A 57671-nucleotide genomic window follows, 5' to 3' on the forward strand; every position below is an offset into this window, starting at 1 on the left:
GCAATGGAGGTCACTGGCCACGCGCTACGACAAGCTCGCGTTGACCTACCGCTCCGCGGTCGTGCTGCATGCAGTGCTCATCTGGAGCGCTGCAATCGTGGAATCAGCATAAGGAGACACGCCCTAGTACTACAGTCGCGGTTATTTTCGGGGCCATCGGCGGTTTAAACGGATTTTGGCCCCGAATCCTGTTAATCCTGACGGGTGAGCGATGATATTTGGGTGGCAGAAATACAGGAATGGGCCGAGGGCCTCGAGGAAATCCGGGAGTTGATCGGCGGCGAGTTCGCCCGCACCGAGCCGCGGAACAACGCGGTCAACTACATCCGCGGGCTGCTCTCGGACGAAGAACGGAAGAACTCCTGGACCCTGTCCGAGCGCGCCGGGCACGGCACCCCGGACGGGATGCAGCGGCTGCTCTCGACCACCGACTGGGACCCCGAGGCGGTGCGCGACGCCCTGTTCGGGTACGTGAAAAAGCACCTGGGCGACCCAGAGGGGATCCTGGCCATCGACGAGACCGGCTTCCTGAAAAAGGGCACCGCCTCGGCCGGGGTCGCCCGCCAGTACTCGGGCACCGCCGGGAGGGTGGAAAACTGCCAGATCGGCGTGTTCCTCACCTACGCCTCACCGGCCGGCCGCACGTTCCTGGACCGGGAGCTCTACCTGCCCAAGGCCTGGATGGATGACCCGGAGCGCTGCAGGCGCGCCGGCATCCCCGCATCCCGGGAGATGGCCACCAAGCCGGTGCTGGCCGCCGAGATGATCGAGCGCGCCCTGGACGCCGGGATCGAGGCCGCATGGACCACCGGGGACGCGGTCTACGGGCAGCATTCCGGGCTGCGCCGCCGGCTGGAGGCCCGCGGCATGCACTACGTCATGGCGGTGCCCATGAACCAGCGCGCCATCGTCCCGGCCCCCGGCACCCTCGGCGTCGAGGGGCGCGCGGATCAGCTCTTCGCCGCCCTGGACGGGCGCGCCTGGCGCACCCGCACCGCCGGCACCGGCACCGCCGGCACCGGCACCAAGGGCGAACGCCTCTACGCCTGGTCGCGGATCCGCATCAACGGGCCCGCCGAGACCGGCGAGCACTGGCTGCTGGCCCGCCGCTCCCTGAAGGACCCCGCCGACCTGGCCTACTTCATCTGCCACGCGCCGGAAAACACCACGCTGATCGAGTTGGCCCGGGTCGCCGGGGCCCGCTGGGCCATCGAGGAAACCTTCCAGACCTCGAAGGGCGAAACCGGACTCGACCACTACCAGGTCCGCCAATACACCGGCTGGTACCGGCACATCACCCTGTCCATGTTCGCCCACGCCTTCCTGAGCGTCATCCGCTCAAAAAAGGGGGCCCACACCCGGGTTCCGGACAGCTGGTAAGGCTCTCCCTGCCCGAAATCAGGCACCTCATCACCCGCATCGCCTGGCACCGGCAACCGGACCCCCGCCACGTCATCCGCTGCTCGCTCTGGCGCCGAAAGCACCAGCACCGGGCACAGCTATGCCACTACAGGGCCCGCAGCCACACCCTGCAAACGCGACTGTAGTACTAGAGCGAAATCTCCACATAGCCCATGGCCCCGCGGCGTGTCACGGCGACCTGTCCAAGCCCGGCCTCCCGCACCTCGTCAAAGAGCTCGGCAGCCGTGCGCGCCACCGCGATGTCGCCGTGCGCCTTCAACAGGCCCAGGTAGGCGTTGGACCGTCTCGGGCCCTTGACCAGCGAGGCCAGGAACAATTTGCCGTGATCCTCCAGCTGCCGACCCAACGCACCGACGGTGGCCGCGACGTCCGGGACCAGGTGCAACAGCCCCAGCCCCAGGATCGTCTCGTAGCGCCGGTCCTGAGGCGGTTCAAGCATGTCCCGGCATTCCAGGGTGATCCGCTCCGGCAGGGCCCCGCCGGCCGCCTCGGCAATGGCGTGCCCGGCCAGCTTGAGCATCGGCGCACTCATGTCCACCAGCGTCGTTCTCCGGGCGCTGGCCACGTGAAGGGCCGCAGTGGCCTGCGCCGTGCCGACGGCCACCTCCAGCATCGGGCCGGTTCCCGAGCCGATTGCCCGGGCCGCAAAGGCGGTGTATTGCCGGGGATCTGCACCCCAGAACACCTGGTTGTACAGCCTTGAGCCGACCATCGTGTCATAGGCACGCGCAAAGCGCGCATAGTATTCGGGTTCCCCAAAAAACGTTCCGTTCATGCACACATGGTGCGCCCGCCGGAGCGGTCTTTTCTAGTGCACGGCCTCGCGGAAATGCTCGCACAGCTTGTGCACGTCGACGTGCACGACTTCGCCGTTGCGCATGATGGGGCGGCTGGGTCCGCCGCTGATGGTGTCGAGGGCCAGGCGGATCAGTGTTCCGTGGGCCACCGCGATGATGTTCCGGCCCTCGTGGCGCTGGATCAGTTCGTGCAGCACTGCCAGGCCGCGGGTTGCCACCGCGTCCTCGGGTTCGGCCGATTGCAGCAGCTGGTCGATCCTCTCGCGCGGCAGGTGGCGGACCAACTCGCCCTCGGCCTGCCCGTAGTTGCGTTCCTGCAGGCCATCGAGCTTTTCGGTCAGCGCGAGACCCAGGTTCTGCCCGATCAGCTCCGCGGTCTCGACGGCACGTTCGAGCGACGAGGAGACCAGCACGTCCCAGGACCCGGAGCCGAGTTCCTGGCCCACGACGTGGGCCTGTTCGCGGCCCAGGTCGTTGAGCGGAATATCCGTTTGCCCCTGGAGGCGGCCCTCGGCGTTCCAGGCGGTCTCACCGTGCCGAACCAAAACCAATGTTGCACTCATGCCCCAAGCCTACCGGGCGCGGTTTACCGGTAGATCCGGATGCAGGATCTTCGATTTGCCTCCCTGCGCCCGCAACCTAAGCTCACATTCTTTGGCCGCGGGCGGTTTTCTTGCCACAATGGATGGCAGACCACCATCCCGAGCGGCCGAGAGATCTGGTTCAGTGACGCCGCAGCAACCTTCCACACTCCGGTGGACCAGGTGCTACCGCCAGAAACGATGGAGAGCGCGCAAGCAATCTTTGGGAGTGCCGGGCCCCCGCCACGGCATCGACCCTGCATTGACCCCGGGAAAACCACGCAACACAGTCCCACCCCCTCAGGGCATGGCATCCACTGGCAGTGGAATGCCGCGCCCGCACATGCAAGGAGTCAGCCACCGATCATGGCCGAACATCAATTTGGATTCCGCACGCGCGCACTGCACGCCGGCGGCACCCCGGACGCCGAGCACGGCTCGCGTGCCGTGCCGATCTACCAGACCACCTCGTTTGTCTTCAAGGACTCCGACGACGCCGCGAACCTGTTTGCGCTGCAAAAGTACGGCAACATCTACTCGCGCATCGGCAACCCAACGGTTGCGGCATTCGAGGAGCGCATCGCGTCCCTCGAGGGCGGCATCGGCGCGGTGGCCACCGGCTCGGGCATGGCAGCCGAGTTCATCACCTTCGCCGCGCTGGCCGGCGCCGGGGACCACATCGTGGCCTCCTCGAAACTCTATGGCGGCACCATCACGCAGCTTGACGTGACCCTGCGCCGCTTCGGCGTCGAGACCACCTTCATCGACTCCACTGATCCGGCGGAATTCGCCGCGGCAATCCGGGAGAACACCAAGGCGATCTACACCGAGGTCGTCGCCAACCCCTCGGGCGACATCGCCGACCTCAAGGGCCTGGCCGAGGTCGCCCACGCGGCGGGCCTGCCACTGGTGGTCGACTCGACGTTGACCCCGCCATACCTGCTGCGCCCGATCGAGCACGGCGCGGACATCGTGATCCACTCGGCCACCAAGTTCCTCGGTGGGCACGGCACCACCCTGGGCGGCGTCGTGGTGGAGGCCGGAACCTTCAACTGGGGCAACGGCAAGTTCCCGACCATGACCGAACCGGTGGCCTCCTACGGCAACGTCTCCTGGTGGGACAACTTCGGCGAGTACGGTTTCCTGACCAAGCTGCGTTCCGAGCAGTTGCGCGACATCGGGCCGGCACTTCCGGCGCAGTCCGCGTTCCAGTTGCTGCAGGGCGTCGAGACCCTGCCCCAGCGCATGGACTCGCACCTTTCCAATGCCAAGGCCGTGGCTCAATGGCTGGATAACGACCCGCGCATCTCCTACGTGAACTTTGCCGGCTTGCCCTCCCACCCGCACTTCGAGCGCGCCAAGGAGCTGCTGCCCCTGGGCGTCGGCTCGGTGTTCAGCTTCGGCGTCAAGGGCGGCCGCGCCGCCGGCACCGCCTTCATCGAGGCGCTGCAGCTGGCCAGCCACCTGGCCAACATCGGGGATGTGCGCACCCTGGTGCTGCACCCGGCCTCCACCACGCACCAGCAGCTGAGCACCGAGCAGCTGGCTGCCGCGGGTGTTCCCGAGGACCTGATCCGCTTCTCGGTGGGCCTCGAGGACCTCGAGGACATCCTCTGGGACCTTGACCAGGCACTGACCGCCTCGCAGCAGGTGTCCAATGCTTCGGCCGAGGAAACCTACGACGGGGCGGCCTGCTCCATCGACGCCGCCCGCGCGGCCGCCGTGACGGGAGCCAAGTAATGGGCAACGCACTCGAGACCCGCAACTGGGTCGGCCCGAACGCGGCCGAGCGCCTGGAGATCCTGCGCAACACCAAGTCGATCGCGATCGTTGGCGCCTCCAACAAACCCTCGCGCGCCAGCTACTTCGTGGCCACCTACCTGCTGTCCTCCTCCAAGTACAAGGTCTACTTCGTAAACCCGGTGCTCGATGAGATCCTTGGCCAGCCGGTCTACAAGTCCCTGGCGGACCTGCCCGAGACCCCGGATTTGGTCGAGGTCTTCCGCAAGCACGACGATTTGCCCGGCGTGCTGGACGAGTCGATCGCTGTGGGCGCCAAGACCCTGTGGCTGCAGCTGGGCTCCTGGCACGAGGAGGTCGCGGCGAAGGCCGAGGCCAACGGCTTGGACGTGGTCATGGACCGCTGCGTGAAGATCGAGCACGCCCGCTTCCACGGCGGGCTGCGCCTGGCCGGGTTCAACACCGGCGTCATCTCCTCCAAGCGCCAGCTGCTCGCCTAGCAAGGCAACCGGCACGAAGGGTCCGGGTCCGAAACCATCTGGTTCTGGACCCGGGCCCTTCGTTCATGGAAGGAACACCGGCCGTTGGCGCAGACCCGGCAGGTCCTCGCGGGCCATGACCATCGAGAAATTCCACAGCTTGCGCTCGGTGCCGTCTCCTGCCGCGGCAATGCTCCGTCCCTTGGTCCGGCGCAGCAGTTCCAGGACGCCCTGCTCAAGCTCTTCGACTTCCCCGGCATTGAGCATCAGGCTCGAGATGTCCAGCAGGGCCCGGGCCTCGGGCTCGGAGCCGTTGGCGTATTTGGTGCCCCAGTCGACCACGGCCCGCAGTTGCCTGATTTGGTCTTCGGCCTCCTGCCCCAGGTAGGCCTGCAGCGCCAGGGCGTCGTCGCTCCGGCTTGGCCGGCCCGGCGAGCCCACGCTCAGCCCGCCGGGCACCGCGCGCCAGACCCTGTCCCGCTTGTCCCGGGCCAGTTCGGGGGCGTCCTCGATGATGCGGGCCTCGGCCAGCACCCGCAGGTGGAAGCTCAGCGAATTGGCCGGCACGCCCAGGCGCACGGCCAGGTCTGTGGCGCGGGCGGCCTCCACGGCGGAAAGCTCGGCCAGGATTCGGCGGCGCAGCGGGTTGGCCATGGCCTTGAGCATGGGCGTGGTCATCGTGGTGCGATCGGGCTGCCTGGAGAACATCGCGCAGCAACGCCCCCTCCCCCTGTGGCGCGACCGGCAGTACCTGTTGTGGCTGGGTTCCGACACCGGCTCGGCCTTGCTGGGCATGGCAGCGGTTCCGCTGGCACCGTTGATTGCAGGATTCGGCTATCCGGCGTGGGGCTGGTCGGGCCTGCTGGCATGCTGCGCGGGGATCTGCGTGTTCGCCACCGTCCTGGCCGTGGCGAACCGGCCCCTGCGCACCCTGCCCGTCCAGGCGGACCGGGCAGGGCACGCGGCGGTCCACACGAATACCGGCACCAAGGCCCCGGCTTCGAGGCGCCAGGCGTTCCGGCCTACCAGTCGGCGTCTTCGTCGTCGTCGGCCTCGGAAATCCCCAGGTCCGGCTGCTGGTTCGAATCGAATTCGGCCCAGGCCTCGGCAAAGCCGAGGATGTCCTCGAGCGCCTCTTCCTCTTCGTCCTCGAGCAGCTCCAGGGCCTCCGGAGTGTCAAGAATGGTGCCGATGGCCGATGCGGGGTGCTCCTCGAAGTAGTCGACAGGTGAGTACTCGGCGTTGAAGGTCAAGTCCTTGCTCTGCCCATACAGGTCGATGAACGCCCGCACTGCCTGGGGAACCCGGGCCAGGTCCAGGCCCGACAAGGAGTCGTTGTAGGCCTGCGCCGTCGCCTCGGCCCATTCCTCGATGATCGCTTCATTCATTTGCGAGTTGCTGTTGCCCACTGCCTTTTCCTGCCTGTTCGGAGATACTTCGAGCACCAATAGTAATGGGCGGAACCCGGGTGCGTACATGCCGAAAATGTGACGTTCGCCCGGGCCCGGCACGCGCCGCGGCCGGGGCGCAGCACCGGGCGCCCACGACGGCAAAAAGGGAGCCGGCGCGGGACGCCCGTCGGGCTTCCCGCGCCGGCTACCGGCAAGGTGGTGCTACAGTCGCCGGTTGGCCAGCACCGGCAGGAACTCGCGCACCTCGTCGATGCGGCGGCGGGTGACATCGGTGGTCACCAGGCCCTCGGAGTCCTCGCCCAGGTACTCGATCGGGACACCCATCGGGTCCAGGATCGCGGAATGGCCAATGGTGTGGCTGGAACTGGTTCCTGCCGCGGCGACCCACACCGTGTTCTCGATGGCACGGGCCCGCAACAGGGTTTCCCAGTGCTCGATCTTGTGCTCGCCCTTGAACCAGGCGGCGGGCACGAGCAAGAGCTCGGCCCCCTCGGTGGCCAACCGGCGGGCAACCTCCGGGAAACGCAGGTCGTAACAGGTCAGCACGCCGACCTTCAGGCCGCCGATGTCAAAGATGGGAACCTGTCCCACATCCCCGGCCTTGATGGACCTGGATTCCTGGTAGGAGAAGGCATCGTAGAGGTGGATCTTGCGGTAAGTGCCCAGGATCGAGCCGTCGGCCCCCAGCACCACCAGGGTGTTGTACGGGCGGTCGTCGCCGCTTTGCTCGTACCCGCCGGCCACGATGGCGATGCCATGTTCTGCCGCCAGGAAGGACAGCTGCTGGACGAACGTGGTCCAGTTCCCTTCGATGGCCGCGTTCAGCGGGCCGGTCACCTGGGATATGGCGAGCATGGCCTCCTCGGGGAACAGCACCAATTCGGAGTCCTCGGCCTTCGCCTTGGCGACCAGGTTTCCCATGGTCTTCAAGTTCTCGTTGACGGACCCGGTGGGGGCGAACTGTCCAACGCTGACCTTCATGGCGATTCCCTTCGTCGCTGAGTGCTTCCATCCAGCGTAACGACAATCGCCCATACGGTGGATCCGTCACCGCCGATTTCGCCATAGCCTGAGGAATGTGACGAGAAAACAAGGCAATAAGTGGTTTACGCTGGCGGTGCTGGCCGGGGCCCTGGCCATGATTGTGCTCGATGGCACGATCGTCGGGGTCTCCCTGCCGGCCATGATCCAGGACCTGGACATGGATCTGACCCAGGCCCAGTGGGTCAATTCCCTCTATGCCGTGGTGCTGGCGGCGCTGCTGATGACCGCCGGCCGGCTCGGCGACAGGATCGGACGCCGCAGGTTGCTGGCCCTGGGCGTCGGGCTCTTCGTGCTCGGCAGTCTTTCGGCAGCTCTTGCCACAGGACCTGGCACGCTGATCGCCTCGCGCGCGCTGCAGGGCATCGGTGGTGCCGCCGTGTTGCCGTCCACGCTTTCGAGCATGAACTCGCTCTTCCGCGGCAAGGAACGGGCTGCGGCCTTCGGCCTGTGGGGCGCCGTCATGTCGGGTGCCGCAGCCATCGGCCCATTGGCCGGCGGCGCCTTCACCACCTATCTGGACTGGCGGTGGATCTTCTGGGTCAACCTGCCCCTGGGCATTCTGGTGATCCTGGGCATCTGGCGTTTTGTCCCGGAAACGACCAACGCTGCCGGGGGTCGCGGTGCCGACCTCCTGGGCGTGCTGCTCAGCGCGGTCGGGTTCGGATTGCTGGTCTTTGCGCTCATCGAGGGTCCAAGCTGGGGCTGGTGGATCCCGCGCTCGGAGGTGGACTTCGGGCCGCTGCAGTGGCCGGCCGATGCGGCCGTTTCGCTGATCCCGCTGCTGGGGCTCGCGGCCCTCGCATCCCTGGCCGCGTTCATTGGCTGGGAGCTGCGCCGCGCCAGGACGGGCAAAAGCACGCTGCTGGACCTCTCGCTCTTCACCTACCCAACGTTTTCCTGGGGCAACGCCACCGCCACGATGGTCGCCATGGGAGAGTTCGGGCTGTTGTTGGTGCTGCCGCTATACCTGATCAACGTGCTGGGCACCGACCCCATGGGCGCAGGGCTCATCCTCGCCGGCATGGCCGCCGGTGCATTCCTCTCCGGGGCATTGGCCCGCCGTCTGGCCGAGGCCCTGGGTGCAGACCGCGTGGTGGTGCTGGGGCTGGGCATGGAAATCACCGGTGTGGCGGCCCTGCTGTTCGTGCTGGGGGCCGGGGCCCCGCTGCTGCCGCTGGTGGGCTCCCTGGTGTTCTACGGGCTGGGCCTGGGGTTGGCCTCCGCCCAGCTGACCAGCACCGTGTTGCGCGACATTCCCACCGGGGCCTCGGGCCAGGGCTCGGCAACCCAGAGCACCGTGCGGCAGCTGGGCGCCGGATTCGGCGCGGCCATTGCCGGCAGCGTGCTGGCCGTGGCCACCACGCATGCCGCCACCACCAATCTGGCGGCCCTTGCCCTGCCCGGCCTCGACGCCGGTGACTGGGCGCGGAAGCTCAGCGATTCGGCCGGTGGGCTGATCCCGCTCATCCAGCACGGCAACGCCGGTGCGGCCTTCGGGCCACACGCCGCGCAGGTCGCCGGGGCCATGTCGGAGGCATTCACCTCGGGCGTCCAGGCGGCCATGGTTGCCGCCGCCATCTGCCTGGCCATTGGCTGGGTCGGTTCGTTGCAGCTCAGCCGCGCAGCCCGGCGCGCGCAGCTGGTTCGCGCAACGGACCACTGAGCAAACGCCAAGGGCGTGGTTCCCGCACCGGCTGGAGGTCATCCTGCCGGTGCGGGAACCACGCCCCCTTGTGTGTGGAACCTAGTCGTTGATCAGGTCGTGGCGGACGATGGTCTGCTCACGATCCGGTCCGACGCCGATGGCGGAGAAGCGGGTCCCGCTCATGGCCTCGAGGGCCAGCACGTAGTTGCGTGCATTCTCCGGAAGGTCCTCCATGGTGCGGGCCGTGGTGATGTCCTCGGTCCAGCCGTCGAAGTACTCGAAGATCGGCTTGGCGTGGTGGAAATCGGTCTGCGTCATCGGCATTTCGTCGTGGCGCACCCCGTCCACGTCGTAGGCCACGCACACCGGGATCTTCTCGATGTTGGACAGCACGTCGAGCTTGGTGACGAAGTAGTCGGTGAAGCCGTTCACGCGCGAGGCGTGGCGGGCCAGGACCGCGTCGTACCAGCCGCAGCGGCGCGGGCGGCCGGTGTTCACGCCGAATTCGCCGCCGGTCTTCTGCAGGTATTCGCCCATCTCGTCAAAGAGCTCCGTGGGGAACGGGCCGGCACCCACGCGGGTGGTGTAGGCCTTGATGATGCCGATCGATCGGCTGATGCGGGTCGGGCCGATGCCCGAGCCCACCGACGCGCCGCCGGCGGTCGGGTTCGACGAGGTGACGAACGGGTAGGTGCCGTGGTCCACGTCCAGGAACGTGGCCTGGCCGCCCTCCATGAGCACGACCTTCCCGGCATCCAGGGCGTTGTTCAGCTCGAGGGTCGCATCGATCACCAATGGGCGCAGGCGCTCGGCGTAGGAGAGGAAGTACTCGACGATTTCCTCGACCTCGACGTTGCGGCGGTTGTAGACCTTGACCAGCAGCTCGTTCTTCTGGCGCAGTGCACCCTCGACCTTCTGGCGCAGGATGGATTCGTCGAAGACGTCCTGCACCCGGATGCCGAGGCGGCCGATCTTGTCCATGTATGCCGGGCCGATGCCGCGCCCGGTGGTGCCGATGGCGCGCTTGCCCAGGAAGCGTTCGGTGACCTTGTCCATGGTCTGGTGGTACGGGGCGACCAGGTGTGCGTTGGCCGAGACCCGCAGCTTCGAGGTGTCCGCACCGCGGGCTTCGAGCCCGTCGATCTCTTCAAAGAGCGCTTCGAGGTTCACGACGCAGCCGTTGCCGATGATCGGGATGGCATTTGGCGAAAGAATACCGGCGGGAAGGAGCTTGAGCTCATACTTTTCACCGCCAACGACGACTGTATGGCCGGCGTTGTTGCCGCCGTTTGGCTTCACAACATAGTCGACCTGGCCACCCAAAAGGTCTGTGGCCTTGCCTTTGCCTTCGTCGCCCCACTGGGCTCCGACGATCACGATTGCTGGCATGGGATCCTCCCCCTTGCTCGATTCAGCGCGGCCGGCACATGGTGCCGGGTCCCGGCGGTGCCGGGCGCAGAAATGCCCCTCGCTCTTCGATTGGCCCAAGCAGGATCAGGAAGAACAGTAAGGGGCTCTTACGTCACGAGTTTACCCGATGAAGGATCAATGGGTGGATTTATGCTTCCTTGGGCTCGTCCTCTGCCTCGATCGCCGCAGTTAATGCGGCCCGCACCAATGTTTCCCAGTGGGCAATCGAACTTTCGGGAACCGACACCCAGTCGCGGAAGGGCCGCCCCTGCCCCGAGGGGTCGAAAAGGGCCGCCCCGGGATAGGCCATGGCCGTGCGCATGGCTTCGCTGTCGCGCCCGACCTTGAATCCCATGGTGTCCGCGAGCAGGCAGGCAATCGCCTTGGATTCGTACTTCAAGGCGTCTTTGCCAAACATCTTTCCAGCAACCACTCCCTCGCCGAGCAGTGCACGGGTGAGCCGCTGAAACTCGTTCATTGCTTCTGGTGTCGGAAATTGCATACTCATGCCCCCATCAAACCCCGCCATTGCCCCTCGCGTCGAGGGGATGGCGTGTAAAGATTCCCGGTGGAAGCAAAAAGCGGCTATTCCTTCCTGGCTGCCTGGCGCTGGTTGCGCTTTTCCCTCAGCCACCAGAACGGGAGCAGGAACGTCCCCGGCGCGCTGGCAAGCCGGACCAGCAGCGTACCCAGCACCCAGGTGCTCACCCCGGTGATGTGCAAGCCGCCGGGGAAGAGCTGGGCGGTGAAGAGCGCCAGTGCTGTGGCAAGCAATCCCACCCCACCCAGGAACACGGAGGCGTAGCGCTTGGCCATGGTTGCGACAAACGGGGTGATGACCGACTGCGCCACGGTGAACACCAGCACGGCAACAACGAACCCGGACACCTGGATGTTGAATCCATCCAGGATCCAGCTTGTCACGAGGAGTCCCGGCATCAAGGAAACCAAAAGGATAACGAGCCTAGTCAGGACGCGAATCATGGTTCCGAGCGCACGGCCGGCGACAGGCGCGGCACAGCTCTGCCGGGCACAGTTCCCCACTGCGCCGCCTAGACTTGGACCATGGCCCTGACGCGTGAACAACTTATCGATGCCGCGGTCGGCATTCTCTCCGAATTCGGCCTGGCCGACCTGTCCATGCGTCGACTGGCCCGGGAACTCGATGTCCAGGTAGGGGCGCTGTACTGGCATGTGAAGTCCAAGCAGGAACTGCTCGTGGACGTCGCGGCCAAGCTCCTGGATGCGGTGCCCCGGCCAACGACCCCGACCCCGGCATTGGCACCCTTGTCGATCGCCGCGCTGCTGCGCCGGCTGCGCAGCGCGTTGATCGCCGTGCCGGACTCTGCCGAGGTCATGCAGCTGGCCCAGTCCATGCGGCCGGAATCGTTGGACCCGATGGGTTGGTTGTTGGAATTCCTGCAGATCGCAGGTGTCCCGCAGGGCGATGCGACCTACGCCCGCCACGTGCTGGTCAACCATTTGCTGGGGTCGATTGCCTCCCATCAGGAAGCGGTGGCGCTTTCGGCCGGGGCGGAGCCGGATACGGTGTCAACCGAGTGGGAAGAGTCGGCCTTTGACTACGGGGTGCGGGTGATCCTGCAGGGCCTGGCCCTGGAACACCCGGCAGTCGTTTAACTGCCCAATCGTCCGTTCGAGGCCTCAAGGTAGCAGGCGCCGCACAGCGACTCGTACCAAACCTCGTCCCCGTCGATGGCCACCTGGTCGCCGTCGAAGATGATCTGGGCGCCGATGCGCCGGGTGTTGAACACCGCTTTCCTGCCGCAGCGGCAAATGGTCTTGAGCTCCTCAAGGCTGTGCGCGATTTCCAGCAGGCGCCGCGATCCGGGAAACGCGTGGGTGCGGAAGTCCGAGCGGATCCCGTAGGCAAGCACCGGGACGTTGTCCAGGATGGCTATGCGAAACAGGTCATCGACCTGCTCCGGAGTCAGGAACTGGGCCTCGTCAACCAGCAGGCACGCCACCGGCGGGGCATCCACGTGCTGGACCAACGCGTCGGGGTCGTCGCCCGCCGCCTGCCGGGCGAAGAGTTCCCGGATGTCCGCAGCCGGGGGGATCAGGAAATCCACGTCTCGGCTCATGCCCAGACGGGACACGATGCGGGAGTCGCCCTTGGTGTCGGCCCCCGGCTTCGCCAACAGGACCCGCTGCCCGCGCTCCTCGTAATTGAACGCGGTCTGGAGCAATCCCGTGGATTTGCCGGAATTCATTGCCCCATAACGGAAATACAGCTTCGCCACATCGGTCCTTTCGAGTTGGGCATCGTGGAAGATTCTATGCGCTGAACCGTTCACCCACGGACCGTCCGGAGTGGGCAGCGCACGCAAATGTCCCGGCGACCGGGGACTCTGCGGTCCCCGGGCACCGGGACATCACGGCCGCGGCGCCGGCCAAAAGGCGGGCACCGGCGATGCTTCTAGGTCACGGCGTGGCGCGTGCGGTAGGCCGACACGTCCCAGGAACGGGTCTCCAGGACGTCGCGCAGGATCTCCACGGCATCCCAGATATCGGTGTAGGAAAGGTACAGCGGTGTGAGGCCAAAGCGCAGCACCTCGGGTTCACGGTAATCGCCGATGACACCGCGGTCGGTCAGCGCCTGGATGATCGCGTAGCCCTCGGGGTGGCGGAAGCTGACGTGGCTGCCGCGCTCGGCATGGATCTCGGAGGTGACCAGCTCGAGCCCGAACCCGCCGCAGCGCTCGCGCACCAGGGCGATGAACAGGTCGGCCAGCGCGAGGGACTTGGCGCGCACCAGCTCGATGTCTGCCTCCAGTGCCACGTCCAGCCCGCACTCGACCATGGCCATGGAAGTGATGGGCTGGGTGCCGCACAAGAAACGGCGCACGTCGTTGGCAGCGGTGTAGCTGTCGGCCATCTCGAACGGTGCCGCATGGGACCACCACCCGGTCAGCGGTTGCCAGAATCGGCCCTGGTGGCGCCCATTGACCCAGATGAATGCCGGAGAGCCCGGTCCGCCGTTGAGGTACTTGTAGGTGCAGCCCACGGCATAGTCGGCGTCGGCGCCGTTGAGGTCCACCGGCACGGCCCCTGCCGCATGGGCAAGGTCCCAGATGACCAGGGCACCGGCCGCATGTGCTGCGGCGGTGACCGCATCCATGTCCCACATGGCGCCGGTGCGGTAGTTGACGTGGGAAAGGGCAAGCACCGCCACCGAGTCGTCCAGGGCCTGCTCCAGGGTCAGGTTCTCGTCGATCAGGCGCACTTCGTAGTGCCCGCTGGTTTCGGCGTTGACCGAGTTCAGGAAGTCGCTGATCCCTTCGGCAATGTAGATGTCGGTGGGGAAGTTGTCGCGTTCGGTCAGGATCACGCGCCGTTCCGGGGCATCCTGCTGCTGGATGCGCACCGCCGAGGCCAGCGCCTTGAACAGGTTCAGGCTGGTGGTGTCGGTGACGACGGTTTCGCCGTCGTTTCCGCCGATGATCCGGGCCAGCTTGTCTCCCAGCCTGCTGGGCATTTCAAACCAGCCGGCGGTGTTCCAGGAACGGATCAGGCCGTGGGCCCATTCGTTGTTGATGACCTCGGCCGCACGTTCGGCGGCACCAAGCGGCAGCGGACCCAGTGAGTTTCCATCGAGGTAGATCAACCCCTCGGGGAGGAAGAAGCGATCCTTGAACGAGGCCAACGGGTCCGTTGCATCCGCTGCCTGGAGACTTGCACGGTCCGTTTGGATGGGAGTGCTCATGGTGGGGTTCGATGGCCTTTCTGGAGTGCGTGCCGGGAGCCCCTGCCCTCGCTCGGTGAACGACGACGGGGAATGCCCATCATAGAATTATTCGTGGTGCACTAGATAGAGCCCTGAACAAGTGCCCAAGAACTCGGGAGTTTTTCGTGCTAAATTCTGGTTCCATCAGAAACCATGCCGGCTGGCAGAATGCTGTTCGCCTCGATGATGTCGACCTGCGGATCCTTCGCGAGCTCAGCGCAGACGCGCGCATGCCCAACAACCTTCTGGCCTCGCGCGCAGGGGTCGCCCCGTCCACGTGCCTGGGCCGCGTCCGTGCGCTGCAGGATGCAGGGGTGATCCGCGGGTTCCATGCCGATATCGATCCGGCCAAGCTGGGCCTGCGCATTGCCGCCATGGTTTCGGTGGTGGTGCGCTCCGAGGCACGCAACGCCATGCTGGAATCGGCACGCACCCTGCGCGGGCTTCCCGAGGTCCAGGACGTGTTTGTGCTTGGCGGGACACCGGACATCCTGGTTCACGTCGTCACCGGTTCCATCGAGTCGCTGCGGGATTTCGTGGCCGAGAACCTCGGGGCAAACCCCGCCTTCTCCTCGACGCAAACCAACATCGTCTTCGAGCATCTTTCCGCGGCCAACCTCGACTGACAGGTGCCGGGCGAGACCCGGCCCTTCGCTACGGGGCTGCCTCCGCGTAGGAACGCAACGACTTCAAGGTACCGGCCTCGGAACCTGCGATGGCGGAAAGCAGGTCCCCGACCTCGTCCCGCAATTCCTCGGCTGCGTCCACGCTGATGGTCAACCGCACGCGCGTTTGCTCGGATTCCTCGGTGAGCTCATAGCGGTAAAGCACGCTGATGTCTCCGCCGCCGGAGGACAGGGCAATGACCTGATCTTCGTGCAGCTCCGTGATGAGCAGCTGGCGTTCGTGGGTCCCGGAGCGGTAGTCGAGCACGGCACCGGGGCTGGTGAGTTGTTCCGGTTCCATGGAGTCGACGCCGGGCATCCATTTCGGGGCCGCAACCCAGTCGGTGAGCAGTTCCCACACCCGTGTCACCGAGAGGTGAATCAGCTCTTGAGTATCCAAAGCCTGAAACTGTGTCATAGCCGAATCGTGTCACGCACCGGTCCAAAAGGAAACGCTTAATGGGCCCGCGGCTTCCTGCGCATGCGCAATGCGGCGGCGCCAAGGAGGAGCAATGCGGCACCTGCCCCGGCGTAGACCAGTACACCGCCGGACCCGGTCTCGGCCAGATCCCCGGTCCGTGAACTCACGACCGGCTTGAGGACCGCCTTGACGAGCGGCTTCTTGTCCAGGACCGGCTTGGTGACAGTTCCGGCGGGTTTGATTTCGGGCTTGGGGGTTTCGTCGGGCTCCGTCGGTTCCGGCGTTGCTGACGGTTGGGGCGACTCCGATTCCTTCGGATCGAGGATCCCGGCATCCACCTTGCCGTTCTCGATCAGTACGAACACGATCTCCTCAAAAGCTTCCTGGGCGGCGGCTTCATTGCCATCGAACATCCACAGCAAGTGCCCGTACAGCGCATCAAGGTCCGATTCCCGGCCGTGCTCCACGAGTCCTGCAACGATGGAATCGAGTTCCTGGAACGCTGGCTCGTTCTCGAGCTCTTGGGCGATCTGCGCGACGAAGTCCTCCCACTCGGCATCGGACCAGTTTTCCGCGCCTTCGGGTATTTCGATTCCTTCAAGCCACCATGGCAGGTCAACTAGCCCACCCTCAGGCTCGGTGGCACCGACTCCGTTGCTTTCGAGAACTCCGGATTCCTCTGCCTGCGCGGATGCCGGCCCGGGGATCGTCGATTCCGTGACCGACTCCGTTACGAGAACCGAGGTGTCTTCCGGATCGGTGGCGGTGATCGAACCGGTGCCTTGGGTTTCAGCGACGGCCACGCCGTCGGGGGTCTCGGCCGTGTCGCGTTCGGGCGGAACTAGTGTTTGAGGCGGTTCCGATGCCGAATTGCTGCCCGGGGAAGCCTGCTGGGCATCGACCGACGCTTCGCCTTGAACGGGTGCGACGCCAACAATTTCCGAGTTCTCTGTAGCAGCAACACCTAGGTCCGGTTTGGCCGTCGGACTCGGTTCTTCATCGGCGGGTTCAGCAACGGGCACGGCGGGTTCTTGAATGCCTTCGGTCACCGCGGCTTGCGTTGTTTCAGCCTTGCCCTCGAGGATCTGTGCTTCCACGGGGGCGGAGCCGAGCAGCAACCCGGAGGCCACCGCGGTGGTGAGCAGGGCGGTGCGGAGACTCTTTGCCATTTGTGTGTTCCTGTCCCAGGCCCAATGCGGTGAAAGCAGGAATCAACACCAAGAAACAAGCGGTCAGATCCCTATTGAAGTGTGGTGCGACAACGACGTTGAGGATCAATCTATGGCACCGCACGGGTTTCCACCAGTCACAATTCGGCAACGGCTTCAAAGGGGCTCGGCCAGGGGATTCCGGCTCGAGAAAGTCGGTTCGTCACCGAAGAAAACCCTGAAGAACCCGGCGAATCCCACTGGCCACGTACTGCTTTCTCGAATTGCGAAAGTTCCGCCCCAAGAGCAGCGAACTCTTTGCCATCGGGCGCAGCCACAGGCCGACGGCTGTCCGATGCCTCCCTCAAGCCAAGGTCCAGCTTCCTGGCCAGCCCGGGCTCCGATCCCAGCGGCCTTCACGCCGGGTCAGCTCAGTTCATCTTGGGGGTATAGAGACTGCCACCGATGGACCGAGGCAAACTGGTCGTCCGCGATGCCGTTGATGATGATGCTCGCGAAGTCCCGATCGAGCAAGTCGCCGATCAGCTTGTGGGCTTCGTTCGGTCCAGGGGCCCAACCCGAGGGGCACCTTTTCAGCACCGTCCATTCCGGAACCGACGCACGAATTGGCGTGAATTCGATTTCCACCATCTGCTCTGAGCTCTCGCCCACCCAGCGCGCCCTCACCCGCGGGACAGGAAGAAGCTCGGACCACGAGCTCACACCATCCGCTTCAGGCACCAGAGCCCATAAGGAAGCGATTTCATTCTCCGCAACCCCAAACCGCCGCACCATTCGATCCAGCGCGACCGCATACCTGCGCGGAACCGACAAATTCTGGTCGATCGACGCCGAGACAAGTCGCCCCATGGCAGGACCGGCAAGACCCTGGCCAAGAAGCGAATACACGTCCGATACCCTCGACTCGCCCAGAAGGCGGCTGAACCACTCGGCCACCCATTGGCACTGCATGAGGTCGGAACGCGCCGCGTCATCCGATTCCGGCCAAAGGGGTTCGGCGTCGTCTCCATCCAAACCGCGCCAAGGCCCATGCTCCTCGCCCTTGGCACGCATGGCCCACAAGGGCCAACGCCTGCCCGCCGCGCGATCGGCTGCCGCGACAATCCTGGACGCATCCTGGGCATCAATCAGGTTCGATGACCCCAACTTGCTTCCGGGTTCCCGCTTCACGCTCATGACATCTGCGGGAAACCGCGTCCGCAGACGGAACGCGGGAATGGACGCACCCCGTGGAACGGCCTCCACCTCATACACGGCCGCAGATGAACGATGCATATCCGGGATGAAAATCTTCCGGACACGAAACCTTGGATTATTCATTACTGAATCTTTCCACCTAGAAGATTGGCCAAGTTGACGGGCCGCTGAGTATCCTGGACATACTTTGGGTAGCCGCTTACGGACTCGAGCTCCATGTTGTAATACACGCTCGGGGCCGGACCCGACTCCCCAATATCTACGATCGTTTTTCCTTGTCTAATCTGCCCATTGATCCAAACCTTGTTGAACGCTAAATCAACCTTCTCCGTGAACGCTTCACTGGTGCGATCTTTAAAGAAATTATGTATGCGCTGTGGCGTGGCGTTGTAGTAACCATAATCATGGGAATCCGCATACGGTATTACGCGTCCTCCCATCCAGCGACCCATGACAATGGTGTCGGCCTTGGGGCGCGTCGTCAGGGGCGCCAGGAGTCGTCCCGTTATCTTATGACCGACGCCTGCTCCTGCGCCTCCCATGGCTCCACCGCTAACTAGACCCATTGCGGAGGCGCCAAGGAACCCCGTCGCCGTATGCGGCCCCGGTCCGGTGGCATAGGTGTAAGCGTTTCCGGTGCCACCGGAAGCCGCGCCCGAGGCTATGCCTTCCCCTACGGCAGCCTTGATCCCGGTTACTCCGGTAGCCCCAAGACGCCCCGCCATGGCCAGACCGCCCAATCCTCCGGCCAACCCCATGACAGCGGTTTGGCCCCAGTTGACGTCACCCGTCGTGGCTTTTTGGATGATCACGTCGGCCCCGGCACCGATGAGCATCATTCCCGCTGGTCCACCCACACCGGTTGCCATGAGGACCCCACCTGCCACCACCATGGCGCCACCAGCGACATACTCCCAGTTATCTGCCCACCAGTCGCCGGCGGCGGCCAGGGCGCCATTGTTGCCGTCGCGGTACGCCTGCAGCTCCGCCTCGGTCACGGCCTGCAAACCGAGCGGATCGATCGCATGCAACGGGTCGTTGCCGGCAAAAGAATACGGGTTTCCGGCCCAGCCCGAGCCCACCACCGGATCCAGCGGATCAACCGACAGGAACCCATGCGTCAGTGGGTCATAGGCGCGGGCACCGAACCAGTCCAGCCCCGCCACCTGCAATCCGCCGGAAGCGCCCACGGCCAACCCCGGCGGAATACCCGGGAGGGCATCCGCTGCCGTGCCCCACGGGCTGCCCGTCTGCGTCGGGTGCGCACTGCGCCATCCGGCCGAGAGCATCGTGTCGCCGACGGCTGTCACGCCACCGGGCAGGGCCACCACGGCCTGGTCGCCCACTGTCATCAAGCGGGGAGCAACCTCCGCCGAGTCCCACCACACCTCGGTGCCATCAACTTCTGCCAGCTCGCCGAGGGCGTCAACCCACAACTCGCTGCGGGACGTATCCCCGGCTGAATCCGCCGTGGCCACGGCATCCAGCCAGCCCGCGGGGGACCATTCGAAGGACCGCACAGAACCATCGGGGCCCACGGCCTCGGTCCGGCGGCCCAAACCGTCGTACGCATAGGTGGTGGCTCCGGCATTGTCGGTGCGGGAACGCAACTGGCCCGCAGCGTCATAGGCGAGCTCCGCGCCGAGCCCTTCAACGGATTCCACGACCAGCCGGCCGGAAAGGTCGTAGCGCCACTCGGACACCACTCCATCCCCGCGCACCGAACGTTCCAACTGGCACGCCGCATCGTAGAAGAACCGGGTTTCGGTGCCGTCGGCCAGGATCGCGGCAATGCGTCCGTCGGCGTCGCGGCGAATGAAGGTCTCGGTCACCCCGTCGACGGTGGTCGTCGTGTGGCGCACCACCGCGCCCTCGGCGTAGTCCCAGTTTTGGACCGCGTCGCTGGCGACCGCGCCGACCATCCGCCCGGCGGCATCCCGCTCATAGGCAATCCGGCCAAAGACCGGATGCTCTACGACAACCACGCGCCCGGCGGCGTCGTGGCCGAACTCGGTGCGTGTTCCTTGCGGGTCCACCATGGCCGTGCGGTTGCCATCCGCGTCGTATTCCCACGACGGACCGTCCCCGTTGCGCAGCCGCTGGATGAGCTGTCCTCGTCGGTTGAAGCGCAGCAACTGTTCCACCGCGGCCCCGCCTTCCCGGGTGTGGTCGGTGATCCGCACGGTCCTGGAGCGTGCATCGCGGCTGACCTGCATCAGCTGCTGCCCGTCCACGCCCAGGGAGATCTGGCGGCCGGCGGCGTCGTAGCGCCATTCGGTGCGCCGCCCCTCCGGGTCGCACTGCCACAGCTGGCGCCCGGCCGGGTCGAACCCCGCTGTCGTGCTCCGGCCCAGCGGATCGATCTCGGCAACGACCTGGTCGGCTTCGTTGTAGCTTCGTCGCGTGGTGGCGCCCAGCGGATCTGTGACTGCGGTCAGGCGGCCGCGCGCATCGTACTCGTAGCGGGTCTTGCCGCCCAGTCCGTTGACGGCCTCGACCAATTGGCCCGCCGCATCGTAGCGGAATTTGCGCCGCCCGAACGAGGAATCGACGGCCCTGACCATCCTCCCGGCCAGGTCGTACTCGAAGCGCGAGGTGCCGCGGCCCGGGGTGTAGCGGGAGGCAACCCTGCCGACAGCGTCGTATTCCAGGCGCTCGGTTTCCCCTCCGGGGAAGACGCGGGCGACGACGCGGGAGTCGGCGTCGTATTCCAGGGTGGTGCGCACACCGGTCGGGTCGACGCTCGCGGCCGGGCGGCCCGCGGCGTCGTACTCGAAGCTCGTGACGGCCCCGCCCGGGGAACGGTGCTCGATGACGCGGCCGGCGGCGTCGCGGCGCAGCAGGGTCAACCCGCCCTCGGCGTCGACCAGTTCAACCGGGCGGCCGCACGCGTCATAAGTGACCAACTCGGTGCTGCCGTCGGCGCGCTCGGTGGCCACGGGCCGGCCGAACTCGTCGCAGCGCACGCTGCTGCGTTCGAAGGCGTCCTGCACGGTGACTGTTCCGGATGCCACGTCGGCCGAGATCTGCTGGCGCACGCCGGTCGGGTCCACCACCACGGCGAGCTCGCCGTTCTTGTTGTATTCGCGGGACCAGGGTTGCCCTGCCGGATCGGTGACCTGCGTCAGGCGCGAGAGCGCGTCGTGGGCAAAGCCCCAGCGGGAGCCGTCGGGCAGCTCGACGCCCGTGACCAGGCCGAAATCGTCGAAGCTGCGCGTGACGGCGCGGCCCAGCGGGTCGATGGTTTTGGCCAGCTTCCCGTGGGGGCCGTAATGCATCTCGGTGCGGGCGCCGAGCGGGTCGGTGACAACCGCCAGGGCTCCGCCGGGAGCGTACCCGAACTTCCACAGCGCCCCGTCCGCGTCCCGGCGGGAACTCAGCCGACCGCTTGCGTCATACAGGTAGGTGGTCCTGGCCCCGCCCGGGGACACCGCCTCGGTGACTTGGCCGGCGGCGTCGCGGTGCAGGGTGGCGGTGTTCCCGAACGCGTTGGTGATGGTGGACAGGTCCCCGTGCGCGTCATGGCCGAAGGCCAGGGTGACGCCGACCGGGTCGGTGACTTTCTCCAGCAGGCCCTCGCGCCAGTGCAACTGCGTGCGCCCGCCCTCGGGATCGATGATGAGCGAGGGGTTGCGCGAGGAGTCGTCCGCATATTCATAGTGCACGGTGGCGCCGGATTCGGTCACCACTGCCACCGGGCGGTCGGCCTCGTCGTAACCGTAGGTGATGTCGGCCCCGCTCGGGGTGAGCGTGCGGATCTTGCGGCCGCGCCGGTCGTAGGCGTGCACGGTCAGGGAGCCGTCGCGCTCGGTGGTGGAAACCAGGTTGCCGTGCCTGTCGTAGCTCATGGACTGCCGGTTGTCTTCGGCGTCGATGACGCCGACCAGCCGGCCCTTGGCATCGGCGATCCAGGCGTTGGAACGGGTCCCGTCCGCATCGGAGACCACCGTGAGGCGGCCGGGCAGGTAGGCGAAGCGGGTGACCCGGCCGAAGGCCGAGACCTGGGCCTTCACCCGTCCGTGCTCGTCGTAGGTGTTGACCGCCTCTTCGACGCCCGCGGCGTCGGTGACCGCCTCGATCAGGCCCGCGTCGTTCCAGCGGTAGCGGCGCACCCCGCCCGGCCCGGCGGCGGAGAGCAACTGCCCGTGCTCGTCGTATTCGAACTCCACGCGGCGTCCGTCGGAGGTCGCGAGCGCCGTGATCCGCTCCCCCGTGAATTCGGTGCGCACCCAGCGGCCGCGTTGGTGGGCCAGCTCGGCGATGCGGCCCTCGGCGTCCCGGCGTGCCAGCACCGCGGTGCCCGGGCCGGTGTCCGAGGACAACCAGGCCCCGGCCATCGTGAACATCCAGCGCGCGCCGGCGTTGTCGCGTACCACGAGCACCTCGGCGGATTCGGTCGCGTATTTGGCGCGTACCTCATCGCTCGGGATTTCCTTCTCCAGCCAGGAGCTTTCCCCCTCGGCCCGGTCCCAGCCCCCTCCGAGGCGGGGGAACCACAGGTGCCGTCCGTCTGCCAACACCATCCAGGCACCTTCATCCTCCAGCTCGAGGCGGGTGTCGAGCACCGAGGCCCAGCCAAGGCCAAAGGCCCCGCTCCGCTCGTCCAGGGAGTTGTAGGTCCGCGTGGCCACCAGCGCTGCCGCGGCTCCCGCGAATCCGAGGTCGACCTCGGTTTCCAGGAAGTTGCCGGTGGAGGTGTTCACCGGGTCCATCGAATACCCGGTCGTCGGCTGGGCGCCGAGGGCGAAGGCCGCGTCGATGGCGATGTCCTGGCGGGTCGCCCCGACCCCTTGGGCCGCCAGCGCCGCCATCAATGCCGAGTCGGCAAGCCGCGAAACGTTTCCTTCGCCACCGGCCGCGGCAAAGGCGTTGGCGATGGCCAAGGCCCACGCCACGTCCTGGTCGTTGGCATCGAGCCACTTGTCGAAGCCGCTGACGACCCCGTTGGCGTGCAGGGAGCCGTAGCTGCAGCGGGAGGCAAAGTCCGCCAGGTGCCCGCGCAATGCCGCGGGCCTGCCTGCAAGTTCGGTGTTCAGGTTCGCCGAACCGGTGGCGAATGACCGCAGGTCGCTGGGGCGGGCGGCCGATATGCCAGTGTTGGAGCCACCGCCGGGGGCCGGTGTCTGCCTGATCCCGGTCACGGGAGCCGAGGCCTCGATACTCACTTCCTGCGCCGGGGGCCCGACGGGCGGCTCCTCCTCGCCGAACACCCAGTCCCATCCCTTGGCCAGGAAGTTGTCCCGGCGTTCGTCCCGGCGCTGCTTCCATTCGCGGGCCATCCGGCGGCGTTCGTTTTCCTTGCTGGCTTCTTCCTTCAGCGACTTGGCGCCGGTGGCTGCCTCGCGCAGGCGTGCCGCGAGCTCGGTCGCGTCCGCGGACGCGACGCGTGCGTTGTCGGCGAAGAGCTGCGAGAAGTGTCCCTTGAACTCGGTTCCGGCCGTAGCCACCAGGGACGAGCGGGAACCTGACTGCTCCTCGATGCTCAACGCCGCAAGGTTGAACGCCGAGATCAGGGCGTCTGCCGTCCCGTTGTCGAACACAACGTCATGGTCAAAGACCCCCAGATCGGCCACTCAAAAACTCCCTCATCAGCCTGCGGAACCAGCAGGTTCCCGAACAACGACCCGAGGAACCTCAGAGGCACTCGGCTTACATGTAAAGACGAAGAACGCCCCCGCCGCCAGGGGCGGCGCCACCTTGCGGCGGCAACGGGGGCGTTCCAGAGGCTGGCTAGTTTCCGCCGCCCGCGGTGAAGATATTCGTCGAGATCTGGTTCAGTTGGCCTCGAAGCTGCTCAAGCTCGGTGCGTGCCTTGTCGAGCGCGGCCTTCGTCTCGGGCCACGTCGAACCGCGGAACTGGGAAGCCAGGGGGCCGTCCCACACGTTCGGGTCCGACAGGACCCGTCCCTGGGCATCCAACTGGCTGATTTGGTCGGTAAAGCCACCGTTGATGATCGCCTGGATCTGCTGAATGGCCGTCTTGGCCTGCTCCGTTGATAGGACACGCGACATGAAATCCTCCAAGAATCTTGGTGATGTCCCCGCGCTGATGCGCAATTCGGAGACTCGAACGAAATAACACTAACAAGATGACAAGGCTCGGCCAAGTAACGCGGGGCACATATTTCCAACATCCGCGCAAACGCGGCAAACTTGGCGCAACACGCCGGATTCACTTGTCAATGATCGGACTTGGCTGCGGCGCGGGTTTACCAATTCAGACGATGCACCCCCTATTATTCAAGAGGAATTTGAAACATGAAGGGGAACAAGTGGCAAGCACACGCCCAGCCAACAAGAACGCAGCACCACGAACATCCAGCCCGAGGCCCGTCCGTGCGGCTGGCGCGATCCTGGCAGTGGCCGCTGTGGCCTTCACCGCATCGTGCACCAACGCGCCGAACGTGGTCGGCACGCCCTCGCGCGTGCTGCAGTCGGTAAATGTGGCCCTTGCCTCCAACGGTTCGATCTCGGCGGTCAACGGGACCGCCATCTCGGTGGATGACACCACGGGCGATTCCTCCAGCGCAGACACCGTCTATGTCCCGGGCGAGGTCGCCAGCGACCTTCCCGTCCGGGTGAGCGCGCAGTACCGCACCGCGGAGAAGACCGGCACCAATCTCGAGGAGCTGGCCGGCTACACCGGCCGGATCGAGATCGGCTTGACCGTGGAAAACCTGACGGTGGCCCCGCGGGACGTGACCTTCGACGTCGCGGGCCAATCCCGCACCGAACCGGCGCTCGTGGGAGCCCCGATGACGATCGCCGCCTCCACGGCGCTCAAGGGCGTCTCCCCCGGCAACATCGTGGGCGAATCCGGCTCCGGCTCCGCCGGGACCAACGGCATCATCAGTGCCTCGCCCGAGGGCGAAGCAGTCATCCAGTGGGCAACGCTCCTGGCCCCTCCTGCCACGGGCGCCAGCACCACGCTGCGCCTGGTCGCCGACGTCACCGACTTCGCCGTCCCGGGCATCGATGTGGCCGTGCAGCCTGGCATGTCCACCGACCTCTCGGTCGACGGCGTGCTGGCCTCCGCGTTCGACACCAGCCCCACCTCCGAGCTCGCCCTGCAGCGGCGCACCATCGACCTCATCGCCGAGGTCAACGACGTGCTCAGCCGTGCCGGCTCCACCATCACGGATGTGCGCAGCAACCTGGAGAGCACCTCGAAGACCCTGGGCGTGAGCACCGCTGCACACCTGAAGGAGAGCAGCGACTCCCTGGCCGGGACCCTCAGCGGGCTCAAGGAGCAGCTCGGCTCGCTCAAGACCGATCTGGATTCCACCGTCACCGGTGCCGAGACCACGACCCTGGCGCAGCTTTCGCAGACCGTGAACACCGTCGATGACATGCTGGGCGACACCTCGGTCGCCGTGCCGCGACCCGTGATCAATGGCCAGGGATGTTCGGCAGTTGTCGCTCCGGCCGGCGAGGCCGCGACCGTTTACTCCAGCCTGGTGTTGATGTCCGCCCAGCTCGACGGCTACGCCCAATCGACCGCAGGCTGCCGCGACGAGGTGGCCACCGCCCTGCAGAAGACCGTGGGCCCGGCCCAGCCGAACACGGAGAACTGCACCGAGACATCCCTGACCTGCGCGTTCCACGCCTCTTCGATCACCGTGACCGGCGCCCTGCTGAAACTGGTTGGCCAGGGCGACGAATTGGTCGCCACCCTGAAGCCGGAGGTCATCACCGGCGCCCGGGCCCAGCACCGGAACCTCTCGGATTCCATCGAAGCGCTGTCCACCCAGGTCCAGGCGCTTGACGAAGCCTCTTCCACGGGCGAAGCCAACAAGGCCCAAGCGGCCAAGGACTCCATCGCGGCCCTGAGGGCATCGGTCAAGGACGCCTACGCCCCGCTCGATGCCGTGAACGATGAAGCCAAGGCCTTGGTCAAGGCCGAGCAGACCCGGATCGATGACATCCACAAGGAAGCACTGGCCGCGGTCAAGCTGGTCAAGGACGGGGACAGCGAGCTGAAGAACCCCTGGATCTACGAGCCGATTGAACATGACAACTCGCTTGACTCGGTGTTCGACCGGAACACCCAGATGGCGGACCGGAACGACGAACTCGCGACCGAGTTGTGCGGCCTGATCAGGACCGAAGACGAAGAAGAAGCCACCCTCGACCCGAAGGGTCTTCTGTCCGGCAGCTCCAACGACAACAAGCTTGACCGCAAGCACGTCGAAGCGCTTCGCGCGTACCTGACCGATGTGCCCTGCCCCGGCGGCGAGGCCGGCAAGTTGAAGTTCTCCAAGCAAGAACCAATGGACCAGCAGTTGTCCGACCAGGAGCAGGCGTTGACCGACCACGTCAAGGACCTCACGGTCCAGGCCGGCGAGCGGGCGGACCAGGCCAGTGACCAAGCCACTGCCTGGAAGTCCTGGGTCGGCGAACAGGCCGGCATCTGGGACGAGCGTGCCAAGGAACAGAGAGTCGCGTGGGAAGAGGTTGCCTCTGCGACCACGGACCCGGTCTCCGACGAAGACCTCCAGAAGGCCATCAAGGCTGCCAAGGCCGGCCTCGATGCGATCGGCAAGAGCGTCGACTCCCTGGAAACCAACGTCAACGGCGGCGGCAGCCTCAAGGGCTCCATTGCCGACCTGCACACGCGCATCGAGGAGGCCAAGGTGAGCCGTGATTTGATGGGCGGCGCCCTTCAATCCCTGCAGACGCAGCAGGACACCCTCGAAGGAAGCCTCAAGAAGGCCTTCGCGGACACCCAGAACGCCATGACCGATGAAGTCACCGCGCTGATCGACAGCCAGATCCGCGTGGTCTCCGCCCAGGGCGCCGCGGGCAGCGACGCAGTCGTGAAGGCCTTCGACCGCTCGGTGGCCGGCCTGTCCGCTACCGCCGCCGACGTCGAGGCCAACGCCAAGACCACGGTCGACAAGCAGCATGCTGAACTTGCCAAGCAGGACGCCAGCCTCACGGCGGCAGTCAGCAAGCAGACCGCGGCCTCGCTCGAGGGCATCGCGCGGAGCACCGGGGCCTCGACGCGGGACGTCGAGGGCGCCTCCAAGTTGTTGGCCTCCGGCCTTTCCAAGGTCATGCTCGACCTCGGCGACCGCAAGGTCAACGGCTCCGGCCTGCTCGGCTCCATGGCCACCAGCGCTGCGAAGGCCGACACGGCCGACTACCAGCTGGCGCTGGCCACCAAGAACGCCCAGGGCTACGCCAACGTGCGGGCCGAGGACGTCGCGGGGATCCTGCTGCGCCAGGCGCAGTTCAAGGCCTCGCTCGAGGCTGTGTCGGCACTGCCGACCTTCCACCTCGAGGTGCCAGCGGGCGCCGCGACCCAGACGCTGTATTCCTTCCGCCTGGGAAGCGCCAAGTGAGCCGTCTCGCAACGCGGCGCGGGCTCATCTCCGCCGGGGTTGTTGTCGTGGCAGTGGCTGCGGTCATCGCCCTGTCGGTCTTCCTGTTCCGACCGGCCGACGCCGCAATCGGCGAGCCCGTCGAGTCAGGCGTCCCGGTGGCACTGTCCGCCGCCAACCTCCCTGCCGACACCAAGATCGGCGTCGTGCTGACGCTCGGCTCCGGGACCGGCGCGGCGTGGAAGGACGCGGCCCAGGGCGCGGCGGTCGCCGCGCACCGCTTCTCCCTTTCGGGCACGCCCGTCACCCTGTCCACCGCCGATGACAGAGGCACCGCCGAAGGCGCACGCACGGCCGTGGAAAAGCTGGTTTCCGAGAACGTCGCCGGGATCGTGGTGGCCACCGACGGACCGCAGGTTCCCGACGCGCTCTCGGCCGCGGCCGACGCCGGGATCCCGGTGCTGCTTCCCTATGACGCGGGCAAGATCGAATCCGCCGGGCCCGCCTGGCGCACGGGCCCCACGCAGGCACAACTGTCCAAGGCACTGTCCTCGGCCCTGGCCGGCGCGAAGCGCCCGCTGCTCATCGACGCTGGCGGCGGGGCCCCGGATGCCGTGGACGTCTCCGCAAGCATTTCCTTCGAGCCGGGCGCCGATCCAGAGGCGCTGGCCACCGATGTCGCCCGGCGCACCGGGGTCGCGGAACCCGCAAAGGCCGACGGCACCCCGCCACGGGCCCCGGTGGCCAAGCCCGCCGACGCCATCCTGCTCACGGGCAGCCCGGCCCAACAAGCCACCGTGGTCCATGCCCTGCAATCGGCCAATGTCGCCGTCCCCCTCGTGCTGGCAGCCGGGGCCACCAGCCCCGCTTTCCCCGCCGAGCTTGCCAAGGCCGGCGGCACCGCCTCCGGGCGGCTGTCCACCGCCGGCGCGGACGCCACGGACGCCGCGGCCCTGCGCCCGGATGGTTCCGGCCGTGCCATGTCCGGATTCCTCGCCGGCCTGCGGGTCCTGGCCCAGGAGCCCGAAGCCATGAACCTTACCGGGGACGTGCCCTTCACCGGTCTCGCGCATGCCGCGGACTCGCGCAGCCACGACGCCGTGGTGGCCCTGGTCCGTGCGGTCTCCGCCGCCGGCAGCAACAATCCGGCCAACGTCGCCCAGGCCCTCGGCACCCTCGCGCTCGGCCCCGCGGACGGGATCGCCGGGGGCGCGCTGGACTTCACCCGCCCCGACGCCCTGGACGCGGAAGTAGTGGTGCTGCACCTCTCGGGCCAGGACCTGGGCCTGCGCCCGCAAGGTTCCTCCGGCGGTGCGCCGGTCTCCTGGTTCGCGCGCCCCGCCATAGACTGACCCACAGGTTCCCCCCAACGAAAGGAGCGCGCGGTGCGCGTGCTGATCCGGACCGATGGCCAGCGGCTTGACCGGGAGCTGGGCAGCTTCGCTCCCGCCACGACGCTCGCGCAGCTACTGGTTTCCGCCGGCGCCGCCGCCCCGGCCCCCGGTTCCACGCTCTACGTGGACGCCGCCGCGGTGCCCGCCGACACCCCGCTTGCCGAGTTGCTGCTGCTGGAGGGCAGCACCATCTCCTTGGCCCCGGTCCCACGCCCGGAGCCGCTGCGCGGCTGGAGCGCCACGGTCTCCGGTGGCCTGGAAGCCGGGACCATCGTCCCGCTGCCGGCCCACCGCCCGCTGGTCATCGGCCGCTCCCCGCAGGCGGATCTGGTGCTGGGAACCGAAAGCGCCTCCTGGAACCACGCCAGCGTGCAGCTAGAGGGCGAGGGAGTGCGCGTGCGGGACGCCGGCTCGACCAACGGCACGCTGCTGGCCGGGGAACCGGTTGACCAGGACGGCGTACTGCTCACCGCGCCGGCCACCCTGCTCATGGGCGGGACGACGGTGCTGCTGCGCCCGGGGCTCGTCGAAAGCCTCGCCCCGGAACCCGGGTCGCTGCACAACCTCACCCCCGCCGCCACCGCGCCCTTCAACCGGCCCCCGCGCCCCGGCAACCCGCCGGAACCCGATCCGCTGTCCGCACCGGTGCGCAAGGACGTCCCGCCGGCCTCCAAGTTCAGCTACATCACGGTGCTGGCCCCGTTGCTGCTGGCCGGGGCCATGGTCCTGATGCTCGGGGACGCCCGCTTCGCGATGTTCGCCGCGCTGAGCCCGGTCATGGCCGTGGGAATGTTCTTCGAGCAGAAGCACCGCCGGAAAAGAAACCTCAAGGAAGAGGACGAGCGGTTCACCGTGGCCCTGGCCGACTTCGCCGCCGAGGTCGCCGACGCTGCAGCTGCCCAGGGAACCCGCCGCCACGCACGGATCCCCGACCCTGCAACGGTGCTGCGCATCGCCGCGCTGCCCACCACCGCGCTGTGGCAGCGCAGAAACGGTTCCCCGGGGTTCCTGGCGTTGAACGCCGGGACCGGGGACGTGCCCTGGGCCCCGAAGCTCGATGGCCGTGGTGCCCCGGTGCCCGACAAGCTGGTCCGCGAGGCCCTGGAAGCCAGCCGGATCCCCGCCGCACCGGTGCTGGTGGACCTCACCGACGCCGGGGTCGTGGGCATCGTCGGGGACCGCGCCGGCGCCTTGGCGCTGGCCCGCTCGCTGCTCACCCAGGCCGCGGTGCACGCCGGGCCGGCGGACCTGTCCGTCGCGGTGTTCTGCGACCGCGGGCGCCACGAGGACTGGGCGTGGGCCTCCTGGCTGCCGCACACCCGCCGGCCGGGCACCGCCGAACGCTGGCTGTCCGATGACCGCAAGCGCAGCGCCGCCCTGCTGCGGGCCCTGCGCGAGTCCCTGGACGAATCCCCGGGCGGAACCACCTTGCTGGTGCTCGATTCCGAGGTGCTCACCGAGGGCCGCGATGCCCCGGCGCGCGAGCTGCTGGGCCACGGACGCCCCATCCCGGGTCTGGGCACCCGCGGCCCGGCGCAGGGGGCGCGGGTGGGCGGCATCGTGATCGCCGCCTCCGAGCAACAGCTGCCCGCCTCCTGCACCACCGTCATCACCGTCGGCGCCGATGCCGCCGCCTCGGTGCACGACCTCGGCGAGCTCACTTTCGTTCCCGACGTGGTGCTCTCCGGCCTCGGCCTTGGGGCAGCCGAGCGCTGCGCCATGGACCTGGCCCGCTTTGAGGATCCCGAGCTGGTGGTCCCAGGCGCGGCCCTGCCCTCCCTGGTGCGCCTGCCCGAGCTGCCCGGCATGCCGGCGCCCGACGCGGAGTCGATCCGCGCGGCGTGGGCCAAGGCCAAGGGGTTCTCCGCCCCCATCGGCACCTCCGAGTCCGGGACGTTGTCCCTGGATTTGGTCAAGGACGGGCCGCACGGGCTGGTCGGCGGCACCACAGGTTCGGGCAAAAGCGAATTCTTGCGCTCGCTGGTCGCCGGGCTCGCGGCCCGCAACGACGCCACCAGGCTGAACTTCATCCTCATCGACTTCAAGGGCGGCGCCGCGTTCGCCGCCTGCGAGGGGCTGCCGCACACCATCGGCACCATCTCCAACCTCGACGAGCAGCTGGCCGATCGGGCCCTGCGCTCCCTCGAGGCGGAGATGGCCCGGCGCCAGCGCATCTTCGCCTCGGCCGGGGAGGACATCGACAACCTCGACGCCTACCTGGCAACCAACCCGGAAGAGACCATGCCGCGGCTGCTGTTGGTGGTCGACGAGTTCGCGATGCTCGCCAAGGACTTCCCCGAGGTGCTCTCCTCGCTGGTCTCGGTCGCCGCGGTCGGGCGAACCCTGGGCGTGCACATGATCCTGGCGACCCAGCGACCCGCCGGGGTGGTCAATGATGACATCCTGGCCAACACCAACCTGCGCGTGGCGCTGCGCGTGCAAAGCCGCGACGATTCCTCCAACGTCATCGGCGTCCCGGCGGCGGCGGGCATCACCCGCGCGCAGACCGGGCGGGCCTACATCAAGCTGGGACAGGACGAGATCACCGGCGTGCAGACTGCATTGGTCACCGGGCGCGCCTCCCGGGCCGATTCCACCGAGCTGGTGCTCCACGAGATCGGGCACTTCGGGCATCGGGCACCCGTCCAGGCCCCGGCCCCGGGCGCCGAGTCCGGGGCCAGCGACCTGGATGAGCTCATCGAGGCCATCAACGAAGCCCACCAGGCTGCGGGCTTCGGGGTGCCGCGGCCCGTGTGGCCCGTGGCGCTGGGAGAACGCGTCGCCCTGGCCGGCTTCGGCCCCGCGGACGAGGCTGCCGAAGCTGCGCCGGGGCACCGGACCTCCGGGGTTCCGGTGGTCGGAGCGGTGCGCGGGCGCTGCATCGAGGTTGCATTGAAGGACGAGCCGGAGGCCCAACGCCAGCGTCCGGCCGGCTGGGACCTGGCGAGGGGCAACCTGCTGCTGCTGGGCATCGCCGGGTCTGGCACCAGCACCACGCTGGCTTCCCTGGCCCTGGCCGCCGCGGCCGCCACCGATCCCCAGGACCTTGACCTGCTGGTGCTGGACACCGGTTCCCGCGCCTTGGCCCCGCTGACTGCCCTGCCGCACACTTCCGCGTACGTGGGCACCGGCCCCGGATCCAGGGAACAGCAGGCCCGCTTCCTGCGCCACCTGCGCACCGAGCTTCTCCGCCGCCGCGCGGATCCCGAGGTGCGCCGCGAAACACTGGTGCTCATAGACGGGCTGGCCACGCTGCGCGACGAATTCGCCGACTACGACGGGCAGGGCCTGCTTGACGCGCTGAACCGCGCCTACGCCGACGGTCCGGCCCTAGGCCTGCACTTCGCCGTGTCCACGACCCGGGCCAAGGCGGTGCCCTCGGCCATCGACGAGGTCACCATCCAGAAGTGGCTCTACCGGCTGGCAGACCCCTACGACTACTCGGCCCTGGGCGTGCGCGGGTCCAACGTCCCGGCCGCGGTCCCCGGCCGCTGCGTCGATGCCGGATCGCTGCGCCAGATGCATGTCGCCACCCCCGGCATCTCTCTGGCCGCCGCCGTGGAGCGGGTGGCGGCGCGCTGGGCGGATGCGGAGCAGAAGCCCGCGGCCATCGGCAGGCTGCCCGGGGAACTCACGGTCGGCCAGCTCGGCGTGCCGGCTTCGCTGGCCGGCGAGCCGTGGCGCTTCCCGGTCGGGTTGCGCGAGGAGGACCTGGCCCCGGGCGTGCTGGAGGTCTACGAGGGCGAGCACGTGCTCATCTCCGGGCCCTCACGCTCGGGCAAGTCCACGCTGCTGCTGGGCCTGGCCGAGTCGATCCGCGCCGCGGCCACTGCCGATGGGCAGCCCGTGGCGCTCTGGGGCGCCTGCGACAGGCGCTCCCCGCTGGCCACCGCGGACCTGGACCGCGTGGCGGTGGGTCCGGAGGACCTGCCGGCGCTGCTGGCCTCGATCCGGCTCGAGCGCGGGCCCGTGGTACTGCTCATCGACGACGCGGAGCGCTTCGAGGACTCCGATGCGTCCCTGGCCAACCTGCTGGCCTCCTCGGCCCGGGTCTGCGTGATCGCCGCGGGCCGCGCGGCGGACCTGCGGGGGCTGTATGCGCACTGGACCAAGGCGCTGCGCAAGTCGCGCTGCGGGGTGCTGCTGGTCCCCGACGTCGACTACGATGGCGAGCTGCTCGGGGTGACCCTGCCGCGCCGGGCTCCGGTGGCGGTGACCCCGGGGCGCGGCTACCTCTGTGTCGGCGGGGCCCCGGCCTTCATTCAGGCCATGCGTCCGGGCGCCGCAAGCGACGACTGAAACGTGCCGGGGCCCGGGTCAGTCGCGGGTGGTGATGGAAAACGGTTCGCTGGCCAGGTCGGTGAAGTTCCCGACCCCGGCCCGCAGGATGCAGCTCGGGGAGACCGTCAGCGCGGTGACCACCAGCCCGTCGGCGGAAACCGCCAGGGAGCCGGAGCAGCCGTCGGAGAAGCGCACCCCTTCCTCTCCCCCGGCGACAGCGGCGAGCATCGCCGAGGCCTTGCCAGTGGACGGGGAGGTGTACAGCGGGTTCAGCAGGTCCTCGCCCCCGGGCCACACCGGCACCAGGGTGACAGGCAAGGCCGTCTGGCTCACGGTGCGCGCCGAAGTGGTGACCAGGATGTCGCGCAGGCGCTGCACCGGGTATGCGGGGCCGGCCGCCGCGGGATCCGAGACCGCCGCGGTGGTGGCCGCGGCAGCGCCCTTGAGCCATAGTTCCAGGGCGTTCCCGTCGGATAGTTCCACGGGGATCGTTGCGCGCAACTGGATGCTGCCCTTGGCCGGGATGCCGACCCCGGCAAGGCTCCAGCCGCAGGGTGCGTCGATGCCGGTCAGGCTCGGTTGGTTGCGGGTCGCCCCGGACTTTTCCCAGCGCGCCGGCGGGCAGGAAGCTGCGGCGGAGGCACCGGGAAGCACCTCGAGGAAGGGCCCGGACAGCGGCGCCTTCTGCGCCGTGTAGGTGATCTCCAGCGAGACCTCGCGGGCCTGGGCGTCATAACGGGCACTGCGGCCGATCGACAGCCCGGAGGGCAGCGGGGCGTCCTGCTGGTTCGCGGAGGAATCGGCCACCGGTGCCGCGGCCGGGGCCTTCGGTGTGGCCAGCGCCAGGGCGCCGACAGTGATCGCGACGGCCGCCATGAGCCCGGCTGCGATCCACATGGTGGCCTTCCCGCCCAGCCACGCCGGGGGCCGGCGTGCGGTGCGTGAGGCGGCGGGTGCAGCATCGACGCCGGGGAATTCCACGGGCCGGGAGATGGAGCGGATCACGGTGTGCCCGGCGGCCGGTCCGAGCTCCGGAAGCGCGGAGGCGGGCAGGCCGGTGCCCGGTGCGGAGCTGGGCTCTGGCTGCAAACCCGCCCCGCGCAGCACCGTCGCCGGGCGCTGCATCGGCTCGAACTCCCCGGGTTCCTCGGCCACCGGCAACTGCGGCAGGTCGGCGTGGCGGGCGGCCAACCGGCGCAGCCATGCGGCGGCCTCGGGCGCGCCGGGCCGTCGGTGCGGGTCCTTGCCGAGCAGCGCCTCGAGCGCCTCCCATAATTCGTCGGGTACCGGAAGGCGCGGCGGCATCGTGGTCACGTGGCGGTAGGCAAGGGTGAAGTCGGTGCCGGTCCCGGCGAACGGGGTCCGTCCGGCCAGCAGCTCGTAGAGCATGATCCCGGTGGCGTAGAGGTCTGCGGCAGGCCCGACCTCGCCGGAGCTGAGCAGTTCGGGCGGCATGTAGGCGGGGGTGCCGACCAGGCCGGTGGTGTGCCTGGCCCGCTCGCGCATGACCGCGGCGATGCCGAAGTCCGAGACGCGCACCGCGTTGGCGAGCCCCGGGGTCCATGGTTCGGCCAGCAGCACGTTGTCGGGCTTGATGTCCCGGTGCGCGGTGTTTCGGGTGTGCGCGTACGCGAGCGCGTCAAGCACCTCGGCGCAGAGCACCAGGGCGTCCGCCGCGGGCAGCGTGCGGTGTTCCAGCAGCAGATCGCGCAGCGAGCCACCGGGCACCAGGTCCATGAGGATGGCTAACCGATCGCCCTCGACGACCAGATCCCGGACCATGACGATGTTAGGGTGCCGCAGCCCCAGCAACACCGAGCGTTCCTTCACGAAGCGTTCCACCAGGGCCGGGTCGTGCGCGTGTTCCGGGCGCAGCACCTTGGCCGCGAGGTCGGTCCCGCCCGAGGGCGCACTGACCCGCCACACCTCGCCGACGGCGCCGGAGCCGAGGGGTTCGACGAAGCGGTAGGAGGCGCCGAGCGCGTCACCGGGCTGCACGTTTGCCATGTTTCGTTGCTTGCTCCTTGGTTAAGCAGCAATTGTTCGTGCCGGACCACAAGGTCGGCACGAACAATTGCTGCCCGGGGCCCCGCAGGGGGCTGCGGGACTACTCGGCTTCGAGCGCGGCTACGGCCAGCGGATCGGAGTCGTTGAGGAAGCGGCCGATGCGGTCGACTTCCTCGGCCTCGCCGATGGCCGCGGCGGCACGCTGCAGCGCGTAGAGCGAACGTAGGAATCCGCGGTTGGGCTCATGCGTCCACGGCACCGGGCCTTGGCCGCGCCAGCCGGCCTTGCGCAGGGCGTCCAGTCCGCGGTGGTAGCCCACGCGGGCGTAGGCGTAGGACTCGACGATACGGCCCTCGGCGTGCGCCTCGTTGGCCAGCAGCGCCCAGCCGGTCGAGGATGCCGGGAAGGCCGCGGCGATGTCCACGGCTTCGTCTCCGGCCCCAAGCCGCGCGTTGACCTCGGTTTCCTCCGGCAACAGCGTTGCGGGGATGCCCAGCAGGTTTGCTCCAAGATCGGCCATGGTTATTTCAGGGCCTTTCCGGCGGAGCCGAGCTGCTGCGCGGCCTCCACGATGCGGGCGGCCATGGACTCTTCGGCCTTGGCACCCCAGACGCGCGGATCGTAGGCCTTCTTGTTGCCGACCTCGCCGTCGACCTTCAGCACGCCGTCGTAGTTGGAGAACATGTGTCCAGCGACCGGGCGGGTGAAGGCATACTGGGTGTCGGTGTCGATGTTCATCTTGATGACGCCGTAGGAGACGGCGTCGGAAATTTCCTTGGCCGAGGAGCCGGAGCCGCCGTGGAAGACCAGGTCGAACGGGTTGGCCTTGCCGATCTTGGCGCCGACCTTTTCCTGGATGTCCTTGAGCAGCTCGGGGCGCAGCTTGACGTTGCCCGGCTTGTAGATGCCGTGCACGTTGCCGAAGGTCAGCGCGGTGATGTAGCGGCCCTGCTCGCCGGAGCCCAGTGCGGCAACGGTGGCCAGGGCGTCTTCGACGGTGGAGTAGAGCTTGTCGTTGATGGCGTTTTCCACGCCGTCTTCCTCGCCTCCGACGGCCCCGATCTCGACCTCGAGGATCTGCTTGGCGGCGGTGGTGCGCGGCAGCAGTTCCGCGGCGATGCGCAGGTTCTCTTCAAGGGTTTCGGCGGAGCCGTCCCACATGTGGGAGTTGAAGAACGGGTTGCGTCCGGCGGCGACCTCGGCCTCGGATGCGGCCAGCAGCGGCAGCACGAAGTCCTCGAGCTTGTCGGCCGGGCAGTGGTCGGTGTGCAGGGCAATGTTCACGCCGTAGCTCTTGGCCACTTCGCGTGCGAAGGCGGCAAAAGCCAGGGAGCCGGTGACCATGTTCTTCACCGAGGAACCCGACCAGTAGGCTGCACCGCCGGTGGACACCTGGATGATTCCGTCGGATTCGGCCTCGGCGAAGCCGCGGATGGCGGCGTTCAGGGTCTGCGACGACGTCACGTTGACTGCGGGGAAGGCGTAGCCGCCGGCCTTCGCAGAATCAATCATGGCGTTGTACTGTTCCGGGGTTGCGATGGGCATACTGACTCCTATGTAGATAAGGAATGTGTGGGGAGTAGACCTCGTTGGCTACCTCCATCCTAGCTACTTGTGTGCTGGATCGCTCACGGGATGACGTACCGGCCCGGAGGGTGACATGCCAAGGGCGCCGGTTCACGGCGCCCCTGGCATGCGATTCACTTGTCGGCGGCCGCTTCACCTCCTGTGTCGGCGAGCGCGTCGGCTGCGCTTTCGGCTGCAGGCTTGGCCACGGGTTCCGGGGCCTTGGGCTTGACTGCGTCGGCCTTTGCGGGGGCCGGTGCCGGTGCGGCGACCTTCTTCACCGGGGCAACCGGTGCCTTGGGTGCCACGGGCTTCGGCTTGGCCACGGGTGCGGCCTTGACAGCTTCGACCGGGGCCTTCGGCGCGGCGACCGGCTTGGGTGCCGGTGTGGCCACCTTCTTGACCGGAGCCGGAGCCTCTGCCTTCTTGGGCGCCGGAGCGGCGACCGTCTTGGCCTCGGGTTCCGCTGCGGGCTTCACCGGCGGCTGTTCGACGGCTGGCGCCTTCTGGACCGCGGGGGCTTCCTGGTCGGATTCCTTCTTCGCCGGTTCGATTTCGGCTGATTCCGAGGTGGTCCCGTCGTCCTTGGGAGTGGACGTCTTCGGTTCGGATTCCACCTCCGGCACTGTGCCTTCGGCCTTCGGTGCAGTTGCCCCGCCTGTTGGTCCTGTCGAGGGTTCCTCGGTCTCAGTTCCCGGAAGCGGGACCTCAAGCGTCGGAACCTCGTTCACCTCGGGCAGCGGGGCGGTCGTTTCCGGGGCCTCGGCGGTCGGCGACTCGGGTGCCGGCGTGGTTGGAGCCGGCGTGGTTTCCGGCTTCGGCTTCGGCTGAGGTGCCGGAGCCTGGGTGGTCGGTGCAGGCTTGGTGTCAGGCGTCGGTTTCACATGCGGCGCAGGCTTCGGCTGAGGGGCCGGAGCCTGGGTGGTCGGTGCAGGCTTGGTGTCAGGTGTCGGCTTCACATGCGGCGCAGGCTTCGGCTTTGCTTCCGGCTTGTGTTTTGCCGGTGGCTCAGCATTCGGTGCAGCGACCGGTGCCCGGTGCCTGATTGGCGCCGGACTTGGGTCTTGCGGGCGCGGTGCCGAGGCCCAGCGTGTCGGGAAGTCCGCCGCACCTCCCTCGGATGAGCGGGGAGCCCCGGTGTTGCGGATCGGTTCGGCAGCGATGGTGGTGCCGCGCGAATCAATCATGGGATTGGGCTGGCCCGAGATCGGAGGCAGGAAGTTCCGTGGATCGTTCCAGCGCCCATTGATGATGACCTCGAAGTGCACGTGGCAACCCGTGGAGTTCCCCGTGGTACCGCTCAACGCGATGAGCTGCCCCTGCTTGACGATGTCGCCCACCTTGGCGATGAGCCGGGAGTTGTGGCTGTAGCCGGTGCGCACGGAGGACCCGTGGTCGATGGTCACGCGCATTCCGGAATGCCCGGCCCAGGCCGACTGGATCACCACGCCGTCGGCGGATGCATACACCGGCGACCCGCACGGAACGGCGTAGTCCTGGCCGATGTGGATCTGCGTGCCTGCGCCGGTCGGGTTGTGTCGCCACCCGTACGGGCTGGTGATGTGCCGAGATGTCACCGGGTGCATGAGTTGGATGTTTCCGGGAAGCGCCCCAAGCACTCCTACGTTCTGGCCAACCATGAAGCCGGCGGCATTGGGCTGCGCTGCAGCCCCCAAACCGGAGCCGGAATGAGCTTGGAAAGCAGGGAAGGCACCGGCCGGTTCCCCGTCGCTGCCGATCCCTGAGGCGGTGCTGGTGATTCCCAGCGTCTGCCACGCGATCGCGTCTACGCCGCTGAGCAATGAGACCCTGACCGGCTGCACGTAGGCCGCGGCTTCGTAGTTCGGTGCTTGGACGGGTTGCGATGCGATTTGGTCCGCGGATAGTCCCAAGCCGGGCGCTCCCGACATCGCCACGGCCGCAGCCACGGCCAGCCCCAAGGCTGAAATTTGCGGGATCTTGTTCTTTGAACGGCCGGCTCTGCCCGGCACGGGACCCCTATTGACCTGATGTTTTTTCATCGGTAACAACCCCCTGTTGAGTCACCATGAAGTTTTTGCGCAGCCAAATGAAGGAGGTGGCCTGGCCGAGACCAGCGAGTTGTCCGTGTCACCCCAAGTAACTGAACACTTAGGCATCACCGTAACGCACGAGTGGCAAGGAATAAAGGGTTCATTCCGCAAGATCCCCAATTGATTTCACCGTGCCCAATTTTCCCGTCCTGGAAGGAATGCGGAAAAGGCGCCGATACGGGCTTGGACGGGCTTGTTTCTTGTTCGCGTGCGATGCCACGACGGGCTCACCACTCCCTGCGCAGACCTAAAAGCTACTGCCCTGTGTGGGAGCGCCCGTCACTTCATCGATGATTCCGCAGCGGGCCCCGGGGTGCGGAAATCCGTCTGCCCGCAGGGACCGGCTTCTTCGATGCGGGTGGCGTGGAATGACTACGAGGGTTGGGTTGTGGTCGGGGACGACGACAGCGTCGCAGCTGTTTCGTCACCGGTAGTCCCTGTGCCGCTTGAGGATTTCGTGCTCGGAGCCCCGAGTCCCGGATCGGACAACGTGCTTGCGGACCCGGTCGGTGCACTGGTCGCAGACGTGGTCGGCATGGAGGATTGGGACCCAGTAGATGCGCTGGACGGTGAACCGGTCAGTTCGCCAGACGGTGAATCAGTCGGTGTCGCGTTGGTCGGGGATGAGCTGGGCGGAGGAGTTGTTTCTTCGCTGGGCTCCGGCGTCGGGGTTGGTGCCGGGCTCGCGTCGGGAGTTGGCGTGGCCGAGGGTTCCGGGGATGTGTCCGATGTCGGCTTGGGAGTGGGGGTCCTGCCGGGTTTGGTCGTTTCGCTTGGCTTGGGCTCTTCGCTCGGCTTCGGCGACGCCGCTCCGTTCTCGGGGGCCTTGGTCGATGGTGCGGGCTTGGTCGGCTCCGGTATCGGTACATCGATGTCGTGGCCGTTCTCGCTTTCGCTCCGCGGTTCCCCGGTATTTCGGATGGGTTCGGCCGCGATGGTGGTCCTGCGTGAATCGACCATCGGGTTGGGTTGGCCGGGAATCAGCGGCAGGAAGTTGCGTGGATCGTTCCAGCGTCCGTTGATGATGACCTCGAAGTGCACATGGCACCCGGTCGAGTTTCCGGTGGTCCCGCTCAGGGCGATCAGCTGGCCTTGATTGACCACGTCACCGACCTTGGCAATGAGTGTCGAGTTGTGGCTGTAGCCGGTGCGCACCGAGGACCCGTGGTCGATGGTCACGCGCATGCCCGAGTGTCCCGCCCAGGCCGACTGGATGACGGTTCCGTCCGCGCTGGCATACACCGGCGACCCGCAGGCAATGGCGTAGTCCTGGCCGATGTGGATCTGGGTGCCGGCCCCGGTTGGGTTGTTCCGCCAGCCGTACGGGCTGGTGATGTGCCGGGATGAGACCGGGTGGATCAACTGGATTCCCGCGGGAAGCACACCGAGCGGGCCCACGTTTTGACCCACGAGTTGGGCGGACGCCCCGGAGGGGCCCTGCAGGGCACCGGGGCCGGAGGCGTCTGCGACCTTGACACCGGCAGCGGCGCTGGTGATGTTTTCCGATTCCCAGCGGATCGCGTCGACTCCGCCGAAGAGCCCGACCTCGACCGGCTGGCTGAAGAATGCAGCCTCCACCTGAAGAGTGGAGGCGGCCACGGGCATGGCGTGGATCTGGCGCCCGTCAAGGGCGGGGGAAACCGACAGAGCAAGTGTCGCGAGAACCGCGATCCCCAGGGCCGCGGCCTTGGGGTTTTTCGGCTTGGTGCGCAGTTCGCGCCGCGCGGGCAGCGGGAGCGGGTGGTTGACTTGGTGCTTTTTCACCAGCGGATGGCTCCGTTCACCGACTCAAGACCTTGGCCGTTGCCGGCGCGTACCTTTGGTCGTTCCCCGAAGCCTGGGTGCCGGTGGTTTCACCGGACCGTTGCACTGGATCGAACGCCCAAGGTTCACGCTAACGCACCCGGGGCGGTGAGTGAAGGGATATTCGCTAAACGTTTGGCTTTCTAGACAAACGACTACCCGAGGTTAGACCGACTGGTCGAAAACGTGCCGACGGATCCACGCATGCATGGCTATCCCGGCGGCCGAGGCGGCATTGATGGAGCGGGTGGAGCCGAATTGCTCGATCGACAGGGTGGCTTCGGCGCTTTGGTGGACTTCCTCGCTCAGGCCCGGGCCTTCCTGGCCGAAGACCAGCACGCAATTGCGCGGCAGCTCGTAGGTTTCCAGCTTCTGGGAATCCGGGAAGATGTCGATCCCGATGATCGCCAGGCCTTCTCCCTTGGCCCAGACAACGAAGTCCTCGACCGTGGGGTGGTGACGCACGTGCTGGTAGCGGTCGGTGACCATCGCCCCGCGCTTGTTCCAGCGCCGGCGTCCGATGATATGCACTTCCTTGGCCAGGAATGCGTTGGCGGTGCGCACGACTGTGCCGATGTTCATGTCGTGCTGCCAGTTCTCGATGGCGATGTGGAAGTCGTGGCGGCGCGCGTCCAGGTCCGCGACGATCGCCTCCATGCTCCAGTAGCGGTACTTGTCCGCCACGTTGCGCCGGTCCCCGGTTTCCAGCAGCTCGGCATCGAAGTGGTCACCGGAAGGCAGCTCGCCCTCCCACGGGCCAACGCCCACCTCGGGGCGCTCCTCATGGACGGGATCGTACTCGGTGGGCTCTGGTGCGGGGGTTTCAAGGGCGGAAGTCACCTCTTAAGGGTAGTCGCCAATCCCTCCACGCCGGATCCCGGGTGCTGCGCTGCGCTTCCGGAGCGCCGCGCCCGCACCCGGCCGGTTGATGGCAAACTGGCCTAAGGCACTTTTGGTCCGCCGGGAATCCCCGGCCCGGCAAGCAAGGAGGATCCATGCCCATCATTGACAATGCGATTTACGTTTCGGGCAAGCGCGTGATCCATCCGCCGGATCTCAGCTCCACGTTCGAGTCCATGAAGGAGTGCGGCGGCATGGCCTGGCTCGGGCTCTACCGTCCCGACATGGACGAAATGCAGGAGGTTGCCGCGGAGCTTGGCCTGCACGAGCTGGCAGTGGAAGACACCCTCTCCGGCCACCAGCGCCCCAAGCTGGAGCACTACGGCGACCACCTCTTCGTGGTCTTGCGCCCGGCCCGTTACATCGACGAGTCCGAAAAGGTCGAGTTCGGGGAGTTGCACGTCTATGTCGGGGTCGACTTCGTGGTCACCGTCCGCCATGCCGAGTCGCCCAAGCTGGCCCAAGTGCGCCAGCGGCTCGAGGATGAGCCGGGGCTGCTGGGCATTGGTCCGGCAGCGGTCCTCTACGCGGTCCTTGACCAGGTCGTTGACGAATACGAGCCGGTGTTTGCCGGACTGAGCAACGACATCGATGAGATCGAGGACCAGCTGTTCTCCGGGACCTCCCACGTCTCGCGGCGGATCTACGAACTGTCCCGGGAAGTCATCGAATTCCAGCGCGCGCTGGCACCGCTGGACGACGTGCTGGCCCGCTTGCGCAGGGACTTCCGGCTCAGCGACATCTCCGAGGAAGACGCCCTGGAACTTGACCGCAAGCTCATCGACGTCCAGGACCATGCGATCCGGCTCACCGAGCGCATCACCTCCTTCCGGGCCCTGCTGACCAATGCCCTGTCGCTGTCCTCGACCCTGGCCTCGCAGCGGGCCACCGAGGCCGGTCTGGCGCAGAACGAGCAGATGAAGAAGATTTCCTCATGGGCAGCGATCATTTTCGCCCCGAGCCTGGTCACGGGAATCTACGGCATGAACTTCAAGCACATGCCGGAACTGGAATTCAGCTTTGGCTATCCGGCAGCGATCGGGCTGATGCTGGCACTGGCCGTGAGCCTCTTTGCCATTTTCAAGAAGAACAATTGGTTATAGCCTCCGCAATCCCCGCCCACGGCCGCGGAACCTGAAAGACTGGTTCTCAGCAGGTTGTCTCTTGAAAGGAACACCCACTCGTGCCAACGCATGAACCACGCAACGTCCACGACATTGAATGCTGGCTCACGGACATGGACGGGGTGCTGGTCCACGAGAACCAGGCCATCGACGGTGCCGCAGACATGATCGAGCATTGGGTCTCCACCGGCAAGCGCTTCCTGGTGCTGACCAACAACTCCATCTACACCCCGCGCGACCTGCGCGCCCGGCTGCTGTCCTCCGGGCTCGATGTCCCCGAGGCGAACATCTGGACCTCGGCCATGGCCACCGCGGAGTTCCTGCGCCGCCAGCGCCCGGGCGGACGCGCCTTCGTGATCGGCGAAGCCGGGCTGACCACCGCGCTGCACGAAGCCGGGTTCATCCTCACCGACCAGGAGCCCGAGTACGTGGTGCTGGGCGAAACCCGCACCTACTCCTTCGAGGCCATCACCAAGGCCATCCGGCTGATTGCCGCGGGCGCCCGGTTCATCACCACCAACCCGGATGCCACCGGCCCCTCGCCGGAGGGGTTGCTTCCGGCCACCGGATCGGTGGCAGCACTGATCACCCAGGCCACGGGCCGCGACCCGTATGTGGTGGGCAAGCCGAACCCGATGATGTTCCGCTCGGCCCTGAACCGGATCGACGCGCATTCGGAGACCACCGCAATGATCGGGGACCGCATGGACACCGACATCATTGCCGGGATGGAGGCCGGGCTGCTGACCATCCTGGTGCACACCGGGATCACCAAGCCCGGCGACGTGGCTTCGTTCCCGTTCCGCCCGGACCTTGAGCACGATTCGGTGGCAGACATCCTGGCCGAGCTTCGAGAGGGGCGCGACACCCACCACGCGGGCCCGGCCTCGGGACCGCACGAACACTAGGCAGCACCCCGGCACCAGAAGCGGCAGTGCCCCGCATGGGGTACTGCCGCTCTCCATCAAGGATCAGGTCCTCCTAGAGCATCTCCAGCTGGTCCGCCACGACCCGGCCGTCATGGATGACGGTGCGGTCGGCGCCGCGGTCCATGACGGCGCTGGTAACCGTCTCCCCCGCAAGCAACACGATGTCCGCCCGGTCCCCGACAGCCAGTCCCGGACGGTCGCTGGTCGAGCGCAACCGGCCCAGGCTCCGGTCCATGATCCCTGCCCCGCCCCACGTGGCAATGGCCGCGGCGTGTTCGATCATTTCGTCCTGCCGCAACCCGTGGGTGAAGGCCAGCTGCCAGGTGCGCGAGAGCAGGTCGCAGTCCCCGTAGGGGCTCCAGTAGTCGCGTTGCCCGTCCTCGCCGAGCCCCACCCTGATGCCGGCTACGGTCATGGCCGCAAGGTTGAATTGCTTGCCCGAGGTGGCCGGGGCAACCGTGGCCCAGGAGATGTCCAGGGCGCCCATCTGCTCGATGACCCGTGCGGTGGCAGCCTCCGAGACGTTCCCCAGCTCGTAGGCGTGCGAGAGCGTCACCCTGCCCTCCATGCCCAGGGCGCGGGTGCGTTCCATGACCAGTTCGGTGCTGAAGTGCGCCAGGTGCCCGGGCTCGTGCAGGTGGATGTCGACGTCCACCTGGTATTTCTCTGCCAGCCCGAACACGATGTCCAGGTGCCGCACCGGGTCCCGGTCCAGCTGGCACGGGTCGATGCCTCCCATGACCGTGGCCCCGAGCTTCAACGACTCCTCCAGGTAGTGCACGGTGCCGGGTTCGCGCAGCAGCCCGGCCTGCGGGAACGCCATGATCTGCACGTCGGCGCAGTCCGCGAATTTTTCCTTGGCGGCGAGCACCGCCTCGAACTTCTCAAGCTTGCAATCGACATCGATCTGCGCATAGCTGCGCACCCGGGTGGTGCCGTGGGCAATCATGCGTTGCAGGGTTTCGGCGACCCGTTCGGGCAGCGGGACCTCGGCCTTGCGCCAGTTGTGCCGGTCGTTGAGCATCATGCCCCAGACCCCCGGGGCCCCGGTGTGTTCGCGGAAGGGCAGCCCGATCCGGGTCGAGTCCAGGTGCACATGGACGTCGGAGAACGCTGGAAGTGCCAGCCGCCCGCGGCCCTCGAGACCCCCGGCCGCCGGGGGCTGCGGGTTGTGCGGGGATACGGAGCCGATCACCCCGTCGGTGATTTCAAGGTCCACCGCTTCGTTTCCCCATGGCCTCACGTTGCTGATAAGCACTGCGCATTTCCCCTTTGCTGGTTGCCTGCCGCATTCCTTCGGCACCACCTCCCCAACTCTTCCACGCGGGAATCGCCGGTCAAGGCATTTGGGGTGGCGTTGCCTGGTCTTCTTCCCCGTGGCTGCCGGCGGTCGCAATGTGGGTCATGGATTTCCAGACCAACAGCAGGATGATGAACGAGCCGAAGAACCCGAACCAGAACGGCGCCCGGTAGCTGAGCACCTGGCCCAGCACGCCGCCGAGCAGGGAACCGGTGGCGATGCCGCCGATGCTGCCAAGCATGTACACCGAGTTGATCCGGCCGCGCAGCCGATCGGGCACCGCCCGCTGGCGCACCGTGGAGGAGACCGAGCCCCAGACCAGTGCGTGGATGCCAAAGAGGAACAGGATGGCCATGGCCAGCCATGCCTGGTGGGTGAGCACCAGGGCCAGATGGGTGACGGTTTCCAGGACCAGTCCGGTGCGCAGCAAGGTGGCGTAGCTGAACCTGCGTTCCAACCACGGGAAGAGCAGGGATCCAATGATGCCGCCCACGGCGCTCGCGCTCATCAGCAGTCCGTAGCCGATGTCACCAAGTGCCAGCTGGTCCGTCGCATAGAGCACCAGCATCGCGAATGTTGCCCCGAAGGTGACATTGAAGCAGGTGATCAGGATCGCCAGGGTGCGCACGGCAAAGTGCCTGCGCATCCAGCCGAGTCCCTCACGGACCTCCAGCAACATCGAGCTGCCCGGCGCACCGGCGGTTCCGCGTGCCGGCAGCGGGAGGGCCACCTTGGAGTAGAGCACCACGGCCAGGGCCAGCAGCGCGGCAAATCCCGCGTAGGGAAGCGAGTGGGAAATCGCGAAGAGCATGGCTCCCAGCGGCGGGCCGGCCAGTTGGTTGGTCACGGTGATGGTGCCAAAGAGCCGCGAGTTGGCCAGCCCCAGCTGGGCGCTGGGCACCAGCGTGGGGATCAGCGAGGTGGATGCGTTGTCGGCAAAGGCCTCCGCGGTGCCCAGCAGGAACAGGCATCCGTAGAGCACCGGCAGGCCCAGCGCCCCGGAGAAGATGATGGAGGCCAATGAAATGATCACCAGCATCCGCAGGAGGTTGACCACGATCATGAGCTTGCGCCGGTCCACCCGGTCCACCACGGCACCCGCGAGCAGCCCGAAAAGCACCCAGGGGATCTGCTGCGCGAAGGGTGCGAGGGCCACGGCCAGCGGGTCGCGGGTGATGGTGGTGACCAGCAGGGGTCCCGCGGCCAACAGCATGCCGTCGCCGAGGTTGCTGGTCGCCGCACCGGCCCACAGCCAGCGGAAGGGAACCGGCAGCGATGAAGACGGTTGCTTGGTGGTCACGAGCTCCAGCGTACGTGTTACCCCGGCTCCAGGCGTTGGCGTGCCAAAATGCCCGTTGGGAGATTCCCCGTCAGTGCTGCGGGTGCTCGGGGTGCAATTCCGAATGCGGCGCCTGCATCTGGTGCAGCAGCCGGTGGACATCGGGGTGGGTCAGGGTCCAGCGGCGGTAGCGGCCGTCGGCGCGCACGCTCACCACGCCCGCCTTGTGCAAGGTGGCCAGTGCCTGGGTGACGGTGTTGGCGCCAAGTGCCGTGGCGGCGGCCAGCTGGCTGACCGAGGAATCCGGGGCGGCATGCATGGCGATGAGGATCTTCATCCGCGTGGCATCCGCAACCAGGGCAAAGACGTCGATCCAGTCGGGCATGTTTGGCTCCGAGGCGGCCACCGCGTCCGCCCCGATCTTGCTGTGTTCCGATTCCGGCATGCGGTCCTCTCCTTCCCTTCGTTGCGGGCTGGTGCCCAAGCTCACCGGACCCATTCCCCGAACCCTTCATCTGTCTGTCCGGACAGATGTACAGTAGGGGCGTTGCCGCATCCCGTTTGTCCGCCGGCGACCTGGATGAAAGGCCTAAACCCGAACGTGCGCAATCCACAACGCCTGACGACGCTGGCCTTTCTTGCCTCCATCCTATTGGTCGGCACCGGTTGCGCGCCCGCAGCGCCCGGGTCCGGCGGGGCAGAGCCCGCCCAGCCCTCGCTGGCCCTGCTCACCGCAGCCCTTCCCGAGACGCTTAACCCGCTGGCCGGATTCGACAACAACGGCACGGGCAAGATCAACGAATCCCTCTACACCCTCACGGGATCATCCGACCGCTTGCCGCAAATCACGCCCCTGCTGGCAGCGGGTGAACCAACTGTTTCCGCCGATGCGCGCACGTGGACGGTTCCGCTGCGCCAGGATGCCCGGTTCAGCGACGGAACCACCTTTGATGCCGCGGATGTCGTGGCAAGCTACGAGGCCATCATGGATCCGGCGAGCGCCTCGCCGATCTTCGGCACGCTTTCCAACGTCTTGGACGTCAAGGCCCTGGACCCGCACACCGTCGAATTCACGCTGCGCGAATCCCAGGTCTCCTTCAAGACGGCCATGCTCATCGGCGTTGCCCCGTCCGAGGCCATCGCACCCGGCCAACGGGTCGAGGAATCGTCCCTGAACCGCGAACCGGTGGGCACCGGCCCCTACGTGGTGGATTCGATCGGGCCCTCTCGCCTGGTCCTGGTGGCCAACCCGGAATACCGCGACGGGGAGGCCGCGCTCAAGCGCGTCATCTATGAGGCCGCACCCGATGACAACGCCCGGGCCCAGCGCATGCTGGCCGGCGAATTCGACGGAACCGTCCTGCCCCCGCGACTGGCGGCCACCTTCGCGGCCAACCCCGAATTCGAACAGGTAACGGCCACCTCCGCGGACTGGCGCGGACTTTCCCTTCCTGCCGGCAACCCGCTGACTTCCGACCCCAAGGTGCGCCTGGCACTGAACCTTGCGGTGGACCGGCAGGCGCTGGTCGACGGGGTGCTGGCCGGCGCCGGGCGCCCGGCACACACCTTCGTCCCGGCCGAGTACGGGGACGCGTTCGACCCCGCGGCCGTCTTTGCCCACGACCCGCAACGCGCCACACAGCTGCTGGACGAGGCCGGCTGGGTCCTCGGGGACGATTCCATGCGGGCCAAGGACGGGATCCCGGCCGCGTTCACGCTCATGTACAACCCCGGGGACGTACTGCGCCGGGACCTGTCCCTGGCCTTCTCCGCCCAGATGAAGCAGCTGGGCATCGACGTTCCTGTCGAGGCGGCGACCTTCGAGACGGCCGAGCCGCGGGCGGGCACCGACGCGATCATGCTCGGCGGCGGCGACACCCCCTACGACGTGGACACCCAGCTGTACAAGATGCTGCATTCCTCCTACCCGGCCACCGGCGCCTACTACGACAACCCGAGCAGGTTCGCCGATCCGGCCATGGACCGGGCCCTGGAAACCGGGCGCACCACCCTGGATGAAGCCAAGCGGGCCGCCGCGTACCGCGAGGTGGCGCGCCTCTACGTCACCGAGCCCTCGATGGTCCTGCTCGCGTTCATCGACCACACCTACATCCAGCGCACCTCCGTCTCCGAGGCCTGGGCCGGCACCGGGACGCTGCTCGAACCCCACGACCACGGCACCGCATGGGGCCCGTGGGTCAAGATCGGCCAATGGGTCCCGAAGCAATGAGCACGCCCTGCCCGCCGGCGGGCACCCAACGGCGCCGCTCGCGTGCCGGCGAGGCATTCTCCCTGCTCGGACGCCGGGCGCTGGTCGGGGTCCCTGCCACGGCGGCGATCACCGCGGCGGTCTTCTGGCTCGCGTCCCTGGCCCCCTTCAACCCCCTGGCCCTGTACATGGGCACGCAATACGAGCACGCGACCCCGGAGGCGCGCGCGCAGCTGGCTGCCGAGCTGGGGCTCAACGACGCCTGGTACGCGATCTGGGGGCGCTGGGCATCCGGCGCCCTGCACGGGGAATGGGGAACCTCGCGGCTCTTTGGCCAGCCGGTGGTCGACGTGGTTTCCGAACGCCTCCCCTACACCGCGTTGCTGGTGGGGCTCGGGCTTCTGGTCGCCCTTGTGCTCTCGGTTCTGCTGGCGGTGGGCGCAGCCCGGCGCCCGGGCTCCCTGGTTGAGGCCGTGGCCCTGGGCCTGGTGCACATTGCCCAGGCGATCCCGCCCTTCGTCCTGGGCTTGGTGGCCATCGCCGTCTTTGCGATCGGCCTGGGCATGCCGGCCGGCGGCGCCGCATCGGGCGGGGCCGACCCCACGCCCGCGGGCCTTGCCCTGCACCTGGTGCTGCCCGTGGGCGTGCTGGCGGTGACCCTGCTGCCGTGGCTGGTGCTGAACCTGCGGGCATCGCTGCTCGAGGCGCTGGAATCCGATGCGGTGCTGGCCGCGTGCGGCCGCGGGCTGGCCGAGTTCACGGTGCTGCGCACCCACGTGCTTCCGGTGGCGTTGCTGCCGTTCATGACGGTGGTGGGTTCCAGGCTGGGCGAACTGGTCACCGGGGCGCTGCTCATCGAGGCGGTGTTCTCCTGGCCCGGTCTGGCTTCGGCCACGGTGTCCTCGGCGACCGCCGGCGACTTCCCGCTGCTGGCCGCGGTGACCGCGCTGACCTGCGCGGCGGTCTTTGCCGGCTCCGCGCTGGCCGACGCCTGCTATCTGCTGCTTGATCCGCGGGTGAGCGATGTCTAGGCCCCGCCCCCTGCCCCTGGTGCTGCTGGGGCTTGCCCTCGCCTACGCCGTGCTGGTCCCGTGGCTGCAACCCCTGGATCCACGCGCGGTGGACCTTTCCGCGGTGCTGCAAGCCCCCTCCGGGGAGCATTTCTTCGGCACCGACCAATTGGGCCGGGACGTATGGATTCGTGCGGCCCAGGGCCTGCGCATGTCCCTGCTGCTGGCGCTGGGCGCCTCGGTGTTCTCCACGGTGCTCGGTGTGGGCGTGGGGCTGCTGGCCGCCTGGCGCGGGGGGATCGTCGACCGCATTGCCATGCGCCTGGTGGACACCACCAACGCCCTGCCGCACCTGCTGCTGGCGGTGGTCATCGTGGCCCTGTGGCGTGGGCAATGGTGGGCCATCGTGCTGTCCATTGCGTTGACCCACTGGACGCAGGTGGCACGGATCGTGCGCTCGCGGTTGCTGGCCGAGCGCACGGCCGACTACGTGCAGCTGGCCCGGGCCTCGGGCGCCTCGACCGCCGCCATCTGGTGCACCCACCTGGTTCCCGCGGTTGCACCGCAGGCCGCCATCGCGCTGGTGCTGCAGCTGCCCCATGCCATATGGCATGAAAGCTCGCTCTCCTTCCTGGGCGTGGGGCTTCCGCCCGAATCCGCATCGCTGGGCCTGCTGCTGGAGGATGCCCGCGGGGGGCTGCTGGCCGGGGCCTGGTGGCAGCTGGTGTTCCCCGCCGGGCTGCTGGTACTGGTCAGCTGGTGCACCGCTTCGATGATCGACACCGCGGGGATGTCCAGGCGCCGCCGCCGGCTGTCCCGGTTCCGCGGACGAGGTTCCGGGGCAAAGCCGGCCGCAACCCCGCCCGCTGCGGCCAGCCGCGCTGCCTCGGACCATGCTCCCGGCGGTCCGGCGATCCTGGTTTCCGGACTGGACGTCCGGCTCCCCTCAACCACCGACCCGCAGGAAACCTCGCTGGTGCTCAAGGGGATCGATTACCGGGCCGAGGCGGGGTGCATCAATGTCATCCTGGGGGCCTCGGGGGCGGGCAAGTCCCTGCTGCTGCGGACCCTGGTTGGGCTGCTGCCGGCCGGTGCCCGGTTCACGGGAAACATCGCGCTCAACGCGCAGGCACTGGATGCGGCCGGGCTGGCCGCCGCGCGGGGCGCCGACACCGTCCTGGTGCCGGGATCCTCCGGCACCGCGCTGAACCCCGTGCGCAGTGTTGCCGCGCAGATGCGGCAAACACTCAAGGCTTCAGGGCGGCCCTGTTCCCCCGCCGAGGTCTTGGCGGCGCTCGAGGCGGCGGCCGTCGACGGCTCGCTGGCGCAACGCCACCCCCACGAGCTTTCCGGCGGACAGGCACAGCGGGTGGCCCTGGCGCTGGGCGTTGCCGTGGGCCCACGGATCCTGCTGGTGGACGAGCCGACCAGCGCATTGGATGGTGAAACGGTTGGCCTCATCGAAAAGCTTCTGCGGGCCCGGGCAGCGGCGGGCACGACCGTCGTCATGGTCACCCACGACCTCGAGCTGGCCCGCCGCATCGCCGACCACGTGGCGGTCCTCCGGGACGGGCGGGTCGTCGAATCCGGCCCCGCCGCCGAGGTGCTGGCCAACCCGGCGCATCCGGAGACCGGCGTGCTGCTGGGGGCGCCGGCATGAGCCTGGAACTGAGGGATGTCTCCTACACGCACCCCGGGACCGAACCGGCTGCCGGGAGGCTGCTTGACGGGCTGGACCTAGCCGTGGGCGCGGGGGAAGTCACCGGACTCTGCGCCCCCTCGGGTGCCGGCAAGTCGACGCTGCTGCGCATTGCCGCCTTGATGGTGACCGCGGATGCGGGGACCGTGCTCATCAACGGGCAGGGCTTTGCCCCCGGCGCCCGGGTACCGCGGGAGGTTCGCCGATCCGTGGGAGTGGTGCTGCAGTCCCCGCGCGCCGCAGCCGATCCCCGGATGCGCCTCGATGCCCTGATTTGTGCTCCGCTGGCCTTTCGCGAGGGTTCCTGGCGTCCGCATCCGCGGCGCCATGCCGGGCGCCTGGCCGAGCTGGCCGAGCTGGCGCAGCTGGATCCGGCGCTCCTGCACCGCTACCCGCATCAGGTCTCGGACGGCCAGCTCCAGCGGGCCCTGGTGGCCCGCGCCCTGGCGTTGGACCCTGACGTGTTGGTCTGCGACGAACCCACGGCCCAGCTCGACGCCGGGTCCACCGCCGCAATCCTGCGGGTGCTGTCCGATCGTGCCGCGGCCGGGGCCGCGGTGCTCATTGCCTCGCACGATACCGCCGCCCTGTCGGGGATCGCCGACAGGATGGTGGACCTGGCCGGGATCAACCGTGCAGGAGTTCTTGCCGGGCGCGCCCAGGGCCGGCATGCCGCCCGGTGGACGGGCTCCGGACAGGGAGACGGCTCAAGGTGAATCGGCGACCTGTTTCGGGCCGCCCCTCCGGGCCCCGGGCTCCGACGCCTGGAGCACCAGGTTGGCGGGCCAGGGACGGGAACCATGCCCGGCACCGCGGACGGGGTTGCCGACCGCCTTCAAATGGAGCATCACGTCGGCGCTCAGGGTGTCGTAGAACGGAACCTCGATCCATCGACGCACGGCACCCAGCGCACCAAGGACAATGAAGCCGGTCAGCAGCTTGTCGGCCAACGAATGAACCACATTCGACCCCAGGACGGCCACGGACAGCGGGTTGCCCATCTCCGCGAGGTTCCGGGTGGTGGTCTCCGAGGCGTGGCCGGTTCCGCCGTTGAACAGCAGGACCAGCAACGCGGTTGCGACCACCGAACAGCTGAGGGCGACAAGGACATTCAGCAACAGGTACCTGGGGAAGGTCCGGCACAGCCGCAGACGGCGTGCCCCGTATCCCCACACCAGGGCGCCAACGATGTTGACCAGCGCGAAGGCAATCGATGAAGAGTCGGTGATGCCCAGGCCAATGGCGTTGGTTGACAATCCCACGGCCACGCCCGCCCACGGGCCAAGCGCGATCGCGGCTATCGCCGTGCCCACCATGTCGAAATAGAGCGGCAGCCCCAAAGTGGCCACGATGGCGAACCCCAAGACGTTCAATCCGATGCATGCCAAAATCAGCATAAACTTTCGGCCTCTTGCCGGAGCCGCCGTTTCGACCACCGCGGGCCGGGGGCCCACCGGGCCCGATCCAGGCACGACGGCCGGTGCCGCTGGTGGGTTCTTCCTGGCCAGAAGGCACCGTTCCTCCCACTGTGCGGCCTCGATTTCGGAGGCCCCGAGAACGCGGGCGATTTCGCCGACAAGCTGGGGGTTGACCCGCGTCCGTCCGGCCCGGAAGGCGTCGTAGACGGTGGTGCGGGCGGGACGGGCATTGCCGGCGTCCACGCCCCTGCGTTCCCGGTGGGCGGCAATGCGTCGAACGATCTCGGCATAGGAAACGTCGCCCGCGACGAAGCGCAATTGCTGCAGGTCCTGCGCGATTTCGTCATACGATCCCACAGGCGCGCCCACGGCGCGGGGTTGGTCGGTCATTCGGTCCTCTTCGGCCACGGGCGCGCATCCCGCGCCATGCGTCACCTGCAATCTTAGGCATGCGATGGCTTGACTGGGAACGTTGTGACGAGCCTTGTGGCAGATTCGGCTTTGTTCGGGCTTGTTCGAGAATCGGCAGTTCGGTCCTTTTCGCTTGCCGCGTCAGCTATCTTGATATTCGGGTGCCTGCCAAAGGTCCAAAGCCAGGCATCTCGATCTTGAACCCTGGCCAGCGAGGACCTCGGCCCCCTCGGATGCCCGGGCCCCGGGAATATTCCTCATTTGGAATTTGATGCCGGGACCGTGCGGGGCATCCGGAAGCGAGAAACCCGGCACGGTTTCAGGACCGCCGCCCGTGTACTCGGCACGACCAAACTTGGGGGCGTGCCGGGCACAGGGGTCGGTCGGCCGACTCGAACCCCTCTGCGCGGCGGGTCGACAAAAATCGTGCTCCCCGCACAAGCCCCCCTCGGCCCGGGTGCCGGGCTGCCGGCGTTGGCGCGTGGGGCGCCTGCCCTAGTACTTGCGCAAGTTCAGCGGTTTTTGGTCCCTCAGGTGGTGGCGAAGCTCGTCAACGAGGGCCATCAGGACCGCGTTGATGGCCTCGGTGGAGTTCGACAGCGCCCGCACCGCGACGCCCGGGCCCGGCACCTGGCTGATGCCCAGGTGCACCGGTGTGCGCTGCGCTTCGCCGATGCGGTAGGCCAGCTCGCGGATGCGTTCGACGTCCGGCGCCCCGATCTTCGCATCGATCGCCAGCAGCATGCCCACGTGCGTGTAGTCCTGCAGGAAAAGCAGCGAATCCAGCGAGTCCTCCCCGGGCCTCACCAGCAGGTTGTCCAGCACCGCCAGGCGCCCGTCCACGGAGACCTCGGTGCGCAGGCGCACCTCGTCGTAGCGGAAGAGCTTTCCGTCCGGGCTCCACCCGGGGGTGAGCACCTCGCAGAACAGCAGGCTGGAGTCCTCGTGCATGTCAACGCTCGTGAACTGCCGGTAGCTGGCACCGCGGTAGGCGATGAGCTGGTCGGGCACGTATTCGAGGACCGCGCCGGCGCCCAGGCGCACCACCATGTCCTGGCGGGCAAAGGTGCCGGGGGTCTTGTAGACCTTGGTCGCCGACTGGGTGGTCAGCAGCAGCGAGGTGTCCTCGTCCACCGAGACCTCGATGCCGTAGTTGTCCCCGCCCAGGTACCCGCCCCCGGGGTTCACGATGGTGTAGCAGACCTGGGCGGTGTCGTCGAGGTAGTGCGGGCGCAGGATCCGCAGCGCGCCCTGGTGGTACTGCCGGGTGGCGATGGCCTTGCCCGCCCGGGTGCCCACCTGCAGGCGCAGCTCGCCGACGAGCTTGGTTCCCGCAAAGGGCGAGGGGCCCAGCTCCCGGATCGCCGGCTGCCCTGCCTTGGTCGGTGCCATTGCCCCTAGCCCAAATCCAGCATCAGCACCTCGTGCTTGAGCCAGTCGATGACGGTATCCAGGCCCTCGTCGGTCTTGAGGTTGGTGAAGCAGAACGGCTTGTCCCCGCGGAATTCCTTGGAGTCGCGTTCCATCACCGACAGGTCGGCGCCCACGTAGGGTGCCAGGTCCATCTTGTTGATGACAAACAAGTCCGACTTGATCATGCCTTGGCCGGCCTTGCGCGGGATCTTCTCGCCCTGGGCCACGTCGATGATGTAGATGGAGAAGTCAACGAGTTCCGGGGAGAACGTGGCCGAGAGGTTGTCTCCCCCGGATTCGACGAAGATGATCTGCAGATCGGGGTGCTTGGCCTTGAGTTCATCGATGGCCGCGGAGTTCATCGAGGTGTCCTCGCGGATGGCGGTGTGCGGGCAGCCGCCGGTCTCGATGCCGATGATCCTATCCAGCGGCAGCACGCCGTTGGCCGCCAGGATCTTGGCGTCCTCGATGGTGTAGATGTCGTTGGTGATCGCTGCCATCGACACCTCGTCGTTCAGCCGCCGGGTGATCCGCTCGATGAGCTGGGTCTTGCCCGCTCCCACGGGCCCGCCGATGCCAATGCAAATCGGTTCCATCATGCACTTCCTTACTGTCGTGGGTTTCTCGCGCCGCTTGTCCCTGTCCGGTTAGGACATGAACATGCGGGCGCGCAGGTGTTCGTGGCGCATCTGCGCTATTTCCAGGCCCGGTGCCGCCGCGCCCAGGTCTTCCTCGTCGAGGGTGAAGATCGTTTCCACGGCCGTCAGCACCGGGGCATGCATGGCCCGCAGCACCCGTTGCCCGGCGTTCTGCCCAATGGGGATCCCGCGGATCGCGTTCTGCGTCAGCGAGGTGATGGTGGAGAACAGGTAGGCGGCCACGGTATCCGCGCAGGGGGCGCCGGCACCTTTCGCGCCCAGGGCGAAGGCGATGCCCGGGTGCCCGGAGCATTCCCCGGATTCCACCTGCAGGCGGTACGCCTCCAGCTCGGGCGTGGGGAAGACGCTGGTGGCCACATGCAGCATGCGCGCACCCATCTTCACCCCGGCCTCGCGGATCTGCCGCGGCACCGCCGCGGCAGTCACCAGCGCATCGATGCGCGCCAGCCCTTCTCCCCCGGCGGCCTCGTGGGCCAGGCGCACGGTGAGCCCGTCGGTGTAGGCCAGCGACTGGGACAGGAACTTTTCAAGCCACAGCGTGAAGCTGGCCTCGTCGTGCACGGCCTGGGTGGACAGGTAGCTTTCCAGGCCCATGGAGTGGCTGAACGCCCCGGTGGGCAGCGCCGAGTCGGTCAGTTGCAGCAGCGTGAGCAGGTGCCCCGCCGCCTTCCTAGTGGGTGTGTTCGGCATGGCGGAACGGCACCGGCATCACGCGTTCCTGGCGCTGGTACGGGGTGTGGTGGTGCTTGAGGAAGTCCTCCACGGTGTGGTCGTACTGCACCACCATCACCGCCGTGCCGTAGTCGGAATCCGCGTCGAAGAACTGGGCCTGCAGGTGCCGGTTGCCCAGCGCATGCGCGACCTGTCCCATCTCGAAGATGGATCCCGGGGCAATGACCAGGACGTCGGTGGGCAGCACCGAGATCGTGATGATCTCCTTCTCGTTTCGGAAGAGGATGTCCCCGTCGGCAAGGTCGGGTCCCGGGGCCAGGCGGATGCCCAGCTCCCGGCCGTGGTCGGTGGTGACGCGCTGGATGCGCTTGACCAGGGCCGAAGAGGGCAGCACGACTTTTTCCTCGTGCAGCTTCGCCAGCTCGGCCTCGGGAACATCTTTCTTGTTTCCCGTCAGCTGCTCGATGATCATGAAACTCCTTGTGGTTCTCGCCGTCGGTTTAGAAGAGGAAGTAGCGCTGGGCCATGGGCAGCACGCTGGAGGGCTCGCAGGTGGCCAGCACTCCGTCGACCCGTACCTGGTAGGTCTGCGGGTCGACCTGGATGTCCGGGGTTTCCCCGTTGAACTTCAGGTCGGCCTTTTTCAGCGTGCGGATCCCGTGCACCGGGCGGATGACCTTGCGCAGCCGCAGGCGCTCGGGCACGCCCTCCTCGATGGCGGCCTGGGACAGGAAGGTGATCGAGGAGTGGTGCACCGCGGTGCCCAGCGCGCCGAAGTTGGTGCGCAGCGTGCGCGGCTGCGGGGTGGGGATCGATCCGTTGGCATCTCCCATGAGCGACTGCACGATCAGCCCGCCCTTGATCACCATGTCAGGCTTCACGCCGAAGAACGCCGGGTCCCAGAGCACCAGGTCGGCGAACTTGCCTTCCTCGATGCTGCCCACCGAGTCCGCAATGCCGTGGGCGATGGCCGGATTGATGGTGTACTTCGCCACGTAGCGCTTGAGCCGGAAGTTGTCGCCGATTTCCAGGTCCTCGGGCAGTTTGCCGCGCTGGCGCTTCATGGCGTCGGCGACCTGCCAGGTGCGCGTGACGACCTCGCCGATGCGGCCCATGGCCTGGGAGTCGGAGGAGGTGATGGAGAAGACGCCCATGTCGTGCAGGACGTCCTCGGCCGCAATGGTCTCGGCGCGGATGCGCGAGTCGGCGAACGCCACGTCCTCGGGGATGTCGGCGTTGAGGTGGTGGGCGACCATGAGCATGTCCAGGTGCTCGTCCACGGTGTTGATCGTATACGGCAGCGTGGGGTTGGTGGAGGCCGGCAGCACGTTGGGCTGGCCCGCCATGCGGATGATGTCCGGGGCGTGCCCGCCGCCTGCACCCTCGGTGTGGAAGGTGTGGATGACCCGGCCGTCGATGGCCGCGATGGTGTCTTCCACGAAGCCGCACTCGTTCAGGGTGTCGGCGTGGATGGCGACCTGCACGTCGAACTCGTCGGCGATCTTCAGCGACTCGTCGATCGAGGAGTAGGTGGAACCCCAGTCCTCGTGGATCTTCAGGCCGATGGCACCGGCGCGGATCTGCTCGGCCAGCGGGGCGCGGGCGCTGGCGTGCCCCTTGCCCAGGAAGCCGATGTTCATCGGCAGGTTTTCCACGGCCTGCAGCATCCGGGCGATGTGCCACGGGCCGGGGGTCACGGTGGTGGCCTTGGATGCGTCGGAAGGTCCGGCGCCGCCGCCGATCATGGTGGTGATGCCCGAGCCCAGGGCCACGGGGACCTGGTCGGGGCTCACGAAGTGCACGTGGGTGTCGATGGCCCCGGCGGTGAGGATCTTGTGTTCCCCGGCGATGATGTCCGTCGCGGTGCCGATGGTGATGTTGACCCCGTCGGTGATGTCCGGGTTGCCGGCCTTGCCGATCTTGAAGATGTGCCCGTCGCGCAGGGCCACGTCGGCCTTGTAGATGCCGGTGTAGTCCAGCACCACCACGTTGGTGATGACGGTGTCGGGGATGTCCTGGTCGCGGGTCAGCTGGCCGTTCTGGCCCATGCCGTCACGGATGACCTTGCCGCCGCCGAAGACCACTTCGTCGCCGTAGTTGGTGTAGTCGTGCTCGATCTCGGCCAGCAGCTCGGTGTCGGCCAGGCGAATGGCGTCCCCGGTGGTGGGCCCGTACATTTCCGCATAGTGCTTGCGGCTCATCTCGAAACTCATGCCTGGTCCTCCTCCTGCGTGTCGTTCTTCGAAGCTGCCTCGGCTTCCGCCTTTTCGCTTTCCTCGGTGGCTCGCCGGACCTCGTCGGGGTGCGGCGGCAGGGATTCATCCACGGGGTCCACGCCGAAGTCGGTGTGGAAGCCGACCGATTCGCGCCCAAGGTTGGGCAGGTCGATGTCGTAGTCGGAGACCAGTTCGGCCTCGGTGACCGGGTTGATGCCGGCGGAACCGCCGATGGCCTCGGTTTCCACCACGGGGATGG

The 57671-nt window shown here is 67.5% G+C and carries 45 protein-coding genes and 1 riboswitch; of the genes, 15 read left to right on the forward strand and 30 right to left on the reverse strand.

The annotated features are described in order from the left end of the window. Positions 1 to 222 precede the first annotated feature (222 nt). Positions 223 to 1380 carry an IS701 family transposase gene (locus DQ353_RS11020; protein ID WP_502696394.1) on the forward strand — a complete coding sequence of 386 codons (1158 nt, stop codon included), beginning with the start codon at positions 223 to 225 and terminating at the stop codon, positions 1378 to 1380. Between the two features lie 169 nt (positions 1381 to 1549). Here the strand turns inward: DQ353_RS11020 and DQ353_RS11025 are convergent, their stop codons facing one another. Both DQ353_RS11025 and DQ353_RS11030 read right to left on the reverse strand, forming a co-directional pair. After that, the gene (locus DQ353_RS11025) at positions 1550 to 2197 is read right to left on the reverse strand and encodes a methyltransferase domain-containing protein (RefSeq protein WP_113762809.1); all 648 of its coding nucleotides are present in this window, start codon (positions 2195 to 2197) and stop codon (positions 1550 to 1552) included. Positions 2198 to 2230: 33 nt separating this feature from the next. Further along, a complete protein-coding gene (locus DQ353_RS11030) occupies positions 2231 to 2782 on the reverse strand; it encodes a histidine phosphatase family protein (RefSeq protein WP_113762810.1) in 552 nt (183 codons plus the stop codon). Positions 2783 to 2912: 130 nt separating this feature from the next. Continuing rightward, a riboswitch (SAM riboswitch) is annotated at positions 2913 to 3008 on the forward strand. Positions 3009 to 3166: 158 nt separating this feature from the next. Between DQ353_RS11030 and DQ353_RS11035 the strand changes: the two genes are divergently transcribed. Together DQ353_RS11035 and DQ353_RS11040 are read left to right on the forward strand one after the other, a co-directional pair. Next, positions 3167 to 4540, forward strand: coding sequence for an O-acetylhomoserine aminocarboxypropyltransferase/cysteine synthase family protein (locus DQ353_RS11035; RefSeq protein ID WP_113762811.1), 1374 nt, complete (start codon positions 3167 to 3169; stop codon positions 4538 to 4540). Continuing rightward, complete coding sequence (locus DQ353_RS11040; RefSeq protein WP_113762812.1) at positions 4540 to 5040, forward strand: CoA-binding protein; 501 nt, start codon at positions 4540 to 4542, stop codon at positions 5038 to 5040. The genes DQ353_RS11035 and DQ353_RS11040 overlap by 1 nt, the downstream gene beginning before the upstream one ends. A 63-nt stretch (positions 5041 to 5103) precedes the next feature. Here the strand turns inward: DQ353_RS11040 and DQ353_RS11045 are convergent, their stop codons facing one another. The 3 genes from DQ353_RS11045 to DQ353_RS11055 form a co-directional block, all read right to left on the reverse strand. Then, positions 5104 to 5727 (reverse strand): ArsR/SmtB family transcription factor, encoded by a 624-nt coding sequence (locus tag DQ353_RS11045; RefSeq protein ID WP_181578344.1) that lies wholly within the window; start codon positions 5725 to 5727, stop codon positions 5104 to 5106. 314 nt (positions 5728 to 6041) lie between these two features. Continuing rightward, a complete protein-coding gene (locus DQ353_RS11050; protein WP_181578345.1) occupies positions 6042 to 6497 on the reverse strand; it encodes a hypothetical protein in 456 nt (151 codons plus the stop codon). Between the two features lie 135 nt (positions 6498 to 6632). Beyond that, positions 6633 to 7412 (reverse strand): carbon-nitrogen hydrolase family protein, encoded by a 780-nt coding sequence (locus DQ353_RS11055; protein WP_113762815.1) that lies wholly within the window; start codon positions 7410 to 7412, stop codon positions 6633 to 6635. 97 nt (positions 7413 to 7509) lie between these two features. Here DQ353_RS11055 and DQ353_RS11060 point away from each other — a divergent pair, with 97 nt between their 5' ends. Then, on the forward strand, positions 7510 to 9138 hold the full coding sequence (locus DQ353_RS11060; RefSeq protein ID WP_353616689.1) for an MFS transporter: 1629 nt from the start codon (positions 7510 to 7512) through the stop codon (positions 9136 to 9138). A gap of 81 nt (positions 9139 to 9219) precedes the next feature. Here DQ353_RS11060 and DQ353_RS11065 read toward each other — a convergent pair whose 3' ends face one another. The 3 genes from DQ353_RS11065 to DQ353_RS11075 all read right to left on the reverse strand — a co-directional run bounded on the left by DQ353_RS11065 (position 9220) and on the right by DQ353_RS11075 (position 11454). After that, positions 9220 to 10509, reverse strand: coding sequence for an adenylosuccinate synthase (locus DQ353_RS11065; RefSeq protein WP_113762816.1), 1290 nt, complete (start codon positions 10507 to 10509; stop codon positions 9220 to 9222). Positions 10510 to 10678: 169 nt separating this feature from the next. Further along, a complete protein-coding gene (locus DQ353_RS11070) occupies positions 10679 to 11008 on the reverse strand; it encodes a hypothetical protein (protein WP_113762817.1) in 330 nt (109 codons plus the stop codon). A gap of 107 nt (positions 11009 to 11115) precedes the next feature. After that, positions 11116 to 11454, reverse strand: coding sequence for a hypothetical protein (locus tag DQ353_RS11075; protein WP_353616690.1), 339 nt, complete (start codon positions 11452 to 11454; stop codon positions 11116 to 11118). Between the two features lie 141 nt (positions 11455 to 11595). On the opposite strand from DQ353_RS11075, the gene DQ353_RS11080 reads away from it, so the two are divergent. Next, positions 11596 to 12168, forward strand: coding sequence for a TetR family transcriptional regulator (locus DQ353_RS11080; RefSeq protein WP_113762819.1), 573 nt, complete (start codon positions 11596 to 11598; stop codon positions 12166 to 12168). Here the strand turns inward: DQ353_RS11080 and DQ353_RS11085 are convergent. Further along, entirely contained in the window at positions 12165 to 12791 is a 627-nt protein-coding gene (locus tag DQ353_RS11085; RefSeq protein ID WP_113762820.1) for a thymidine kinase, read from the reverse strand. The two genes, DQ353_RS11080 and DQ353_RS11085, sit on opposite strands and share 4 nt — an antisense overlap. Before the next feature lie 176 nt (positions 12792 to 12967). Next, positions 12968 to 14254: a kynureninase gene (kynU, locus tag DQ353_RS11090; protein ID WP_113762821.1), complete on the reverse strand. Its 1287-nt coding sequence runs from the start codon at positions 14252 to 14254 to the stop codon at positions 12968 to 12970. Between the two features lie 146 nt (positions 14255 to 14400). Here kynU and DQ353_RS11095 point away from each other — a divergent pair, with 146 nt between their 5' ends. Continuing rightward, entirely contained in the window at positions 14401 to 14901 is a 501-nt protein-coding gene (locus tag DQ353_RS11095; protein ID WP_113762822.1) for an Lrp/AsnC family transcriptional regulator, read from the forward strand. A gap of 28 nt (positions 14902 to 14929) precedes the next feature. Here DQ353_RS11095 and DQ353_RS11100 read toward each other — a convergent pair whose 3' ends face one another. The 5 genes from DQ353_RS11100 to DQ353_RS11120 all read right to left on the reverse strand — a co-directional run bounded on the left by DQ353_RS11100 (position 14930) and on the right by DQ353_RS11120 (position 23739). Next, on the reverse strand, positions 14930 to 15358 hold the full coding sequence (locus DQ353_RS11100; RefSeq protein ID WP_113762823.1) for an SRPBCC family protein: 429 nt from the start codon (positions 15356 to 15358) through the stop codon (positions 14930 to 14932). A 38-nt stretch (positions 15359 to 15396) separates the two neighbouring features. After that, positions 15397 to 16530 carry a hypothetical protein gene (locus DQ353_RS11105; RefSeq protein ID WP_113762824.1) on the reverse strand — a complete coding sequence of 378 codons (1134 nt, stop codon included), beginning with the start codon at positions 16528 to 16530 and terminating at the stop codon, positions 15397 to 15399. 405 nt (positions 16531 to 16935) lie between these two features. Then, entirely contained in the window at positions 16936 to 17850 is a 915-nt protein-coding gene (locus DQ353_RS11110; RefSeq protein WP_113762825.1) for a hypothetical protein, read from the reverse strand. Then, positions 17850 to 23300, reverse strand: coding sequence for a DUF6531 domain-containing protein (locus DQ353_RS11115; RefSeq protein WP_113762826.1), 5451 nt, complete (start codon positions 23298 to 23300; stop codon positions 17850 to 17852). Before DQ353_RS11115 ends, DQ353_RS11110 begins: the two co-directional genes overlap by 1 nt. A gap of 157 nt (positions 23301 to 23457) precedes the next feature. Beyond that, positions 23458 to 23739 (reverse strand): pyrophosphorylase, encoded by a 282-nt coding sequence (locus tag DQ353_RS11120; protein WP_071214649.1) that lies wholly within the window; start codon positions 23737 to 23739, stop codon positions 23458 to 23460. A 260-nt stretch (positions 23740 to 23999) separates the two neighbouring features. Between DQ353_RS11120 and DQ353_RS11125 the strand changes: the two genes are divergently transcribed. The 3 genes from DQ353_RS11125 to DQ353_RS11135 are packed head-to-tail and all read left to right on the forward strand — an operon-like array spanning position 24000 to position 32743. Then, positions 24000 to 27071, forward strand: coding sequence for a hypothetical protein (locus tag DQ353_RS11125; protein WP_181578346.1), 3072 nt, complete (start codon positions 24000 to 24002; stop codon positions 27069 to 27071). Further along, positions 27068 to 28402, forward strand: a complete 1335-nt coding sequence (locus tag DQ353_RS11130) for a type 1 periplasmic-binding domain-containing protein (RefSeq protein ID WP_113762827.1) — start codon at positions 27068 to 27070, stop codon at positions 28400 to 28402. The genes DQ353_RS11125 and DQ353_RS11130 overlap by 4 nt, the downstream gene beginning before the upstream one ends. Before the next feature lie 33 nt (positions 28403 to 28435). Beyond that, positions 28436 to 32743, forward strand: a complete 4308-nt coding sequence (locus DQ353_RS11135) for a type VII secretion EssC family protein (RefSeq protein ID WP_113762828.1) — start codon at positions 28436 to 28438, stop codon at positions 32741 to 32743. 18 nt (positions 32744 to 32761) lie between these two features. On the opposite strand, the gene DQ353_RS11140 is transcribed toward DQ353_RS11135, so the two are convergent. The 6 genes from DQ353_RS11140 to DQ353_RS11165 form a co-directional block, all read right to left on the reverse strand. Next, positions 32762 to 34732: a serine/threonine-protein kinase gene (locus DQ353_RS11140; protein WP_113762829.1), complete on the reverse strand. Its 1971-nt coding sequence runs from the start codon at positions 34730 to 34732 to the stop codon at positions 32762 to 32764. Between the two features lie 100 nt (positions 34733 to 34832). Next, on the reverse strand, positions 34833 to 35252 hold the full coding sequence (locus DQ353_RS11145) for a DUF3151 domain-containing protein (protein ID WP_113762830.1): 420 nt from the start codon (positions 35250 to 35252) through the stop codon (positions 34833 to 34835). Positions 35253 to 35254: 2 nt separating this feature from the next. Then, positions 35255 to 36277 (reverse strand): class II fructose-bisphosphate aldolase, encoded by a 1023-nt coding sequence (gene fbaA, locus DQ353_RS11150; RefSeq protein ID WP_113762831.1) that lies wholly within the window; start codon positions 36275 to 36277, stop codon positions 35255 to 35257. A 155-nt stretch (positions 36278 to 36432) separates the two neighbouring features. Next, the gene (locus DQ353_RS11155) at positions 36433 to 38190 is read right to left on the reverse strand and encodes a M23 family metallopeptidase (protein WP_181578347.1); all 1758 of its coding nucleotides are present in this window, start codon (positions 38188 to 38190) and stop codon (positions 36433 to 36435) included. A 552-nt stretch (positions 38191 to 38742) separates the two neighbouring features. Then, positions 38743 to 40134, reverse strand: coding sequence for a M23 family metallopeptidase (locus tag DQ353_RS11160; RefSeq protein ID WP_113762833.1), 1392 nt, complete (start codon positions 40132 to 40134; stop codon positions 38743 to 38745). Positions 40135 to 40338: 204 nt separating this feature from the next. After that, on the reverse strand, positions 40339 to 41013 hold the full coding sequence (locus DQ353_RS11165; protein WP_502696395.1) for a TrmH family RNA methyltransferase: 675 nt from the start codon (positions 41011 to 41013) through the stop codon (positions 40339 to 40341). A 155-nt stretch (positions 41014 to 41168) separates the two neighbouring features. Here DQ353_RS11165 and corA point away from each other — a divergent pair, with 155 nt between their 5' ends. Together corA and DQ353_RS11175 are read left to right on the forward strand one after the other, a co-directional pair. Continuing rightward, the gene (gene corA / locus DQ353_RS11170; protein ID WP_113762834.1) at positions 41169 to 42176 is read left to right on the forward strand and encodes a magnesium/cobalt transporter CorA; all 1008 of its coding nucleotides are present in this window, start codon (positions 41169 to 41171) and stop codon (positions 42174 to 42176) included. 134 nt (positions 42177 to 42310) lie between these two features. Then, positions 42311 to 43105 (forward strand): HAD-IIA family hydrolase, encoded by a 795-nt coding sequence (locus tag DQ353_RS11175; protein WP_113762914.1) that lies wholly within the window; start codon positions 42311 to 42313, stop codon positions 43103 to 43105. Positions 43106 to 43178: 73 nt separating this feature from the next. On the opposite strand, the gene DQ353_RS11180 is transcribed toward DQ353_RS11175, so the two are convergent. The 3 genes from DQ353_RS11180 to DQ353_RS11190 all read right to left on the reverse strand — a co-directional run bounded on the left by DQ353_RS11180 (position 43179) and on the right by DQ353_RS11190 (position 46150). Beyond that, entirely contained in the window at positions 43179 to 44384 is a 1206-nt protein-coding gene (locus DQ353_RS11180; RefSeq protein ID WP_113762835.1) for an amidohydrolase family protein, read from the reverse strand. 79 nt (positions 44385 to 44463) lie between these two features. Next, the gene (locus tag DQ353_RS11185) at positions 44464 to 45726 is read right to left on the reverse strand and encodes an MFS transporter (RefSeq protein ID WP_181578348.1); all 1263 of its coding nucleotides are present in this window, start codon (positions 45724 to 45726) and stop codon (positions 44464 to 44466) included. A 70-nt stretch (positions 45727 to 45796) separates the two neighbouring features. Next, positions 45797 to 46150, reverse strand: coding sequence for an ArsR/SmtB family transcription factor (locus DQ353_RS11190; protein WP_113762837.1), 354 nt, complete (start codon positions 46148 to 46150; stop codon positions 45797 to 45799). A gap of 156 nt (positions 46151 to 46306) precedes the next feature. On the opposite strand from DQ353_RS11190, the gene DQ353_RS11195 reads away from it, so the two are divergent. Genes DQ353_RS11195 through DQ353_RS11210 form a run of 4 tightly spaced genes read left to right on the forward strand, consistent with a single transcriptional unit; the run spans position 46307 to position 51339 of the window. Further along, positions 46307 to 47935 (forward strand): ABC transporter substrate-binding protein, encoded by a 1629-nt coding sequence (locus tag DQ353_RS11195; RefSeq protein ID WP_286166768.1) that lies wholly within the window; start codon positions 46307 to 46309, stop codon positions 47933 to 47935. Beyond that, positions 47917 to 48945 (forward strand): ABC transporter permease, encoded by a 1029-nt coding sequence (locus tag DQ353_RS11200; RefSeq protein ID WP_286166769.1) that lies wholly within the window; start codon positions 47917 to 47919, stop codon positions 48943 to 48945. The genes DQ353_RS11195 and DQ353_RS11200 overlap by 19 nt, the downstream gene beginning before the upstream one ends. Continuing rightward, complete coding sequence (locus tag DQ353_RS11205; protein ID WP_113762840.1) at positions 48938 to 50584, forward strand: ABC transporter permease subunit; 1647 nt, start codon at positions 48938 to 48940, stop codon at positions 50582 to 50584. Before DQ353_RS11200 ends, DQ353_RS11205 begins: the two co-directional genes overlap by 8 nt. Then, positions 50581 to 51339 (forward strand): ABC transporter ATP-binding protein, encoded by a 759-nt coding sequence (locus DQ353_RS11210; protein ID WP_113762841.1) that lies wholly within the window; start codon positions 50581 to 50583, stop codon positions 51337 to 51339. The genes DQ353_RS11205 and DQ353_RS11210 overlap by 4 nt, the downstream gene beginning before the upstream one ends. Here the strand turns inward: DQ353_RS11210 and DQ353_RS11215 are convergent. From DQ353_RS11215 to ureC, 6 genes are all read right to left on the reverse strand, one after another. Beyond that, on the reverse strand, positions 51331 to 52431 hold the full coding sequence (locus tag DQ353_RS11215; protein ID WP_113762842.1) for an ECF transporter S component: 1101 nt from the start codon (positions 52429 to 52431) through the stop codon (positions 51331 to 51333). The two genes, DQ353_RS11210 and DQ353_RS11215, sit on opposite strands and share 9 nt — an antisense overlap. 516 nt (positions 52432 to 52947) lie before the next feature. After that, the gene (locus DQ353_RS11220; RefSeq protein WP_220094007.1) at positions 52948 to 53844 is read right to left on the reverse strand and encodes an urease accessory protein UreD; all 897 of its coding nucleotides are present in this window, start codon (positions 53842 to 53844) and stop codon (positions 52948 to 52950) included. 5 nt (positions 53845 to 53849) lie between these two features. Further along, positions 53850 to 54464 carry an urease accessory protein UreG gene (gene ureG / locus DQ353_RS11225; RefSeq protein WP_113762843.1) on the reverse strand — a complete coding sequence of 205 codons (615 nt, stop codon included), beginning with the start codon at positions 54462 to 54464 and terminating at the stop codon, positions 53850 to 53852. Between the two features lie 48 nt (positions 54465 to 54512). Next, entirely contained in the window at positions 54513 to 55214 is a 702-nt protein-coding gene (locus DQ353_RS11230) for an urease accessory protein UreF (protein ID WP_113762844.1), read from the reverse strand. Further along, positions 55195 to 55668 carry an urease accessory protein UreE gene (gene ureE, locus DQ353_RS11235; RefSeq protein WP_113762845.1) on the reverse strand — a complete coding sequence of 158 codons (474 nt, stop codon included), beginning with the start codon at positions 55666 to 55668 and terminating at the stop codon, positions 55195 to 55197. The genes DQ353_RS11230 and ureE overlap by 20 nt, the downstream gene beginning before the upstream one ends. A gap of 28 nt (positions 55669 to 55696) precedes the next feature. Then, positions 55697 to 57409, reverse strand: coding sequence for an urease subunit alpha (gene ureC, locus DQ353_RS11240; protein ID WP_113762846.1), 1713 nt, complete (start codon positions 57407 to 57409; stop codon positions 55697 to 55699). Positions 57410 to 57671: the final 262 nt, after the last annotated feature.

This window comes from Arthrobacter sp. AQ5-05 (assembly GCF_003287975.1).
Taxonomy (GTDB): domain Bacteria; phylum Actinomycetota; class Actinomycetes; order Actinomycetales; family Micrococcaceae; genus Paeniglutamicibacter.

Bases quoted from the DNA above. Each gene is read 5' to 3' on its own strand.
- DQ353_RS11025 (WP_113762809.1), bottom strand. From the start codon at position 2,197: ATGAACGGAACGTTTTTTGGGGAACCCGAATACTATGCGCGCTTTGCG.
- DQ353_RS11030 (WP_113762810.1), bottom strand. From the start codon at position 2,782: ATGAGTGCAACATTGGTTTTGGTTCGGCACGGTGAGACCGCCTGGAAC.
- DQ353_RS11035 (WP_113762811.1), top strand. From the start codon at position 3,167: ATGGCCGAACATCAATTTGGATTCCGCACGCGCGCACTGCACGCCGGC.
- DQ353_RS11040 (WP_113762812.1), top strand. From the start codon at position 4,540: ATGGGCAACGCACTCGAGACCCGCAACTGGGTCGGCCCGAACGCGGCC.
- DQ353_RS11045 (WP_181578344.1), bottom strand. From the start codon at position 5,727: ATGTTCTCCAGGCAGCCCGATCGCACCACGATGACCACGCCCATGCTC.
- DQ353_RS11050 (WP_181578345.1), bottom strand. From the start codon at position 6,497: ATGTACGCACCCGGGTTCCGCCCATTACTATTGGTGCTCGAAGTATCT.
- DQ353_RS11055 (WP_113762815.1), bottom strand. From the start codon at position 7,412: ATGAAGGTCAGCGTTGGACAGTTCGCCCCCACCGGGTCCGTCAACGAG.
- DQ353_RS11065 (WP_113762816.1), bottom strand. From the start codon at position 10,509: ATGCCAGCAATCGTGATCGTCGGAGCCCAGTGGGGCGACGAAGGCAAA.
- DQ353_RS11070 (WP_113762817.1), bottom strand. From the start codon at position 11,008: ATGAACGAGTTTCAGCGGCTCACCCGTGCACTGCTCGGCGAGGGAGTG.
- DQ353_RS11080 (WP_113762819.1), top strand. From the start codon at position 11,596: ATGGCCCTGACGCGTGAACAACTTATCGATGCCGCGGTCGGCATTCTC.
- kynU (WP_113762821.1), bottom strand. From the start codon at position 14,254: ATGAGCACTCCCATCCAAACGGACCGTGCAAGTCTCCAGGCAGCGGAT.
- DQ353_RS11100 (WP_113762823.1), bottom strand. From the start codon at position 15,358: ATGACACAGTTTCAGGCTTTGGATACTCAAGAGCTGATTCACCTCTCG.
- DQ353_RS11105 (WP_113762824.1), bottom strand. From the start codon at position 16,530: ATGGCAAAGAGTCTCCGCACCGCCCTGCTCACCACCGCGGTGGCCTCC.
- DQ353_RS11110 (WP_113762825.1), bottom strand. From the start codon at position 17,850: ATGAATAATCCAAGGTTTCGTGTCCGGAAGATTTTCATCCCGGATATG.
- DQ353_RS11120 (WP_071214649.1), bottom strand. From the start codon at position 23,739: ATGTCGCGTGTCCTATCAACGGAGCAGGCCAAGACGGCCATTCAGCAG.
- DQ353_RS11140 (WP_113762829.1), bottom strand. From the start codon at position 34,732: ATGGCAAACGTGCAGCCCGGTGACGCGCTCGGCGCCTCCTACCGCTTC.
- DQ353_RS11145 (WP_113762830.1), bottom strand. From the start codon at position 35,252: ATGGCCGATCTTGGAGCAAACCTGCTGGGCATCCCCGCAACGCTGTTG.
- fbaA (WP_113762831.1), bottom strand. From the start codon at position 36,277: ATGCCCATCGCAACCCCGGAACAGTACAACGCCATGATTGATTCTGCG.
- corA (WP_113762834.1), top strand. From the start codon at position 41,169: ATGCCCATCATTGACAATGCGATTTACGTTTCGGGCAAGCGCGTGATC.
- DQ353_RS11175 (WP_113762914.1), top strand. From the start codon at position 42,311: ATGGACGGGGTGCTGGTCCACGAGAACCAGGCCATCGACGGTGCCGCA.
- DQ353_RS11190 (WP_113762837.1), bottom strand. From the start codon at position 46,150: ATGCCGGAATCGGAACACAGCAAGATCGGGGCGGACGCGGTGGCCGCC.
- DQ353_RS11200 (WP_286166769.1), top strand. From the start codon at position 47,917: ATGGGTCCCGAAGCAATGAGCACGCCCTGCCCGCCGGCGGGCACCCAA.
- DQ353_RS11205 (WP_113762840.1), top strand. From the start codon at position 48,938: ATGTCTAGGCCCCGCCCCCTGCCCCTGGTGCTGCTGGGGCTTGCCCTC.
- DQ353_RS11210 (WP_113762841.1), top strand. From the start codon at position 50,581: ATGAGCCTGGAACTGAGGGATGTCTCCTACACGCACCCCGGGACCGAA.
- DQ353_RS11215 (WP_113762842.1), bottom strand. From the start codon at position 52,431: ATGACCGACCAACCCCGCGCCGTGGGCGCGCCTGTGGGATCGTATGAC.
- DQ353_RS11220 (WP_220094007.1), bottom strand. From the start codon at position 53,844: ATGGCACCGACCAAGGCAGGGCAGCCGGCGATCCGGGAGCTGGGCCCC.
- ureG (WP_113762843.1), bottom strand. From the start codon at position 54,464: ATGATGGAACCGATTTGCATTGGCATCGGCGGGCCCGTGGGAGCGGGC.
- DQ353_RS11230 (WP_113762844.1), bottom strand. From the start codon at position 55,214: ATGCCGAACACACCCACTAGGAAGGCGGCGGGGCACCTGCTCACGCTG.
- ureE (WP_113762845.1), bottom strand. From the start codon at position 55,668: ATGATCATCGAGCAGCTGACGGGAAACAAGAAAGATGTTCCCGAGGCC.
- ureC (WP_113762846.1), bottom strand. From the start codon at position 57,409: ATGAGTTTCGAGATGAGCCGCAAGCACTATGCGGAAATGTACGGGCCC.